The sequence below is a fragment of the Burkholderia sp. Ac-20349 genome, from assembly GCF_017104865.1.
Taxonomy (GTDB): domain Bacteria; phylum Pseudomonadota; class Gammaproteobacteria; order Burkholderiales; family Burkholderiaceae; genus Burkholderia; species Burkholderia aenigmatica.
Window position 1 is genome coordinate 56178 of sequence record NZ_JAAGPM010000011.1, and the last position, 51085, is coordinate 107262.

Consider the following 51085-nt stretch of genomic DNA (forward strand, 5'->3'; position numbering starts at 1 on the left):
CGCGACATCCTTGCCGACGGGCGGCTGGTGCTGCTGTTGCCGGCGTGGGCGGACGAGACGTTTCCGCTCTACGCGTATCACCACGCGTCCAATCTCGTTTCGGCGAAGGTGCGCGTGTTTCTCGACTTCGTGCGGGCGTTGATGGTCTGAGCTGGCGCGTCCGTCTCGTCCATTCATTCGGTGCGATGCGGAATGCTGTCCGGGAACGGGTAGGGCGCGTGCGGGCCCGGCCAGTCGGGCACCGGTGGCGCGGTCAGGATGTCGCATCCGGCTAGCATGAGCGACAGCGCCACGGCGAGCACGCGGCGGCAGAGCGGAGATGAAATCGTGCGCATGGACATGGCGTGCCTCCGTGTCGCGCATCCTCATGATGCTTGGACTGCAGCGTGGGGGTACGCGTTGCGCGTGCATGCGGCAAAAACAAAAAACCCGCGAAGCGGCGAGCTTGCGCGGGTTTCGGGAAGCGCAGCGCATCACGCTGCGAGAATGCTGGTGCCCAGGGCCGGAATCGAACCGGCACGCCTTGCGGCGGGGGATTTTGAGTCCCCTGCGTCTACCAATTTCACCACCTGGGCTTGATCCTGGCCGCGCATGCGATTGTGCGCGGCGAAACGCGGATTATGTCCGAAATCCCGCCGCCGGGCAAGCTGCCCGGTTGCCGGCGGCACATGTCACTGGCTCAGGTAGACGAATCGGCCCTGTTTGACGATGCCCATCACGCTCGCGCGCTGATCGAGCCCCACATGATCCTTGTCGCTCGTGTTGACGACGCCGTTCGGCACGACGAGCTCGTGCGCGCGTTCCAGCTCGCGCCGCAGCGCCGCGCGGAACGCGGGCGTGCCGGGCTGCGCGGCCTTCAGCGCGCGGCCGACCGCGTCGGCGAGGCGCGGATAGACGCCCGCGGCGTCGCCCGCGAACTGCGTGACCGTGCCGGCGCCGTACTTCGCCTCGTACGCATCGACGAACGCGAGCGCGGCCTTGCGGGCCGGATGATCGGCCGGCAGCGTGCGTGCGACGACCACCGGCTGGGTCGGGAACAGCGTCCCGTCGACGTCCTTGCCGCCAAGCTTGATGAATTCCGGCGTCGCGATCCCGTGTGTCTGATAGATCGGGCCCTTGTAGCCGCGTTCGATCAGCGTGCGCTGCGGCAGCACGGCAGGCGTGCCCGAGCCCGCGATCAGGATCGCGTCGGGCTTTGCCGCGATCAGCTTCAGCGCCTGGCCCGTGACGCTCGCGTCGGTGCGGTTGAAGCGCTCGGTCGCGATGACGCGGATCTTGCGCAGGTCCGCGAAACGCGTGAACTCGTTCAGCCAGCTGTCGCCGTAGCTGTCCGCGAAGCCGATGAAGCCGACCGTCTTCACGCCGTGGTTCGCCATATAGCGCGTCATCACGTCGGCCATCGCGCTGTCGCTCTGCGCCATCTTGAACGCCCAGGTTCGCGCGCCTTCCTGCGGCTCGACGATCGCGCCGGAACCGACCAGCGTGATCATCGGCGTCTGCCCGGTGGCCACCGCATCGAGCGCCGCGAGCGCGGCCGGGGTGATGTTCGGGCCGACCACGACGTCGACGTGATCCTCGTCCACCAGCTTGCGGATGTTGCGCACCGCGGTGCCGGGATCGGACGCATCGTCGAGCACCGTTACCTGCACGGGCTGCCCGGCGATCGTCTTCGGCCACATCAGGATCGCGTTCTTGCTCGTGATGCCGATCGCGGCGGCCGGGCCGGTCGACGACAGGTCGACGCCGATCTTCAGGTCGGCCTGCGCGGCCACGCAGGCGAGCGCGAGGGCGACACCGGCGGCGCGGCGCAGCAGAGCGGGAAGGGGTGGCAGGGCGGGACGCGTCATGCGGAATGCTCCGTCGGACAGCAAAAAGGGGCGCGATGTGCGCCCCCGTGTTTATACACGCCGCTCAGAGTTCGTACGATTCGGATTCGCCCTTGAGCGCCTGTTCGATCAGCTTGCGGTTCAGCGTCGGCGAGAGCAGTTCGACCAACGTATACACATAGCTGCGCAGGTAGGCGCCCTGCTTGAGCGCGACGCGCGTCACGTTGCTGCCGAACAGGTGGCCGACCGGGATCAGCCGCAGGTTGCGGTCGCGCTCCGGGTTGAACGCGATGTCGGCCATGATGCCGACGCCGAGGCCGAGTTCGACGTAGGTCTTGATCACGTCGGCGTCGATCGCCTCGAGCACGATGTCCGGCGACAGCCCGCGCAGCGCGAACGCATGGTTGATCTTCTTGCGGCCCGCGAACGCGTCGTCGTACGTGATCAGCGGGTATTGCGCGAGATCGTCGAGCGTGACCGGCTTGCGTTCGAGCAGCGGATGGTCGGCCGGCACGACGGCCGCGTGGTGCCACTGGAAGCAGGGCAGCGACACGAGCTCCTTGTAGTCGGAAATCGCCTCGGTCGCGATCGCGAGATCGGCCTGGTCGTGGATCACCATCTCGGCCACCTGCGTCGGGCTGCCCTGCAGGATCGACAGGTGCACCTTCGGGAAGCGCTTCTTGAATTCGGCGATCGCGGCCGGCAGCGAGTAGCGGGCCTGCGTGTGGGTCGCGGCGATGGTCAGGTTGCCCTGATCCTGGGCTGCATAATCCTTCCCGACCCTTTTAAGGCTTTCAACCTCCTGGAGAATCCGCTCGACCGACGCGAGGATGATCCTGCCCGGCTCGGTGAGCGAGCGCACGCGCTTGCCGTGCCGCGTGAAGATCTCCACGCCCAGCTCGTCCTCGAGCTCGATGATCGCCTTCGATACCCCCGGTTGCGACGTGTAGAGCGCCTTCGCGGCCTCGGTGAGGTTGAAATTCTGCCGGACGGCCTCGCGCACGAAGCGAAATTGGTGCAGGTTCATTTATAACCCTTCCGCATATCAACAGAATTTTTTAGTCGTTTGAAATATAAGGCGAGTTTATTACGATTCACCGGAGTTTTTCAAATATGGATATCTGTTTTCGTCATTAGCAATCCACCCGGCAGCGGATGGCGGCGGTGACGGCGGAACGGAGATTCGGGCGCGACGTGGCTAGGACGTCGCGCGGTCACCACGAAAACCCTGGGGTCCCCGAATGTATCAGTACGACCAATACGACCAGACGATCGTCGACGAGCGTGTCGCGCAGTACCGCGATCAGGTGCGCCGCCGGCTGTCGGGCGAGTTGAGCGAAGACGAATTCCGTCCGCTGCGCCTGCAGAACGGCCTGTACATGCAGCGCCACGCGTACATGCACCGCATCGCGATTCCTTACGGCAACCTGCGCAGCGACCAGCTCCGGATGCTGGCGCGCATCGCCCGCGAACACGACCGCGGCTACGGTCACTTCTCGACCCGCTCGAACATCCAGTTCAACTGGGTCGAGCTGGAAGACACGCCCGAAATCCTCGCGAAGCTCGCGTCGGTGCAGATGCACGCGATCCAGACGTCGGGCAACTGCATCCGCAACATCACGGCCGACCAGTTCGCCGGCGTCGCGCAGGACGAGGAGATCGATCCGCGTCCGTGGTCGGAAATCCTGCGCCAGTGGTCGACGTTCCATCCCGAATTCCTGTGGCTGCCGCGCAAGTTCAAGATCGCGGTGTCGGGCTCGAAGGACGACCGCGCGGCCGTGCAGATCCACGACCTCGGCGTGTACCTGAAGAAGAATGCGCAGGGCGAAGTGGTCGCGAGCATCCTCGCGGGCGGCGGCCTCGGCCGCACGCCGATCATCGGCGCGGTGATCAAGGAAGACCTGCCGTGGCAGCATCTGCTGACCTACTGCGAAGCCGTGCTGCGCGTGTACAACCGCTACGGCCGCCGCGACAACCTGTACAAGGCGCGCATCAAGATCCTCGTGAAGGCGCTGTCGCCCGCGAAGTTCGCGCAGCAGGTCGAGGAAGAGTGGCAGCACCTGAAGGACGGCCCGTCGACGCTCACGCAGGCGGAAGTCGATCGCGTGTCGCAGTACTTCCAGCCGCCGGCCTACGAGAAGCTGGCCGACACCGACGCATCGTTCGAACAGCATCTGCTCGAGAACAAGGCGTTCGCGCGCTGGGTCGAGCGTAACGTCGCGCCGCACAAGGTGGCCGGCTACGCGGCCGTCACGCTGTCGCTGAAGGATCATCGCGCGGCGCCGGGCGACGCGACCGACAAGCAGATGGAACAGGTGGCCGACTGGGCCGACGCGTACTCGTTCGGCGAGCTGCGCGTGTCGCACGAGCAGAACCTGATCCTCGCGAACGTGAAGAAGCGCGACCTGTTCGCGGTGTGGGAAAAGGCGAAGGCTGCCGGTTTCGCGACGCCGAACATCGGCCTCCTGACCGACATCATCGCGTGCCCGGGCGGCGACTTCTGCTCGCTCGCGAACGCGAAGTCGATCCCGATCGCGCTGGGGATCCAGCAGCGCTTCGACGATCTCGACTATGTGTACGACCTCGGCGACTTGTCGCTGAACATTTCCGGTTGCATGAACTCGTGCGGTCACCACCACGTCGGCAACATCGGCATCCTCGGCGTCGACAAGGACGGTGCCGAGTGGTACCAGGTGTCGCTCGGCGGCGAGCAGGGCACGGGCCAGAACGGCGCGCGCCTTGGCCGCGTGATCGGGCCGTCGTTCTCGGCGGAAGAAGTGCCCGACGTGATCGCGAAGCTGATCGACACGTTCGTCGAATCGCGCATCGACGGCGAGCGCTTCGTCGACACGTACGACCGTATCGGCATCGCGCCGTTCAAGGAGCGCGTGTATGCGGCGCGCCAGGCAGTGAACGCGTAACCAACCGGGTAGAAGGAACTAGCAGATGGCTTCGATTATCAAGAACCGCGCAGTGATCGACGATGCATGGCAGGTCGTGCGCGCGGCGGAAGACGGTGCACTGCCCGCGGTCGACGCATTGCCGGCCGGCAAGGTGCTGGTGCCGTTCGCGTTGTGGCAGGCCGAGCGCGCGGCGCTCGTCGCCGCGAAGACGAAGGACGAGCTCGGCGTGTGGCTCGCACCGGACAGCGAGCCGGCCGATCTCGTGGCCGATTTCGGCGCGATCTCGCTGGTCGCGGTCGATTTCCCGCGCTTCGCGGACGGCCGCGGCTACAGCATCGCGCGCCTGCTGCGCGAGCGCCACGGCTGGACGGGCGAGCTGCGCGCGATCGGCGACGTGCTGCGCGACCAGCTGCTGTACATGTCGCGTTGCGGCTTCGACGCATACGCGGTGCGCGCCGACAAGGACATCCACGACGCGCTGAATGCGTTCACGGAATTCACGCAGCGTTACCAGGGTGCGTTCGACCAGCCCGAACCGCTGTTCCGCCGTCGCGCCGCGGCGGCTGACGTAGCGGCGACGCCCGACGCGAAGGTGAGCGCATGAGCGCCGCTACCGCGCTGACGCCGGAACTCGCCGCGAAGGTCGAGCGCCTCGACGCGCTGCTCGCGCGGATCGGTGCCCGTCACGAGAAGGTGAAGTTCGCGAGCAGCCTCGCGGCGGAAGACATGCTGCTCACGCATGCAATCCTGTCGAAAGGCGTGTCGATCGGCATCTTCTCGCTGAATACGGGCCGTCTGCATGCCGAGACGCTCGGCATGATCGACCGCGTGCGCGAGCGCTACGGCTACGAGATCGAGCAGTTCCATCCGCAGCAGGACGCGGTCGACCAGTACGTTGCCGAGCACGGCCTGAACGCGTTCTACGAGAGCGTCGAGCTGCGCAAGTCGTGCTGCCACATCCGCAAGGTCGAGCCGCTGAATCGCGCGCTGTCGGACGTCGGTGCGTGGGTCACGGGCCAGCGCCGCGAGCAGTCGGTCACGCGTGCGGAGCTGCACGAGGAAGAACAGGACGATGCACGCGGGATCGCGAAGTACAACCCGCTCGCCGACTGGACGGAAAGCGACGTGTGGGCGTACCTCAAGGCGTTTGACGTGCCGGTGAATCCGCTGCATGCGCGCGGCTACCCGAGCATCGGCTGCGAGCCGTGTACGCGGGCGATCCGTCCCGGCGAAGACAGCCGCGCGGGCCGCTGGTGGTGGGAGTCGCGCGATACGAAGGAATGCGGGCTGCACATCACGACGATCACGCCGATTCCCGCGGAAGCCGTTACCGGCGCCACGCACTGAAAGCCTGACAAGAAACTGAATATTGCGCCGCCAGCGACAGCGGGCGGCACGAACCCAGAAGAGAAGGACTGAAATCATGAGCACGACGCTCGAGCAATCCGCCTTTGCCCCGCCCACCGGTGCCGACAACCGCATGGGCCACCTCGACTGGCTCGAAGCCGAGTCGATCCACATCCTGCGCGAACTGGTCGCCGAATGCAGCAAGCCGGCGCTGTTGTTCTCGGGCGGCAAGGATTCGGTCGTCGTGCTGCATCTGGCGCTGAAAGCATTCGGCCTCGGCGCGAATCGCAAGACGACGCTGCCGTTCCCGCTCGTGCACATCGACACGGGCCACAACTACGAGGAAGTGATCGACTTCCGCGATCGCCGCGCGCAGGAGCTGGGCGCCGAGCTGGTCGTCGGGCACGTCGAGGATTCGATCAAGCGCGGCACGGTCGTGCTGCGCCGCGAAACCGATTCGCGCAATGCCGCGCAGGCCGTCACGCTGCTCGAGACGATCGAGCAGCACGGCTACACGGCGCTGATCGGCGGCGCGCGCCGCGACGAAGAGAAGGCGCGGGCGAAGGAACGCATCTTCTCGTTCCGCGACGAATTCGGCCAGTGGGATCCGAAGGCGCAGCGCCCGGAACTGTGGAGCCTGTACAACGCCCGCCTGCACAAGGGCGAGCACCTGCGCGTGTTCCCGATCTCGAACTGGACCGAGCTCGACGTGTGGCAGTACATCGCACGCGAGAACCTCGAACTGCCGTCGATCTATTACGCACACCAGCGCGAGATCGTGCGCCGCAACGGGCTGCTCGTGCCCGTCACGCCGCTCACGCCGATGCGTGACGGCGAGACGAGCGAGCTTGCGCAGGTGCGTTTCCGCACGGTCGGCGACATTTCCTGCACGTGCCCGGTCGAGAGCGACGCGGACGACGTCGAGAAGATCATCGCCGAGACGGCGGTGACCGAGATCACCGAGCGCGGCGCGACCCGGATGGACGACCAGGCATCCGAAGCCGCGATGGAACAGCGCAAGAAGCAAGGTTATTTCTGAAGCACACGAGGACATTCACATCATGAGCATCATCGAGAACACCGAAGACCTCGGCGTGCTGCGCTTCATTACCGCAGGCAGCGTCGACGACGGCAAGAGCACGCTGATCGGCCGCCTGCTGTACGACAGCAAGGCCGTGCTGTCCGACCAGCTGTCCGCGCTGTCGCGTGCGAAGAACAAGCGCACGGTCGGCGACGAGCTCGACCTCGCGCTGCTGACCGACGGTCTCGAAGCCGAGCGCGAGCAGGGCATCACGATCGACGTCGCGTATCGCTACTTCGCGACCGCGAAGCGCAAGTTCATCATCGCCGACACGCCGGGCCACGAGCAGTACACGCGCAACATGGTGACGGGCGCGTCGACCGCGCACGCGGCGATCATCCTGATCGACGCGACACGCGTGACGATCGAGAACGGTGTGGCTGACCTGCTGCCGCAGACCAAGCGCCACAGCGCGATCGTCAAGCTGCTCGCGCTGCAGCACGTGATCGTCGCGATCAACAAGATGGACCTCGTCGACTACAGCGAAGCGCGCTTCAACGAGATCCGCGACGCCTACGTCACGCTGGCGAAGCAACTCGGCCTGAGTGACGTGCGCTTCGTGCCGGTGTCGGCGCTGAAGGGCGACAACATCGTCGGCGCGAGCGAGCGTATGCCGTGGTACGCGGGCGAGCCGCTGCTCGACGTGCTCGAATCGCTGCCGGTCGAGACGCAGGCGCATGACGCGCTGCGCTTCCCGGTGCAGTGGGTCGCGCGCCAGGACGGCAGTTCGGCCGACGATTTCCGCGGTTACATGGGCCGTATCGAGTCGGGCGAAGTGAAGGTCGGCGACGAGATCGTCGTGCTGCCGTCGAACCGCACGGCCACGATCGCCGAGATCGTCGCGCCGGTGCCGGGCGGCACCGCGTCCGTCCCGCACGCGTTCGCGGGCCAGACCGTGACGATCCGCCTCGCGGAAGACGTCGACGTGTCGCGCGGCGACATGTTCGTCACGTCCGGCGAGCCGATCGAGCCGGCAAAGAAGCTCGAAGCCGATCTGTGCTGGTTCGACGAGACGCCGCTGTCGCCGCAGCGCAAGTACCTGCTGAAGCAGACCACCAGCACGGTGTTCGCGAAGATCGGCGGCGTCAAGCAGGTGCTCGACGTGCACACGCTGTCGCACGCGACCGACCGTCACGAGCTGAAGATGAACGACATCGGCCGCGTCGCGCTGACGCTGCAGAAGCCGATCGTTTGCGACACGTACGACGCGCATCCGGGTACCGGTGCGTTCGTGCTGATCGACGAGGCGACGCACCACACGGTCGCCGCAGGCATGATCCGGGCATTCTCGGCATAACCGGCGAGCCGCGCCGCCTTATGGCGGCGCGGGCCGGACGCCGTCGTCCGCAGGGACCAAGCGAAGCGACAAATATGGGCAAGGTGTATCTGATCGGAGCAGGGCCGGGCGCAGCCGACCTCATCACGGTGCGTGGCGCGCGGCTGCTCGCGCAGGCGGACGTCGTGCTGCACGACGCGCTCGTCGAGCCCGCGATGCTCGACTACGCGCCGAACGCGCGCCGCATTGCGGTCGGCAAGCGCTGCGGGCAGCGCTCGACCGCGCAGCACTTCATCAACAAGCAGATCGTCGATGCGGCACGCGAGCACGCATGCGTCGTGCGGCTGAAGGGCGGCGACCCGATGCTGTTCGGTCGCGCGGAAGAGGAAATGCGCGCGCTGGAAGCAGCGGGTATCGACTACGAGGTCGTGCCGGGCATCACCGCGGCGCTGGCCGGCGCGGCGACGCTGAAGCGTTCGCTGACGTTGCGCGGCGTGTCGCGCAGCGTGGCGTTCGCGACGCACAGCCGCGCACCGGGCAGCGACGAGATTCGCGAAGCCGCACGCGCCGATTCGATCGTCTACTACATGGGCCGCGACAGCGCGCCCGGCATCGCGCAGGAGCTGATCGACGCCGGCCGTGCGCCGGCGACGCCGGTGGCGATCGTGGAGGCGTGCAGCACCGCGCGCGAGCGCACGCTGACGCTGACGCTCGCGCAGATGGCGGCGGGCGACGCGCAGGCGTGGCTCGATCCGGCCGAACCGAGCCTGCTGATGATCGGCGATGCGTTCGCGGAGCGCGCCGCGCAGGCAAAAGAGGGAAGCGCGTTGCGCGATGCCGCCTGAGCGGGAACGGCGCGTGGCGATGCATTGCACGCCGCCGTTCCGGTGACTGACGCAGTCCGAAAAAAAGCGCTGGCTTCTGCCAGCGCTTTTTCATTTGAGGCCGCCGATGCTTCGTTCAGGCGTCGTCGCCGACCTGGTCGATGCAGTAGCGCGCGATCGCGTCGAGCACACCGTCGTCTTCGCCGACGGCCGTCGCGCAGCGGATCTCGACGCCGGGGTGCGCGGCGCGGCAGGCGTCGACGAGCTGCGGCAGGTCGCGGCGGACATGGCCGCCCTGGCCGAAGAACACGGGCACCACGGTGATGTGCGTGCAGCCGGCCGCGACCTGCGCGGCGACCGCGTCACCGAGCGACGGCGTCATCAGTTCGAGGAACGCGAGCGACACGTGCGCAGCGGGGGAGGAGGCGCCGCGCAGCCGCGCGGCGAGCCGTTCGAACGGCTCGGCCCAGCGTGGGTCGCGGGCGCCGTGGCCGAACAGGACGATGCCGTGCGAACTCATGTCGAAGCCTCCGTCGCGACGCGGCACTCAGTGCCGGTCGACCCACTTGAGCGCAAACAGGCCGAGCGCGAGATAGATGAGGCCCGGCGTGGCGGCCGTCAGCGGCGCGGGCCAGGTGTTCAGCGTGCCGATGTGCGAGAACAGCGTATTGAGGAGCTGGAAGCTCATGCCGAGCATGATGCCACCGAACACCTTCACGCCGACCACGCCCGCGCGCGTGTGCAGGTACGCGAACGGCAACGACAGCACGAGCATCACGAACACCGCGAACGGATACAGCAGCTTGCGCCACAGCGCGATGTCGTAGCGCTGCGTGTCCTGCTGGTTCTCGCGCAAGTGCTGGATGTAGCGGAACAGGTTGATGAGCGACATGCGTTCCGGCGACACCAGCAGCACCGACAGGATCTGCGGCGTCAGGTCCGAACGCAGCCGGTATTCGGGCAGCGACACCTGCTGCGACCGGTACACGGGGTTCAGCGCGTCGGTCGGCTGGCCGCTGATCGGCTTGATCGGCGTGAGTTCCGTTTCCGTGACGCCCTTCAGCAGCCAGTGGCCGGGCGGCTCGTAGCGGCCCGTTTGCGCGATCCGCACGTTCCGCAGCTGGAATTTCGAATCGAATTCGTAGATGCGCACGTTGCTGATCGTCGAATCGGGCGACAGGCTGCCGACGTTGACGAAGCGCGTGACCTGCTCGCCGTTCTCGCGGGCCGCGAGCGTGTCCTTCACCCACACGCCCGACTGGAAGTTCGACGACACCGACGCGCCGAGCGCCTGCAGCCGCACGCGTTCGGACAACTGGTCGGCGTACGGGCCGACGAATTCGCCGATCAGGTAGGTGACGATCACGAGCGGGATGCCGATCTTCAGCAGCGAGCGCAACGCCTGGTTGGTCGCGAGGCCCGACACGCGGAAGATCGTGAATTCCGAGTTCGCGGCCATCTGCGCGAACACGTAGATCGCGCTGATCAGCGCGGCGACCGGGATGATCTCGTAGAAGCGCGAGGGCGTCTGCAGCGCGACGCGCAGCACCGCGTAGCCGAACTTGTAGTTGCCGTGCCCGACCGAATTCAGTTCGCTGATCAGGTCGAAGAAGAAGAACAGGCCCGAGAACGCGAACAGGATGAAGACGAACGTGACGTAGATCTGTCGCGCGAAGTACTTTTCATAGAGCCGCATCGATCATGCTCCCGAGCGGCCGAACAGCGCGCGTGTAAACAGCGGACGATTGCGCACGCGCAACCAGAAGATGAACGCGACGATCACCGCGACGACCAGATGCAGGCCGACCAGGCCGACGCCGAACGACATCTTGCCCTGCTCGATCTGCGCCTGCACGACGTTCAGCAGGTTCGAGTACGTGAGGTAGATCAGCACCGCCATCACGAGGTTGATCGTGCGGCTGCGGCGCGGGTTCTGGTACGACAGCGGAATGCCGAGCACCATCAGGTTGATCGCGATCAGCGGCAGCCCCGCGCGCCACGCGAATTCCGCGAGGTTGTCGTTCGTCGGGTTGCGCAGCAGGTCCGGCGTCGGCGTGCTGTTGGTGCTCGGCACGTTGGTGACCGGGGTGCTCGTGATCTTCACGCCGTAGCGCTCGAACTCCATGATCTTGAAGTTCGGCTGGCCGGGCGTTCCGTCGTAGCGGCGGCCGTCTTCCAGGACGACGAAGCGGCTGCCGTCGCGCGTTTCCGTGTGCCCCGTCTGCGACACGACCACGTTGACCTTGCCGTTCTCGGTCGAGGTCACGAACACGTTCTGCACCTTGCTCTGGTCGGGCGTCATCTTCTCGATGAAGAACACGCGGTGGTTCGCGGCCGACTCGCGGAACTGGCCCGGCGCGAGCAGCGAGATCTCGTCGCGCTGCTGGAAGCGCGCCTTGATCATCTTGCTCTGCTGGTTCGACCACGGCCAGCCGACGAACGCGAAGAACGCGATCAGCAGCACGATCGGCGTGGCGAACACGCCGATCGGCTTGATGAGGCGCGTGAGGCTCACGCCCGACGCGAGCCACACGACCATTTCGGAGTCCCGGTACCACCGGGTCAGCACGAACAGGATCGACACGAACAGCGTGACGACGAGCATCACGGCGAGGTAGCCGATCACGGTGAGGCCGATCAGCACGAGGACGTCCCGCGGATCGATTTCACCGGACGCGGCGTAGCCGACGATGCGGATCATCATCGTCGTGAGCATGATCGTGAGCAGCACCATGAACACGGCGCCAGCCGTATACGCAAGCTCGCGCTGGAGGGAGCGTTCGAAGATCATTCTTGATGAGAAGAGGGCGGGAGGCTGCGCACGCGTGGTGCGGCGCTCGCGCCGCCACGGGAAAAATAGCGGATAATTGCGGCTTTCATCCTTAGCCCAGATTTTATCCGAGGACAAGCGCGATGGACTTTAGCATAAAAGGCTGTGATTGGAGCAAAGGCGAGGCCAAGGGGTTCCTGACCGGGAAGTCCGACTGCATCGTGCTCGGCATCTTCGAGGCGCAGACCCTTTCGGGCGCGGCGCTCGACATCGACACGGCCACCAAGGGGCTGATTTCGCGCGTGGTGAAGGCCGGCGACATGGACGGCAAGCGCGGCAAGACGCTGTTCCTGCACGAAGTGTCGGGCATCGGCGCGTCGCGCGTGCTGCTCGTCGGCCTCGGCAAGCAGGATGCTTTCAATCAGAAAGCCTATAACGATGCCGTGACGGCCGCATGGCGCGCGCTGCTGGCGACCAAGGTCGTCCAGGTCACGTTCACGCTCGCGCAACTGCCGGTCGACGAACGCAGCTCCGACTGGGGCGTGCGCGCGGCGATTCTCGCGCTGCGCAACGAGACCTACCGCTTCACGCAGATGAAGAGCAAGCCGGAACCGGCGTCGCACACGCTCAAGCGCGTCGTGTTCAGCGTCGATCCGTCCGACGAAAAGGCTGCGAAGGTCGCGGTCAAGCAGGCCGTCGCGCTCGCGAACGGGATGGATCTCACCCGCGACCTCGGCAACCTGCCGGGCAACGTCTGCACGCCGACCTATCTCGGCAACACCGCGAAGAAGATCGCGAAGGATTGGGGCCTGAAGGCGGAAGTGCTCGGGCTCAAGCAGATCCAGGCGCTGAAGATGGGCTCGTTCCTGTCGGTCGCGCGCGCGTCGGTCGAGCCGCCGCAGTTCATCGTGCTGCACTACCAGGGCGCCGCCGCGAAGGCCGCGCCGGTCGTGCTGGTCGGCAAGGGCATCACGTTCGACACGGGCGGCATCTCGCTGAAGCCGGGCGAGGGCATGGACGAGATGAAGTACGACATGTGCGGTGCGGGCTCCGTGCTCGGCACGATGCGCGCGGTCGCCGAGATGGGCCTGAAGATCAACGTCGTCGCGATCGTGCCGACCTGCGAGAACATGCCGGGCGGCAACGCGACGAAGCCGGGCGACATCGTCACCAGCATGAAGGGCCTGACGATCGAGGTGCTGAACACCGACGCCGAAGGCCGTCTGATCCTGTGCGACGCGCTCACGTACGCCGAGCGCTTCAAGCCGGCTGCCGTGATCGACGTTGCCACGCTGACGGGCGCATGCGTGATCGCGCTGGGCGGCCACAACAGCGGCCTGTTCTCGACCGACGACGCGCTCGCGGGCGAACTGCTCGACGCATCGCGCGAGGCGAACGATCCGGCGTGGCGCATGCCGCTCGACGACGAGTACCAGGATCAGCTGAAGTCGAACTTCGCGGATCTCGCGAACATCGGCGGGCGCCCGGCCGGCGCCGTGACGGCCGCGTGCTTCCTGTCGCGCTTCACCGACAGCTATCCGTGGGCCCACCTCGACATCGCGGGTACCGCCTGGAAGGGTGGTGCGGCGAAGGGCGCGACGGGCCGTCCGGTGCCGCTGCTCGCGCAGTTCCTGATCGACCGCGCCGGCCAGTGATGGCGGTGTTGACGACGCTGCGGGTACGCGGGCAATGACGCGGATCGATTTCCACTCGAACGTCGGCGATTCGCTCGCGTACGCGTGCCGGCTGCTGCGCAAGGCCTACCTGGCCGGGCAGCCGGTCGTCGTGCTCGCCGAGCCCGCGCGCCTGCGCGCGCTCGACGAGCGGCTCTGGACGTTTTCGCCGCTCGATTTCATCCCGCATTGCGGTGTCGACAGCGAGCACGCAGCCGGCACGCCAATCGTGCTGGCCGCGGATCTCGACCGCGCACCGCATCATCACGTGCTGCTGAACCTCGGCGCAGCCGTGCCCGCGCAGTTCGCCCGCTTCGAGCGCCTGCTCGAAGTGGTCGGCAATGCGCCGGACGAGCTGGCCGCGGGCCGCGACCGCTACCGGTTCTACCGCGATCGCGGCTACGCGCTGAACAACTACAAGCAGGGCAGCTAGCCGCAACCGTCGACGGAGTGTTCCCGTGACAGAAGCCGATTCATCCTCGATCCCGACGCTGACCGACGTGCTGGTGCCGGGCAAGCCGGTGCCGGCGCGCTCGCCCGCGCCCGATCCATCTCAGCCGCATGCGGGTGCGGCGATGCCGGTGCTCACCGACGTGGTCGCACCGCACACCGCGGGTGCGGCGCCGGCCGATTCCACGCAAAGTGCACTTGACCCCGATTCCGTCGTGGTCGAACCCGTGCCGACGCCGCACGTGCCGGCGGTCGAACTGCCGGGCGACGTGGCGACGGCTGCTGCGGCGGCGATGGGCGAGACCGATGCGCCGGCCGAACCTGGCGCCGCGGAGCAGGTGGTCGCCGAAGACTCGGCGGCAATGAGTGCGCCGCTGCGCTCGTCGCTGGCCGACGATGCGCCGCAACACGCGTTCGCCGCGGTGGCGCACGACGCGATCGGGCACGCGCGTGAAGCGCACCTGCCGGAGGCCGTCATACCGGCCGCCGCGCCGCAGCCCGACGCGCAGGCAGCCGCCGGGCTGACGGCGGAAGATGCGCAGCACATCGCCGAGCGCCTGCGCAATCGCCTGACGAACTATCTGACCGGGGAAGGGCGCGATGCCATCGAAGCCCGCTGTCGCAACGCGCTGCATGAGCATTCGGCCTGGCTGGTCGGCCAGATCACGCGCGAAGTGGCGTTGGCGCTGGAAAGCGAGGTGATGGACTGGGTTCGTGACGCGGTCGACGAAGAGATCGCACGCCGTCGTACCGGTCATGCCGGTTGAGCGCGCGGCCATTCCGGCCAAAAACGGGGTGCGGTTCCAGTAAGAGCCGGTAACGCTGCCGGCGAGACGCCGGTCAGCCGGGACAGGCCCGCCTGTCGGCGGAACCCGGCGCAGCGGCTATTCCCGCCCGGGGCGTCCGGTTCAGTGTACCGACAGCACCCATTGCGCGAGCGTGTGGGCTTCGGTGTTCGTCAGTTGCGTATTGGCGGGCATCGGCACGCTGCCCCATACGCCGACGCTGCCTTTCACGATCGATTGGGCAAGGTAGTCGACGGCGTCGCCGCGCGCCGCATACTTGCTGGCGATGTCGCGGAACGACGGGCCCATCAGCGGCTTGCCGATCGCGTGGCAGGCCATGCAGTTCTTGCGCTGGGCAAGCGCAAGCCCGTCGGCCTGGTCGGCGCGTGCCGCCGCCGCACTGCCGATCAGCAGCAGGGTGAGCAGGACGCGCAATATCGAATGTTTCATGCGGTTCTCCGCCGGCGGGGACGGCCGGCTACATGGTCCGCGCATTATAAAAGCAAAGGGAAAGCGCGTTTTGCGCGTTCCCCCGGCGGCCGATGTTTATCGGGGTCGCATGTTTTGGTGCGCCCGCGTCAACCCGTGACGGCGCCCTGGTTCGCCGGGCGCGCCAGCGCAGCGAATTTCGCGAGCACGCCGCGCGTGTAGCGCGGCGCCGGCTGTTGCCATGCGGCGCGGCGGCGCGCGAGTTCCGCGTCGTCGACGTTCAGCTGCAGCAGCAACCGGTGCGCGTCGATCGTGATCGAGTCGCCTTCCTGCACGAGCGCGATCGTGCCGCCGACGAACGCTTCGGGCGCGACGTGGCCGACCACCATCCCCCAGGTCCCGCCCGAGAAGCGGCCGTCCGTGATGAAGCCGACCGATTCGCCGAGCCCCTTGCCGATGATCGCCGAGGTCGGCGCGAGCATTTCCGGCATGCCGGGGCCGCCCTTCGGGCCGAGGTAGCGCAGCACGAGGATGTCGCCTGCGCGGATCCGGTCGCCGAGAATCGCATCCATCGCGCTCTGCTCGTCGTCGAACACGCGTGCCGGGCCCGTGATCACCGGGTTCTTCAGGCCGGTGATCTTCGCGACCGCGCCGTCTTCCGCGAGATTGCCTTTCAGGATCGCAAGGTGGCCTTCCTTGTACAGCGCACGGTCGATCGGGAAGATCACGTCCTGGTCCGCGCGCGGCACGCTCGGCACGTCCTTCAGTTCGTCGGCGAGCGTGCGGCCGGTGATCGTCATGCAGTCGCCGTGCAGCAGCCCCGCGTCGAGCAGGATCTTCATCACCTGCGGAATCCCGCCGGCGCGATGCAGGTCGGTCGCGACGTACTTCCCCGACGGCTTCAGGTCGCAGATCACGGGTACGCGTTTGCGGATGCGCTCGAAGTCGTCGATCGTCCAGTCGACCTCGGCCGCGTGCGCGATCGCCAGATAGTGCAGCACCGCGTTGGTCGAGCCGCCCGTCGCCATGATCACCGACACCGCGTTTTCGATCGATGCCTTGGTGATGATGTCGCGCGGCTTAAGATCGCGCTTCACCGCCTCGACCAGCACGCGCGCCGATTCGGCGGCCGAATCGACTTTCTCCTGGTCGGGATTCGCCATCGTCGACGAGTACAGCAGCGACATCCCGAGCGCCTCGAACGACGAACTCATCGTGTTCGCGGTGTACATCCCGCCGCACGACCCCGACGTCGGGCACGCGTTCTGCTCGACGCCTTCGAAATCCTCCTGCGACATCCGGCCCGCGGTGAATTCGCCGACGGCCTCGAATGACGACACGATCGTCAGGTCCCGACCTTTCCAGTTGCCGGGGCGGATCGTGCCGCCGTACACGTAGATGCCCGGCACGTTCAGGCGCGCGAGCGCGATCATCCCGCCCGGCATGTTCTTGTCGCAGCCGCCGACGACGACCACGCCGTCCATCCATTGCCCCTGCACGCAGGTCTCGATGCAGTCGGCGATCACTTCGCGCGACACGAGCGAGTACTTCATGCCTTCGGTACCCATCGACATGCCGTCCGAAATCGTCGGCGTGCCGAAGATCTGCGGGTTCGCGTCGGCCGCCTTCACGGCCGCGACGGCCGCGTCCGACAGCCGCTGCAGGCCGGAATTGCACGGCGTGATCGTCGAATGGCCGTTCGCGATACCGATCATCGGCTTGTCGAAATCTTCCTTCCGGTAGCCGAGTGCGTAATACATCGAGCGGTTCGGCGATCGGGCCACGCCTTGCGTGATGTGCTTCGAGCGACGGTTGTAAGCCATGGGGGACTCCATCGTTGTCTGGGCAACGCCGGTGAACGGCGTGCCGGTTCGGATCAATCAAGAATGGAGTTTCCGGATTGGGATGTCCAATATATTATTTGTCGCTTATTAAGTCGTTTAACGAATGAGAGAGGCATGGCCGATCCGACTCCCGACTTGCGCCAGTGGCGCTATTTCGTGACCGTCGCCGACGAGCGTCATTTCGGCCGCGCGGCCGAACGCCTGTCGATGACGCAGCCGCCGCTGTCGCAGGCGATCCGTGCGCTCGAGGATGCGCTCGGCGTCGCGCTGTTCGCGCGCACCAAGCGTTCGGTGGCGCTGACGGCGGTCGGGGCGGCGCTGTTGCCCGACGTGCGCCGGCTGCTGGCATCGGCCGATGCGTTGCCGCCGCTGGCGCGACGGCTCGCGCGCGGCGAGGCCGGCTCGTTGTCGCTTGCGTTCGTATCGACCGCCGATTACGGGCTGCTGCCTGCGCTGCTGCGTGCGTTCGGCGCGCGCTTTCCGCAGGTGCGCCTGCAACTCGCGGAGGCGACGAGCGACGTGCAGATCGACGAACTCGTCGCCGGCCGCATCGACGCGGGGCTCGTCATTCCGCCCGTGCCGCCACGCCACGCGGCCGGGCTGTCGTACCTGCCCGTCGTGCGCGAGCCGCTGGTGGTGGCGATGCCGGCCGCGGCGAGCGACGCGCCGGAAGACGAGCCCGTCCATCTCGCGGAAGTCGCCGCGATGCCGCTCGTGATCTTTCCGCGTCGTTTGGCACCCGGCTTTTATGACATCATTACGGGCTGCTACGGCGCGGCGGGGGAAACCCCGCGCATCGGCCAGGAGGCGATCCAGATGCAGACGATCGTCAGCCTGGTGTCGGCCGGCATGGGCGTCGCACTGGTGCCGCAATCGCTGCGTAACCTGCGGCGCACCGGCGTGGTCTACCGGCCGCTTGCCGGTCACGCGCCGGTCGTCGAGACGGGCCTCGTGTGGCGCACCGGCGACGTGAGCCCCGTGCTGGCCGGCTTCATCGACGTCGTGCGCGCGCAGGGCCTCGCCACGTGACGTGATGTGAACGATGACGCGCCGGTGCCGTCCAAAGCGCGGTGCTGCGCGTTTGCGACGGCCGTACCGCATTCGAAAACTTCTTCGCTAACCCATGATCATTCACCCGAATTTCGACCCCGTTGCGATCCATCTCGGGCCGCTGGCCGTGCGCTGGTACGGGCTCATGTATCTCGTCGGCTTCATCGCGGCGATCGTCGTCGGCCGGATCCGCCTGAAGCTGCCGCACGTCGCGGCGCAGGGCTGGACCGCGAAGGACATCGACGACATGATGTTCTACGGCGTGCTCGGCACCGTGCTCGGCGGCCGGCTCGGCTATGTGCTGTTCTACAAGGCCGATTTCTACTTCTCGCATCCGCTCGACGTCTTCAAGGTGTGGGAGGGGGGCATGTCGTTTCACGGCGGCTTCCTCGGCGTGACGCTCGCGATGATGCTGTTCGCGTGGCAGCGCAAGCGGCACTGGCTGCAGGTCACCGATTTCGTCGCGCCGATGGTGCCGACGGGGCTCGCGGCCGGGCGGCTCGGCAACTTCATCAACGGTGAACTGTGGGGCCGCGTGACCGATCCGTCGGCACCGTGGGCGATGCTGTTCCCGGGCGCGATGCGCGACGATGCGGCATGGTTGCCGAAGCATCCGGAGCTCGTCGAGAAGTGGCATCTCGCCGACGTGTTCATGCAATACCAGATGCTGCCGCGCCATCCTTCGCAGCTCTATGAAATCGCGCTCGAAGGTATCGTGCTGTTCTTCGCGCTGTTCTTCTTCTCGCGCAAGTCGCGGCCGATGGGTGCAATATCCGCGCTGTTCCTGATCGGCTACGGCCTCGCACGCTTCACGGTCGAGTTCGCACGCGAGCCCGACGACTTCCTCGGCCTGCTCGCGCTCGGCCTGTCGATGGGGCAGTGGCTGTCCCTGCCGATGATCCTCGCGGGCGTCGCGCTGATGGTCTGGGCATATCGCCGCCGCGCGGCGACTGCCGCTGCGTGATGCGATGCCGATGCACGGGCGAGCGGCACGTGCATCGACGCTTGCATCGACCACATGCAGGTCAATGAAAAACGCCGGCCCTCGGGCCGGCGTTTTTCATTTCGGACTGCCGCGCGCTGCGCGTTACTTCATCTGCACCGAGCCGTTGACTGTGACCGACACGGTGGCCTTGCCGCCTTCGACCGCGATCGGTGCGCTCATCTTGGCGCTGTCCATCGGTGCTGCGGCCATCGCCATCATGCGCGGGTACGGCTGCACGTTGCGGCCGCCGCCGACGTTCACGTCGCGGATCGTGTAGCTGCTGTAACCGAAGGCCTTCGCGGCTTCGTCCGCGCGGGCGCGGAACGACTTGATCGCCTCGGTCGTCAGCTTCTGCTCGGCCGCGCGCTGCGCTTCCGGCGACAGCGAGAACTCGACGTTCGCGACTTGCATCAGGTTCGACAACTGGCCTGCAAGCTTCGACGCTGCCGCGAAATCGCGCGATTCGAGCGCGACTTCGGTGCGGCCGCGCCATGCGGAGATCTTGCCGTCGCGATCGGTGCTCGGATAGACGGAGAATGCGCCCGTGTGCGCAGTGACGCCCGATACACCCTTCGCTTGCGACAGCGCTGCATCGGCGCGCTGGTTCAGCTGCGCGGTGAGGCTGCCCGGATCCTTGGCCTGCTGCTCGTAGAACAGCGTGATGTGGATGATGTCCTGCGGCACGTCGGTGCTGGCCTGCGACGACAGCGACAGCACGCCCGCCGGCTCCGGAAAGTGCGGGTTCGCGGTTTGCGCGTGCGCGGTGGACGACGCGAGCGTCAACGCGACGGGAACGGCGGCGGCAAGGGCGAGCGACAGCGCGAGTGCGGATTTCTTGGTCATTGTTGGACTCCTTGTGCGAGGGCGTGCACGCGGATCGCGCGTGCACGACGCGGGCGTACCGCGCGACGAAAAAAACGACAACCGGCCCGATCGGCCGACAGCGGTTGCTTAGGCTGCGCGAAAGTGCCGCGAGTTCCGCGGCGGCGGTGCGTACCGACCAGATTTGACCTTTGGCGCGCGGCTACTTCATCAGCTTTTCGGTGATGAAGCGCCATTCGGCGCGCGTGACGGGCGTGATCGACAGCCGGTTGCCGCGTGCGAGCACGCGCATGTCGGCGAGTTCGTCGTGTTCGCGCAGCGCCGCGAGTGGCACGAGCGGCGATTTTTTCACGTAGTGCACGTCGACGAGCAGCCAGCGCGGCGCTTCCTGAGTCGACTTCGGGTCGTAATAGGGGCTTTTCGGATCGAATTGCGTGGGATCGGGGTAGGGCGTCGACGACACTTCGGCGAGGCCCGCGATGCCCGGCTCGGGGCAGCTCGAGTGATAGAACAGCACGCCGTCGCCGATCTTCATCGTGTCGCGCATGAAATTGCGCGCCTGATAATTGCGCACGCCCGTCCACGGCAGCGAACGCTGCGGTGCGTTGGCGAGATCGTCGATGCTTGCTTCGTCCGGTTCGGACTTCATCAGCCAGTATTGCATGGATCGTGATCGACGCAGAAAGAGGCTGCTACAAAAGAAAACGGCACCGGGCTTCGCCCGATGCCGTTGGATAGGCCCCCGCCTTGGCCGCTAGGCCGGCATCCTGAACCTGAGGTTCAGAATTGGTCGCAGTTAGCAGCACTTCGGGTACATCAGACAGAGTGACGCGCGCGCCCGTGCTACAAATTTCCGCAACCGTGCACATGGCATTGGTTCAAGGAATATATGACCTTGGCGAACCAGGCAGGGAAGCTGACTGAACTGTGATTCGATGCGCCAATTTGACCACTGTTGATCTCTGAGATCAAGGGGAATCGACGCATCGATTGAAACGTTACTGCGTCTCGTGCTGTGCGAGCACCGCACCGAGCTGTTCATTCATCTGGTGCATTGTACGACGGATTTCCTCCGCCGGAAATGCTTCACCGTGCCGCACGCTCGTTTGCAGCCGCAGCAATTCGGACGCGAGCGACAGCGCCGCCATCACGGCGATGCGATCGGTGCCGCGTACCGAGCTGTTCGAGCGAATTTTCGACATTTCGGCGTCGACGCGCGCGACTGCTTCGAGCAGCGCCGCTTCGGTCTCGGCCGAGCAGGCGAGCCGATAGGCCTGACCGAGAATCGAGACTTCGATCTGCTTGGTGCTCATGCATGTTCTCCGTGGCTGGCCGCGTCATCGCCATCCGCACGCGCCTGTGCATCCAGCAGGTCGAGCTGGTTGTCGGCTTGCTCCGCGCTTTTCGAGCGCGGCAGCTTTTCGAGAATCGCGTTCAGTTTCACCTGGGCGTCGTCGATCTTTGCCGACAGCGTGTCACGCTCGGCCGCAAGTGCATTGCGTTCATCGCGCAGTTGCGCGAGTTCCGCGCGGACAGTGTCCGCATCCGCGCGCAATTGCGCGACCTGCTCCTCGAGCGCGAGCCGTTCCGAGTGATAGCGCTTGTTCAGCGAAATCAGACGGCCAATATTTTGAGATAGGGTTTCGAGTTCGTTGAGCATTTGCTGCGTCCTCTAAAGACCCAGCATTTTAGCGCGGAATAACGCGCAATCCGACATCTGTAACGTTTCCAGTCGTAACACCCCTGCTTCTCGCCGTGAATCGGCGCGTCCCGTGCGTGTCCGGACGCTTCCTTGACGCTCGCGCGACCCGCTCCTAAACTGGCGCCGCCTCGGTGCTCGCGCGTGGAACGCGCGGTTAAACGGGAAGCAGGGCGCGGGCGCCGGAAGCCCGCCAACCTGCGCTGCCCCCGCAACGGTAAGCGGCCGCGTCCGGTGACGCAGGCCGGCTCGGGCGCGTTTCACGTGCAGGTATTGCATGCGGACGCGGGCCACTGCGCGTCATCGCGCGGGAAGGCGAGCCGGACCGCCGCCAGCCCGGATACCGGCCGAGACGGGGAGCCCGCACGGGCTTCGTGACGCGCGGCCTGCGGGGAGGCGGGGCGCGCAATGCTTCACGGAATTTTCTTCGATGCTGACCCCAATCGTCCGCGCGGCGCTTCAGTCACGACCCGCCGGCCTCCGCAAGCGGGGGCGCCGCATGTCGTGTGCGGCGCCGTGCGCGGCATGAGCGCGGCGCGCGCCACTGCGATCTGGGCCGCGCTCGCCGCGGCGGTCGCGTTGCTGTTCGTCGCGTCGCTGTCGATCGGCAGCGTGCCGATGTCGCCTTGGCAGGCGCTTGCGTCGCTCGTGCCGCATGGCGGCGACGCGCTGTTTGCCGACATCGTCCGCACGCTGCGCCTGCCGCGCGCGCTCGCGGGCTTCGCATGCGGCGCGCTGCTCGCGCTCGCCGGTGCGCTGTTGCAGGTGCTGTTGCGCAATCCACTCGCGGAGCCGTACGTGCTCGGCGTATCGGGCGGCGCGGCCGGCTTCGCGCTCGTCGCGATGATCGCGGGCGGCGCGTGGTGGCTCGTCGACGCATCGGCGTTCGCCGGCTCGCTCGTGTCGGTCGCGCTCGTGCTCGGTCTCGCGCGCCGCGAGCTGTGGCGCGGCGAGTCGCGCGACGCGTCGCCGCGGCTGCTGCTCACGGGCGTCGTGATCGCGGCGGGGTGGGGCGCGCTCGTGACGCTGCTGCTGTCGCTTGCACCCGACGCACGACTGCGCGGGATCATCTTCTGGCTGACTGGCGACCTGAACGGCGTGACCGCGCCGTGGTTCGCGTGGGGCGCGCTGTTGCTGGCCGCCTGCGTCGCGCTGCCGGCCGCGCCGCAACTGAACGTGCTGCTGCGCGGCGATGCGACCGCGCTTGCGCTCGGCGTGCCTGTCGCGCGCCTGCGCGTGCGGATCTATCTCGTCGCGTCGCTGGCCGCGGCGGCCGCAGTGACGACGGCCGGCACGATCGGCTTCGTCGGCCTCGTCGTGCCGCATGCGCTGCGGCTCGCCTTCGGCAACGACCAGCGGATGCTGCTGCCCGCCGCGATGCTCGCGGGCGGCGGCGGCGTGATGGCGGCCGACCTGCTCGCCCGCACCGCGATCGCGCCCGCGCAACTGCCGGTCGGCGTGATGACCGCGTTGATCGGCGTGCCGGTGTTCCTGTGGATGTTGTTGAGGAAGCCGATGCGATGACGGGGGCCGCACTGCACGCCACGGCCGGCGACATGAACTACGCGGCCGTCGACCTGACGCTGAAGGCCGGCGCACGCACGCTGCTCGACGGCTTCACCCGGGCGTTCCGTCCCGGCGAGATCTGGTGCGTCGCGGGGCCGAACGGCGCGGGCAAGACGACGCTGCTTGCGACCCTCGCCGGGCTGCAGCCGCCGGCCGGCGGACACGTCGAGATCGACGGCCGGCCGCTTGCCGCATGGCCGCCCGAGCAGCTCGCGCAGCGCCGCGCGCTGATGCCGCAGCAACTGCACGACGTATTCAGCGCGACCGTGTTCGACACGGTGCTGCTCAACCGCTTTCCGTATCTCGGCGGCTGGGGCTGGGAGCGCGACGGCGACCGCGCGGCCGCGCGCGACGCGCTGGCGACGTTCGACCTCACCGCGCTCGCGTCGCGCGACGTGCTGTCGCTGTCGGGCGGCGAGCGGCAACGTGTCGCGCTGGCCGCGACGCTGTGCCAGGACGCACCACTGATGCTGCTCGACGAACCGCTCGCGCATCTCGACCTGCATCACCAGATCGATTGCCTGACCGCGCTGGCCGCATGGCTCGACGCGGGCCCGCGCACGGTGCTGTTCTCGTGCCATGATCTGAATCTCGCGCGGCGTTTCGCGACGCACGCGCTGTTGCTCGACGGCCGCGGCCACGCGTGGGCAGGCCCCGTGCACGACGTGCTGACGCCCGAGCGCGCGAGCGACGCGTTCGGTTATCCGCTGGTGCTGATCCGCGAGAACGGCCGCGATGCGCTGCTGCCCGCGTGGCCCGAGCGACAATGACGTTTCCTTTTCCGATGCGCGGCGCATACCGCGCCAACGACACGGCTTTTCGATGACGACCCCGACCCACTTCCCGCCCGCGATCGCGCCGCTCGACGACGCGCTGCGCAAGCGCCTGCAGCACGTGATCGACCACAAGACCAAGCCGCCCGGCAGCCTCGGCCAGCTCGAGGCGATCGCACTGCAGATCGGCCTGATCCAGCACACCGAGCGGCCGGTTGTGCAGCGTCCGGTGATGATCGTGTTTGCCGGCGATCACGGGATTGCCGCCGAGGGCGTGAGTCCTTATCCGCAAGCGGTGACTGCCCAGATGGTCGCGAATTTCCTCGCCGGCGGCGCGGCAATCAACGCGTTCTCGGGCGCCGTGAAGAGCGCGCTCGAGATCGTCGATGCGGGCGTCGCGTCGCCGCTGCCGCTGTCCGACCGGCTGGTGTCGCTGCCGGTCGCGCGCGGCACGCGCAACTTCGCGGCGGAGCCGGCGATGACGCGCGACGAGGCGATGACGGCGATCGCGGCCGGCGCGGCGCGCGTGCGCCTGCATGCGTCGCTCGGCACGAACGTGATCGGCTTCGGCGAGATGGGGATCGCGAACACGTCGTCGGCCGCGTGCCTGATGAGCCGCCTGCTCAGCGTGCCGATCGATGCCTGCGTCGGGCGCGGCACGGGCCTCGACGACCAGGGCCTCGCGCACAAGCGCGCGGTGCTCGGCCGTGCGCTCGTCAAGCACTCGCACGCGATTGCGCCGCTTGACGTGCTCGCGACGTTCGGCGGCTTCGAGATCGCGATGATGACGGGCGCGTATCTCGCGGCCGCGAGCGAGCGGATGACGATCCTCGTCGACGGCTTCATCGCGACGGCTGCGTTGCTCGTCGCCGAGCGCATCGTGCCCGGCGTGCGCGATTACTGCGTGTTCTCGCATACGTCGCACGAGGCCGGGCACCGGCGCATGCTCGAGCATTTCGGCGCGAAGCCGCTGCTCGCGCTCGACCTGCGGCTCGGCGAAGGCACCGGCGCGGCGCTCGCGCTGCCGCTCGTGCGTGCGGCGGCTGCGTTCCTCACCGAAATGGCGAGCTTCGAATCCGCCGGCGTCGACAATCGTGACGCCTGATCGCGCGCGTGGCGTGCGGGCCGAACTGCGCTACTTCTTCGTCGCGCTCGGCTATTTCACGCGCGTGCCCGTGCCGCGCTCGATCGGTTATGCGGCCGGCGATCTCGATCAGTCTGCGCGTTATTTCCCGCTCGTCGGCGCATGTGTCGGCGCGTGGGGCGCGCTCGTCTATCTCGTCGCGCTGCGTGTGCTGCCCCCGTCGATCGCGGTCGGGCTGTCGATGGCCGCGACGCTGCTCGCAACGGGCGCCTTTCACGAGGATGGCCTGGCCGACAGCTGCGATGCGTTCGGCGGCGGCTATACGCGCGACGACGTGCTGCGCATCATGCACGACTCGCGGATCGGCACGTTCGGCGCGGTCGCGCTCGTGATCTCGCTCGGCCTGAAATGGCAGGCGCTTGCATCGATGCTGCCGTTGCGTGCCGCATGGACGATGATCGCGGCGCACGCGGCGAGCCGCGCGGCGGCCGTGAGCTTGCTGATGACGCTCGACTACGTGCGGCCCGAAGGCAAGGCGAAGCCGGTCGCGCAACGGATGGGCGCACGCGCGGCGTGCGTCGCGGCGCTATTCGGATTGCCCTGGCTGTTCTGGCCCGACTGGCGCATGGGTGTCGTCGCATGCGTCGTGCTCGTGCTCGTGCGCGCGTGGGCCGCCCGCTATTTCGTGAAGCGGATCGGTGGTTATACGGGCGACTGTCTCGGCTTCGCGCAGCAACTGTGCGAACTGGCGATCTATCTCATGGTGCTCGGATGGACGTCGTCCTGATCCGTCATCCGGCCGTCGGCGTCGAGCCGGGCATTTGCTACGGACGCAGCGACGTGCCGCTCGCCGTACCGGCCGACGTCGGCGCGCAGGCCGTGCGTGCGCATCTGTCGGCACTCTGCGCGCCGTTTCCCGAACAGGTCTGGACGAGCCCGCTGACGCGCTGCGCGTCGGTTGCCGAACGGCTCGCGCAGGCATGCGACGTGCCGCTGCGATGCGATGCGGACTGGCAGGAAATGGATTTCGGCGCGTGGGAAATGCGGCGCTGGGACGATATCGATCGCGCGGCGCTCGACGCGTGGGCGGCCGACCTGATGCATGCGTGTGCGCATGGCGGCGAAAGCGTTGCGCAGTTCGCCGCACGCGTGGCACGGCGGGCCGATGCGGTTGCACAGTGCGATGGCCCGCAATGGGTGGTGACGCATGCGGGCGTGATCCGCACATTCGCATCGCATGTGCTGCGCGTGCCGCTCGACACGCTGTTGTCGCGGCCAGTGCCGACCGGGGGTGTCGTCTGGCTGCGCGCGGATGCCGCCACGCGAACGTGGGAAGTGGTGCACTGGGACGAATAGGCGCGCTGGCGTTTGCGTGCGAACGGCGCGGCGCGCGATCAATCGGTCTCCTCGGATAGCGGTCACATCGGGCGCAGGTGCGCGATGTGCGCGCAAGTCACCGGAAATCAGCGTGCCGGCCGCCGCGCACGCGCGGCATCGAGATCCTCGCACAGCGCGGCCGCGCCCTGTGCGATCCGCGGCGACGGGCGCGTCAGCAGATCGCCGTCGATCGCGAACAGGTTGTTGCGCGCGACGGCCGTCAGTGCGGGCCACGCGCGCCAGCGCGCCAGGCTCGGCAACGGTTCGTCGGAGCGCGTCGTGCCCGCGCTGGTCGTCACGATCGCCTCCGGATTCGCCGCGAGCACGGCCTCGTCGGTGACGGTCGGCACGAGCGGCTTGAGCGATGCGAACACGTTGCGCCCGCCGCACAGCTCGATCACGTCGTTGATCAGGTGCGTGCCGTTGAGCGTCATCAGCGGCCGGTCCCAGACCTGGAAGAACATCGTGACGGGCGCGCGCGCAGCGTAACGCGTGCGCAGCGCCGCGATGTCGCGCGTATAGGCGGCCGCGGCCGCATCGGCAACCGGCTGCGTGCCGAGCAGCGTGCCGAGCCGGCGCAGCGACGTCGCTACGTCGTCGAGATGCTTCGGCTCACTGAGGAACAGCGGGATGTGCAGCGCGCGCAGCGCGTCGGTCTGCCGCTCGGCATTGCCGTGCCGCCAGACGACGATCAGGTCGGGCTTCAGCGCGGCGATCCGCTCGAGGTCGAGCGCCTTGTTGTCGCCGACGCGCGGGATCGCTTGCGCGGCGGGGGGATAGTCGCTGTACGTGACGGTGCCGACGAGCTTCGCGCCGCCGCCGGCCGCGTAGACCAGCTCGGTCGCGTGCGGCGCGAGGCTGATCACGCGCTGCGCGGGCGCCGGCAGCGTGACGGTATTGGCGGCGTCGTCGCGCGTCGTGACATCGGCGTGGGCGAACGACGCGTAGGCGAGTGCGGACAGCATCGCGACCGGTGTGAGCCGGCGGAACATGCGCGGAGTCATGCGGATTCCCGTTGCAGCAGCGGCACGCAGTGCGCGAGCGCGTCGCCGAGGCGCTGCCATTCCGCTTCGCTGCCCGGCAGGCCGACGCGTACGCTCGACGGTGTCGGGAAGTGTCGCGTCCAGATGCCGCGTGCCGCGAGTGCCGCATGCAGCGCCGCGGCGCGCGGGTCGTCGGTCCAGCTGAAGAGCGGTGTCGCGCGAACCGCGAAGCCGTGTGCGCGCAGCAGGGCGGCCAGCCGCTCGCCGTCGGCCGCGAGCCGTTCGCGGGCCGCAGCCTGCCACGCGCGATCGGCGAACGCCGCGGCGACCGCGTGGCGCGCAGGGCCGCCGACCGTCCATGCGCCGAGCATGTCGCGCAGCGCGACGATCTGTTCAGGGCACGCGAGCACGAAGCCGGCGCGGATGCCGGCGAGCCCGTAGAACTTGCCGACCGAACGCAGCACGACGAGGCCCGGGCGATCGACCTGCGGCGCGAGCGACTGCGTCGCACCCGTATCGGCGAACGCCTCGTCGACGATCAGCGTGCCGCCGCGCGCGGCGAGTTGCGCATGCCAGCCGAGCAGGCGCGCGGCCGGTACGAACTGGGCGGTCGGATTATTCGGATTCCCGACGATGACGTGGCGCAGCGTCGCAGGCAACGTATCCGCGTCGATGTCGAGCGCGACGACGCGATGGCCGTGGCGCGCGAAGGCCGGTGCGTATTCGCCGTACGCGAGCGCCGCGACGCCGGCGTCGCCGGTCGGCAGCAGCGCGGGCAACGCGCGGATCGCGGCCTGGCTGCCGGCGACCGGCAACACGTGGGCGGGATCGGGGGCGTGGTAGTACTGCGCGGCGCAGGCCGCGAGGCCGTCGCCGTCGTCGGGCAGCCGGCGCCATGCGTCGGCCGGGACGGGCGGTACCGGATAGCCGACCGGATTGATGCCGGTCGACAGGTCGAGCCACGCGTCGTACGGAATGCCGTGGCGGCGTGCGGCTTCGTGCAGGTTGCCGCCGTGCGCGATGCGGATGTCAGACATGATGGGTAGCCATGGCGAGTGCGCCGCTCGCGACCAGCAGCGCGAGCCACAGGGCAAGCGTGCGCGTGACGAGCGACAGCGCGGCGACGATGTGGATGGCGGTCGCCGTTGCGCCGGTGCCGAGCGCGGGACGATCCTCGATCTCGCCGTGATAGACGGCCGGGCCGCCGAGCTGCACGTTCAGGCTGCCGGCGCCGGCCGCCATCACCGGGCCCGCGTTCGGGCTGTCCCAGTGGCGCGCCTGCGTGCGCCAGCAGCGCCACGCGGAGGCCGTGTCGCCGAGCAGCGCGTAGCTGGCGGCCGTGAGGCGTGCGGGAATCCAGTTCAGCGCGTCGTCGAGGCGCGCGGCGGCCCAGCCGAAGGTCAGGAAGCGCGGCGTGCGGTAGCCCCACATCGCGTCGAGCGTATTCGCGAGCCTGAACAGCAGTGCACCGGGACCGCCCGCGATGACGAACCAGAACAGCGCGCCGAAGATCGCGTCGTTGCCGTTCTCCAGCGCCGATTCGACGGCCGCGCGCGACAGCGCGCCTTCGTCCGCATCGCTCGTGTCGCGCGACACGATACGCGCGGTCAGCGCGCGGGCGGCGCCGAGGTCATGCCGCAGCAACGCAGCAGCGATCGGCGCGACGTGGTCGGCGAGGCTTTTCGCGCCGAGCGCGAACCACAGCAGCGCGATGTGCAGCGCGGCAGCGAGCGGCCACGGCAGCACGGCGGCGAGCCATGCCGCGATGGCGACCGGCGGCACGACCGCCGCGATCCACGCGGCGACGCCGGTTACCCGGCCGCGTCGGCCCGTGTTCAGCGCGCCTTCGATACGTGCGGCGAGGCGGCCGAACGCGACGAGCGGGTGCCAGCCGGCCGGTTCGCCGATCGCGCGGTCGACGATCGCGGCTGCGACGGCGAACATCGCGACGACGGGCAGCGACAGCATCAGCATGACGGCGCTCCCGCCTTGAGGTCGAGCGGCAGCCCGGCGACGAGCAGCGTCACGCGCGTCGCGAGCGCGGCGACGCGCTGGTTCAGGCGCCCGAGTTCGTCGACGTAGCGGCGCGTGACCGACCCGAGCGGCACGACGCCGAGCCCGATCTCGTTGCTGACCACGATCACCTTCGCGCGCGCACCGCGCAATGCGTGCTCGAGCCGGTCGACCTGCGCCGCGTACTGCGCATCGTCGAGCGGTTCGCCGTCGGCCGGGCACAGCAGGTTCGTGAGCCACAGCGTCAGGCAGTCGACGAGCAGGCATGCGTGCGGATCGTCGAGCCGCGCGAGCGTGCCGGCGAGATCGACGGGCGCATCGGCGAACCCCCATTCGGCGGGCCGACGCGCGCGATGGTGCGCGATGCGCTGCGCGAATTCGGCATCGGCGGCGGTCGCGGTCGCGATGTACGTGACGGGGCGGCCGCTGTCGGCGGCGAGCCGCTCGGCGTGCGCGCTCTTGCCCGAGCGTGCGCCGCCGAGGACGAAGGTGAGGTCGTGCGGAATCATCGCGTGATTGTAACGGCGCGGGCATGCCGGTGCGGGCGATAATGCGGCCTTTGCTTCGCGACGAGCCTGACACGATGAATGCACCCGAGCCGCGGCCGCGCGGTACGCTGATGATCCAGGGCACGACGTCCGACGCGGGCAAGAGCACGCTCGTCGCTGGCCTGTGCCGGCTGGCGCGCCGGGCCGGCGCGCGCGTTGCGCCGTTCAAGCCGCAGAACATGGCGCTCAACAGCGCGGTGACGGCCGACGGCGGCGAGATCGGCCGCGCGCAGGCGCTGCAGGCACTGGCCGCGGGCGTCGCGCCGCATACGGATTTCAACCCCGTGCTCCTGAAGCCGACGAGCGATCGCGGCGCGCAGGTGATCGTTCACGGCAAGGCGCGCATGAACCTCAATGCGCGCGCGTATCACGACTACAAGCCGGTCGCGTTCGATGCGGTGCTCGAGTCGTACGCGCGGCTGCGCGCCGGCTACGACACGGTGATCGTCGAGGGCGCCGGCAGCCCGGCCGAGATCAACCTGCGCGACGGCGACATCGCGAACATGGGTTTCGCCGAACGCGTCGACTGCCCGGTCGTGCTCGTTGCCGACATCGACCGTGGCGGCGTGTTCGCGCACCTGGTCGGTACGCTCGCGTGCCTGTCCGACAGCGAGCGCGCACGCGTGCGCGGCTTCGTGATCAATCGCTTCCGCGGCGATTTCAAGCTGCTCGAACCGGGGCTCGACTGGCTGCGCGCGCAGACGGGCAAGCCCGTGTTCGGCGTGCTGCCGTACCTGCACGGCCTGTTGCTCGACGCCGAGGACATGCTGCCCGCGCAGGCGCGCAGCGCCGCCGCACGCGGTGACGCCGGCGTGCTGCGCGTGGTCGTGCCGGCGCTGCCGCGCATCAGCAACCACACCGATTTCGATCCGCTGCGCGCGCATCCGCAGGTCGAGTTCACGTACTGGAAGAGCGGCCCCGTGCCGGATGCCGACCTGCTGATCCTGCCCGGTTCGAAGAGCGTGCAGCGCGACCTCGCATGGCTGCGCGACGCGGGCTGGGACACGTTGATCCGTCGCCATCTGCGCTACGGCGGCAAGGTGATCGGCATCTGCGGCGGAATGCAGATGCTCGGCCGCACGCTCGACGATCCGCTCGGCCTCGAAGGCGTGCCCGGCAGCGTGCCGGGGCTCGGACTGCTCGAATTCGACACGACGCTGCAGCCCGACAAGACACTGAAGAACGTCACCGGGCATCTCGCGCTGCCGGGCGGGGCCGCCGTGCGCGGCTACGAGATCCACATGGGCGACACGCACGGGCCCGCGCTTGCGTCGCCCGCGCTGGCGCTGGCAGCCGATGCCGCGCAGGACGGGGCACGCCCGGACGGCGCGGTTTCCGCCGACGGGCAGATCCTCGCGACCTATGTGCACGGGCTGTTCGACTCGCCCGACGCCTGCACGGCACTGCTCGCGTGGGCCGGGCTCGACGGCGCGGAACGGATCGACTATCCGGCGCTGCGCGAGGCGTCGCTCGAGCGGCTGGCCGACACGTTCGCCGACCATCTCGACCTCGACGCGCTATACGCTGAATTTCGTTGATGCGCCGGCTTCCAGCCCTCGCTTTTTCCGCCTGATCGCGTACAACAGAGGAGGGCGGATGTCCGCCTGGAGGAGTGCGCGATGAAGGCTCGATGGTGGTGGAGCGTGCTGCTCGCGGCGTTGCTGGGCGTGTCGGCGGTTGCGCATGCGTGCGATTCGTACGGATCAAGCGGTAGCCAGTCCGGTTCCGGCGACGCCACACAAGGGAAGAGCGGTTACGGTTACTGATGCATGGTGCGGGGCATGATCGGTCATGCCCCTTTTTACGTCCCGATTAACTCCATAAAGGAATCAGTTAAAGCGAATTGGCGCGTTTATCGGCGGAATTGATTCGAATAGAGTGCAATCCATTCACACCACTCACGAAGGAATTCGCCATGAACCCCAATCGCCTCAACGATTTCGCCGCGACCCTGCTGCGCGTCGCGCTCGGCGTGCTGTACCTCGCGCACGTCGCGCAGAAGGTGTTCGTCTTCACGCTGCCCGGCACCGCGCAGTTCTTTGCGTCGATCGGCCTGCCGGGCTGGCTCGCGTACCTGACGACGTTCGTCGAACTGGCCGGCGGCCTGGCGCTGCTCGCGGGCTTCCGGGTGCGCGTCGCCGCGCTCGTGCTGCTGCCGTTCATGCTCGGCGCGACCGCCGCGCATCTGCCGAACGGCTGGAGCTTCGCGTCGCCGAACGGCGGTTGGGAATATCCGGCGTTCTGGGCCGTCACGCTCGCGGTGCAGGCGCTGCTGGGCGGCGGCGCGTTCGCGCTCGGCGCACGCGAGGCCGCGGTTCAGCGTGTGTAAGGAGTAGGTCAGCCGGCATGATGCGGCGCAACCCGTTCCGGTGACACGCCGTTTGCCGATATCATCGCTCCCTGTATCCGCAATCGAGCGGCGCCAGCCATGCGGCTGGGCGCCGCGCGGCTTTTTCGGGGGAATTCATGACGGTGATCGTGGTGGCGAATCCGAAGGGCGGCGTGGGGAAGAGCACGCTGTCCACCAATCTTGCCGGCTATTTCGCGGCGCAGGGCGCGTGGGTCGCGCTCGCCGATCTCGACCGGCAGCAGTCCGCGCATGCGTGGCTCGACCTGCGGCCGGCCGGATTGCCGGCGATCGAGGCATGGGAACTCGATCCGGACGCGCCGACGAAGCCGCCGCGCGGCCTCGAATATGCGGTGATCGACACGCCGGCCGGCCTGCACGGCAACCGGCTCAACGTCGCGCTGCAACTGGCTGACAGGGTGATCGTGCCGCTGCAGCCGTCGATGTTCGATATCCTGGCCACGCAGCAGTTTCTGGAGCGCCTCGCCGGCGAGAAGGCCGTGCGCAAGGGCAGCGTCGAGGTCGGGATCGTCGGGATGCGGGTCGATGCGCGCACGCGCTCGTCCGACCAGCTGCACCGGTTCGTCGAAGGGCTCGGCCTGCCGGTGCTCGGCTACGTGCGCGACACGCAGAACTACGTGCAGATCGCCGCGCATGGCCTCACGCTGTGGGACGTCGCGAAGAGCCGGGTCGAGAAGGATCTCGAACAGTGGCGGCCGATCGTCGAATGGGCCGAACGCCGGGTGCAGAAGGCGGAGAAGCCGGAGAAGGCCGCCAAGGCGTCCTGATCGCACGGCCGGCGGGCCGGCTCGCGATGAAATGAGAAAGGGCCGGATCCCGTGGTACACGGCATCCGGCCCTTCGACCGCAAGCGGCGCAGCTGCCCCGCGCCCCACGGCGCACGGGTGGCCGGTCAGGTCAGGTCCAGCTCTGCGTCGGCACGTGATCGCGGTGGCCCTTGATCTTGTTGCCGTCGTCGATGAACACGAGCTTCGGCTTCCAGCCGGCTTGCAGTTCGGCTTCATCGACCATCGCGAAGGCCGCGATGATCACGAGGTCGCCAAGCTGTGCGCGACGGGCGGCCGAGCCGTTCAGCGAGATCATCCCGCTGCCGCGCTCGCCCTTGATCGCGTACGTCGAGAAGCGCTCGCCGTTGTTGATGTTCCAGATGTCGATCCGTTCGTTCTCGATGATGCCCGAGGCCTCGAGCAGGTCTTCGTCGATCGCGCACGAGCCTTCGTAGTGCAGCTCGCAGTGCGTGACGGCCGCGCGGTGGATCTTCGATTTGAGCATGTGGCGCTGCATGGTGTCTCCGTGATGCGTCGTGAGAGGCGCGGGCGGGCGCCCGTCAGATTTCCAGGTTATCGATGAGGCGCGTCGCGCCGAGCTTCGCGGCGGCGACGACGACGAGCGGTTCGCCGGCTTCGAGCTCGGCCGCGTTCGGCGCGATCAGGTTCGCGCGGCGGCGGATCGAGATGTAGTCGGGCGCCCAGCCACGGCCGGCCAGATGGGTGCGGGCCAGGTCTTCGAGCTTGCCGAGGTCGCGCTCGCCGCCGAGCAGGCTTTCGCGCATGCGCTGCAGCGTCTTCGCGAGTTCGGGCGCTTCCCTGCGCTCGTCGGCGGACAGGTAGCGATTGCGCGACGACAGCGCGAGGCCGTCCTCGTCGCGCACGGTTTCGGCGGCGATGATGTCGACCGGCAGTGCGAGCTGCTGGCACATGCGACGCACGATCATCAGCTGCTGGTAGTCCTTCTTGCCGAACACGGCGACGCGCGGCTGCACGCAGGCCATCAGCTTCGCCACGACCGTACACACGCCGGTGAAGAAGCCGGGCCGGAATTCCCCTTCGAGGATCCCGCCGAGATCGTCCGGCGGCAGCACGCGGTATTCCTGCGGTTCCGGGTACATGTCGCGCTCGGTCGGCGCGAACAGCACGTAGACGTTTTCCTTCTGCAGCTTCTCGATATCGTCCTGGAGCGTGCGCGGATACTTGTCGAAATCCTCGTTCGGGCCGAATTGCAGCCGGTTGACGAAGATGCTCGCCACGACCGGGTCGCCGTGCTGGCGCGCGAGGCGCATCAGCGACAGGTGCCCTTCGTGCAGGTTGCCCATCGTCGGCACGAACGCCGTGCGGTTCTGTCCGCGCAGCTGGTCGCGCAGTTCATGGATCGAGCTGATGACTTTCATGATCGGGTAGCGGGTTCCTCGCGCAGGCGCGCGTTGGCGCCGCGGCAGCGGCGTCGGGGTCGAAGCGGAGAACGCCGGCGCGCGGGCGGCGCATCGGGCGTCGGCGGATTGTAGAGGATTTGGCCGCCAAACGCATCGAAAAAAGCACGATCGTTCACTTTCTAACCGGACGTGCCGGCAACGGCCGCGCCGGGCTGCGGTGATGCGGCAAGTGTGCCGGGATGAATCGGGAGAACGGGAAGGGCGGGCGTGGGCGCTACGCCGGCAGGTATGCGAGACGCACGTAGATCGGCGCGAACGGCTCGGCCTGCGTGATCTCGAGGAGCGATTCGCGTGCGAGTTCGAGCATCGCGATGAAATTCACGACGACGACCGGCACGCCGCGCGACGTGTCGAACAGCTCGGCGAACTCCATGAAGCGCGCGTTCTGCAGCCGGCGCAGGATCAGGCTCATGTGTTCGCGCACCGACAGCTCCTCGCGCGAGATCTTGTGGTGCTGGACGAGCTTCGCGCGCTTGAGCACGTCGGCCCATGCCGCGCGCAGGTCGTCCGAATTCACGTCGGGGAAGCGCGGCGTGACGCTCTGCTCGATGTAGACCTCGGCGCGCAGGAAGTCGCGGCCGAGCTGCGGCAACTGGTCGAGCCGCTGCGCGGCGAGCTTCATCTGCTCGTACTCGAGCAGGCGGCGCACGAGTTCGGCGCGCGGATCCTCGGCTTCCTCGCCGGTGTCGGCCTTCTTGACCGGCAGCAGCATCCGCGACTTGATCTCGATCAGCATCGCGGCCATCAGCAGGTACTCGGCCGCGAGCTCGAGGTTCGACGTGCGGATCTGGTCGACGTAGCCCAGATATTGCGCGGTGACCTGCGCCATCGGGATGTCGAGCACGTTGAAGTTCTGCTTGCGGATCAGGTAGAGCAGCAGGTCGAGCGGGCCTTCGAAGGTCTCGAGGAAGATCTCGAGCGCATCGGGCGGGATGTAGAGATCCTGCGGCAGCTTGAAGAGCGGCTCGCCGTACAGGCGAGCGAATGCCGCGACACCGTCGACCGTGTCGGGCGTCGAATCGGCGCCCGCGGGCGCGGCGATCGCGTCGTCCTGCCGGGCGGCGCTGGCCTCGTCAGCGGCGCTCACGTCGTCAGAAGTTCTGGTAGTAGACGTACGACGTTTGCTTCACGCGCGATTCCTGCTGCTCGGCGCGCTCTTCGAGGTCGATCGGCTGCTTGTCCCACAGCAGGGAACGGCCCTTGCGCTGCTCTTCCTCGAGCGTCGGCTTCTGTTGCTTGAGCTGGTTCAGGAACTGCGTGACATCGGACTGGTACGGCATGGCTGGGTTTTCCGTTTCGGGCGGCGCACGATGCGCCGGATTCACGATGGCGGGATTTTACCGCATCGCGGGAACGGTCGGCGGCAATCGCGCGTCGAATCCGCGGGCCGGCGCGCAGTCGGCATCCGGAAGCGCGCCGCCAGGCATGACGCCGTGGCCTCGCTCGCTCGCGCAGCGGTTTACAAACATTAAGCTTTGATGCCCACACCCTGTGGTCAAATACAGGGTTTTCCACAAAACCGTGTCAACCGAGGGCGAGGTCATATTTGGCGGGGCAGTCGAACCAGCAAGCACACACGGCACATGACGCGGGCTCGCGCGTGGAATGCAATCGCGCCGCCGCCGCGGCCCGTGCCGCGCGGGTGACCGTCGCGGGTTGCCTCGCCGCGTGCTTCGCGTTGCCGGCCCACGCGAAGTACGACGTCGACATCGACGCGCCGCGCTCGGTTCGCAAGCTGCTCAAGTCGCATCTCGATATCGCGCGCTTCGCGAAGCGCGACGACATCAGCGACGACCAGTTCGACTTCCTCGTCACCGCCACGCCGCAACAGGTGCGCGACCTGACCGCGACGGCCGGCTATTTCTCGCCGGTCGTGCGCACCGACGTGCGCACGCACGACGGCAAGCGCGACGTGCGCATCGCTGTCGATCCGGGGAAGCAGACGGTCGTGTCGACCGTCGACCTGACGTTCAAGGGGCCGATCGACACCGAGGATCCGAAGCAGGAAGCCGCGACCCGTTTCGCGTTTTCGCTGAAGCCGGGCGATCCGTTCACGCAGTCCGACTGGGACGGCGCGAAGGGCGCGGCGCTCAAGCAACTGCAGTCGCGCCGCTATCTCGGCGCGAAGATCGCGTCGTCGGAGGCGCGCATCGACCCGCGCACGCAGCGCGCGACACTCGCGGTGACGTTCGACAGCGGCCCGACGTTCACGATCGGCAAGGTTGACGTCGACGGCGTGCGGCGCTATCCGGAAAAGATCGTCACGAACGTCAATCCGTTGTCGGAAGGCGAGATCTACGACGTGCAGCGGATCACCGAACTGCAGCGGCAGTTGCAGAACACGCCGTACTACGCGAGCGTCGCGATCGACGTCGGCGACGATACGGCGAAGCCCGAGCGCACGCCCGTGCACGTGAAGGTCAGCGAGTTCCCGTACAACAACATCCGTGGCGGCGTCGGCTTTGCCACCGATACCGGGCCGCACGTGCAGGGTTCCTATACGTATCTCGACACGTTCGGCGCCGCGTGGCCGCTCACCGTGTCGGGCCGGCTCGACCAGATCCAGCAATACGGGCAGGTCCAGCTGTCGATGCCGCCGGGCGAGAAGGGCTGGACCAACAGCGTGCTCGCGTCGTACACGAACACCAACGTGTCGGACACGCGCATCTACAGCGCGCGGGTCGGCGCGCAGCGCACGCGCACCGGCCAGTTCATCGACTATTCGTATTCGCTGATGTTCTACCAGGACCGGCTCGACCAGAACGGCGCGGGGCCGACCACGAGCCGCGCGCTGGTGCCGCAATGGGCGTGGACGCGCCGCAACGTCGACGATCCGTTGTTCCCGCGTTCCGGCAACCTGATCCACGCCGAGGCCGGCTTCGCGGTCAAGGGCGTGCTGACCGACCAGTCCTTCGTCCGCGGCTACGCGCGCGGCCAGCAGTACCTGCCGATCGGCAAGCGCGACCTGTTCGTGTTCCGCGCGGAGCTCGGCGGCGTATTCACGAGCGGCAGCTCGACCGGCGTGCCGGCGTCGCTGCTGTTCCGCGCGGGCGGCTCGAACTCGGTGCGCGGCTACGGTTACCAGAGCATCGGCAACAACGTCGACGGCTCCGTGCTGCCGACCAAGTACCTGATGACGGGCACCGCCGAATACCAGCACTGGTTCAACCGCGACTGGGGCGCCGCGACGTTCTTCGACATCGGCACCGCCACCGATGCGTGGGGCGAGCGGGTGTTCTACCCGGGTGTCGGCGTCGGCGCGCGCTGGCGCAGCCCCGTCGGCCCGATCAACGTCGACCTCGCATACGGGTTGCGCAACCATAGCGTGCGCCCGTACCTGACGCTCGGCATCGCTTTCTGACCGTACCGCTTCATCGACAAACCGCATGACGAAGGACCCGAACGACACGCCGCCGCCTCACGATCCGGACTCGCCCGACGCGCCGCCGCGCGCGCCGCGCCGCGGGCCCGTTGCGCGCATCGGGCGGTTCGTCGTGTGGACGCTCGCGACGGTCGTGCTGCTCGTCGTGCTGGCGGCCGGGCTCGTGCTGGCCGCGGTGACGACCGAGCACGGCACGCGGCTCGCGTGGCAGGTGGCCGGGCGCGTGCTCGGCGCGCGGCTCGCGGGCACGCTCGACGGCGGCTCGCTCGCGACCGGCGTGCGGTTGCGCGGGTTCGCGTGGACGAGTCCCGACGGCACCGGTACCGAAATCCGCATCGACCGGCTCGACGGCCGCTGGGCCCTGACCCGCGCGCCGTGGCGGCTGTCCATCGCCTATCTTCGCGCCGGCACGATCGACGTGCGGATCCCGCCGGGGCCGTCGACACCGAGTACGACGCCGCAGGACCTGAGCCTGCCGCTGCAGTTGCGGATCGACGACCTGCGCGTCGATCGCCTGGCGATCCACGACGGCGGCTCGACGACCCAGCTCGACCATCTCGCGCTGAACGGCCGCAGCGACGGCCGTCACCATGAACTCGTGCTCGATGGCGTCGATACGCCGTACGGCGCGCTGACCGCGCGCGCGAAGCTCGACGGCGTGAAGCCGTTCGCGCTGACGGGTGAAGCCACCTATGCGGGCAAGCTGTCCGATGAGCCGGTCGATGCGCGCGCGCGCGTGTCGGGCTCGCTCGAGGCGCTCGTCGCCGACGTCGACGCGAGCGGGATGAAGCTGAACGGGCGCGCGCACGTCGAGGCCGCGCCGTTCGGCGCGGTGCCGCTCACGCGCGCGTCGCTTGCGTTCGATCACGTCAACCCGCAGGCGCTCGCGCCCGGCGCACCGGCCGCCGATCTCGCGGTGCGCGCGGAACTCGCGCCCGTGACCGCGCCGGCCGGGTCCGCGCCCGCGAAGGGTTTCGCGGTGACGGGCCCGGTGTCGATCGTCAACGCGAAACCCGGCACGCTCGGCGACCATCTGCTGCCGGTGATCGACGCGCACGCGAACGTGCATCTCGACGCGCACGCGCAGCGGATCGACGCGCTCGCGCTGAAGCTGATCCGCGACGGCAGCGTGACGGGCAACGGCACGCTGCAGGGCGGCAAGGGCCGCTTCGACCTGAAGGTCGCGAACCTCGACCTGAACGCGTTCGTCGCCGAGCTGCGGCCGATGCGCCTGGGTGGCCCGCTCGGCGTGACGCTCGCGGGCGACGTGACGACCGTCGATTTCAACCTGAACGACCCGAAGCTCGCGCTCGGCGCACGCGCGAAGGTCGCGCTGACGCCGCCGCAGACCGTGCTGACCGACGCGCGCGTGACGGCGGGCAAGGGCCGGATCGACCTGACGGGCGTGTTCCGCCACGATGCGCATTCGAGCTACGACGCGAAGGCGACGCTGACCGCATTCGATCCGCTGCTGCTCGCCGCGATGAGCGCGCCGAAGGCGGGGGGCGGCAAGGCGCCCGCCAAGGTCGCGAAGGCGCCGGCCCAGCGCGGCGAGACGCGCGTGTCCGGCACGCTGACGGCGTCGGGCGCGTTCGCGCCGCAGGTATCGACGAAGGCAACCTTCAAGCTCGGCGACAGCCTGTACGACGGCGTGCCGCTGACCGGCGCCGGGGTCGTGCAGCTCGCCGGCTCGCGCATTCTGCCGAGCAACGCGAACCTGTCGATCGCGGGCAACCACGTCGACCTGCGCGGCAGCTTCGGCGCGCCCGGCGACCGGCTGCGCTTCGTCGTCGACGCGCCGCAGCTCGACCGGCTCGGTTTCGGCGTGGAAGGGCTCGTGCAGGCGCAGGGCGACCTGACCGGCAGCTTCGCGCATCCGAACGTGACGGCCACCTACAAGGCCGAGCACGTCGTCGTCGGCTCGAACCGGATCGGTACCGCGCAGGGGCGTGCGGACATCCGCGACGGCGCACACGGCGCGCTCGTGTTCACGGCCGACGCGTCCGACATCGCGCTCGGCTCGCTGAAGCTGAAGTCGCTGCGCGCGAACCTCGACGGCACGCGCGCGAAGCACACGCTCGACGCGTCGGCGCTCGGGATGGCCGACGGCCGCGTGATCGACCTGACGCTCGCGGCGAACGGCGGCGTGGTCGAGAACCGCGACGGGATGCGCTGGGACGGCACGGTGACGCGTCTTGCGAACCGCGGCACGCCGGCCATTGCGCTGCAGTCGCCGCTGACCGTATCGGCCGGCGCCGGCCGCGTGACGCTCGGCGCGACGCGGCTCACGCTCGAAGGCGCGGCGATCGATCTGAAGTCGTTCGTGTTCGATCACGGCCAGATGCGCTCGGCGGGCTCCGTGAGCGGCGCGTCGGTCGCGCGTTTCCTCGAGGTCCGCCAGGAGCTGACGGGCCAGCGGCCGCCGGTGCGGACCGACGTCGTGCTCGATGCCGACTGGGATTTCTCGCTCGGCGCGAACGCGACGGGCTACGTGCAGGTGAAGCGTCGCGGCGGCGACGTGACGATCGAGAGCGGGCGCGGCATCGCGTCGCTGGGGCTGACCGACCTGTCGGCGCGCGCGAGCTTCACACCGGGCAACCGGCTCAACGTGACGGCGCTCGCGAAGGCGAACCGGATCGGCACGCTCGACGCGAACGTCGTCGTGCCGTTCGCGCTGCGCGACGGCATGTTCGGCGTGGTCAACGATGGCCCGCTGTCGGGCCGCATCGACGCCGACATCCCGGCGCTGAAGACGACCGGCAACCTGTTCGGGCCGAGCTACCTGCTCGGCGGGCGCGCGGCGCTGAAGCTGACGGTCGCGGGCACGCCGGTGAAGCCGAACCTGTCGGGAATGCTGACGGGCGACGATTTGTCCGCGACGCTCATCGACCAGGGCGTGCAGTTGAAGGACGGTATCGTGCGCATCAAGCTGTCGGACAACCTCGTCGAATTCCAGCAGGTCGAATTTCACGGCGGCGACGGCACGCTGCGCGCGCTTGGCCGCGTGCGCCTCGACGGCGAGGCGCCCGACCTGACCGCGAGCATCGTCGCCGACAAGCTCGAACTGTTCGCGGCGCCGGACCGCAAGCTGTCGCTGTCGGGCAAGGCAACCGTCGCGAACGACGGGCCGCGCGGCGCGCTGTCGATCGACGGCAAGTTCGTCGTCGACCGTGCATTGTTCGACCTGCCCGAGGAATCGGCGCCGCACCTGTCGGACGACGTCGTGATCGTGCAGCCGGGCGGCACGGTGCGCGGCGAGACGCCGACCGGCACCGCGGTCGCGAAGCCGAAGCCGGCCGAGGACAAGCCGGCGCCGTCGCTCGCGCCGCGCGCGAACATCGACATCGGCCTCGGCAACAACTTCCGCTTCAAGGGCCACGGCGCGGATCTCGGGCTGCGCGGCACGATCACCGTGATGAGCGCGCCGGGCGTGCCGCTGCGCGCGGTCGGCAACGTGCGCGTGACCGAAGGATCGACGTATACGTCGTTCGGCCGCAAGCTCGCGATCGAGAACGGCTTCTTCACGTTCAACGGCCCTGTGTCGAACCCGGGCGTCAACATCCTCGCGATGCGGCGCAACCAGGAGGTCGAGGCCGGCGTGCAGGTGACGGGCACGATCCAGTCGCTGACGGTCAAGCTCGTGTCGGAGCCGAACGTCACGGACAACGAAAAGCTGTCGTGGCTGCTGTTCGGGCACGGCACCGACCAGGGCAACAACGTGGGCCAGCAGGGGGCGATGACGGCAGCGCTCGGGCTGCTCGGCAGCGTGACCGGCAAGCGCGTCGCGCAGACCTTCGGTCTCGACGAGGTCTCGGTCGGCCGCAGCGAAGTCGGCCTGACCGATCCGCAGGTCGTGCTGGTGTCGAAGGCGATCAACGAGCGGTTCGTGCTCGGCTTCGAGCAGGGGCTGCAATCGGCGGCCAACGCGTTCAAGGCGACGATCAACCTGACGCGCTTCTGGTCGGTGTCCGCGTACGGCGGCACGTTCCAGGGTGTCGACCTGAACTACACGCGGCGCTTCGATCGCTGGTTCGGCAGTGACGCCGCGCGCGCGCGGCGCGCCGAGCAGCCATGAAAAAAGCCCCGCACGGATCGTGCGGGGCTTTTTTTCGCAAGCGGTAGGGCGTGCGGCTTACTTCACGCGCATGCCGGGCTTCGCGCCGCTGTGCGGCTCGAGGATGTAGAGGCCCGGTTCCGCCTTCTCGTCGGTGGCCGACGCGGCAAGCACCATCCCTTCGGACAGGCCGAACTTCATCTTGCGCGGCGCGAGGTTCGCGACCATCACGGTCAGCTTGCCGACGAGCTGCTCGGGCTGGTACGCGGACTTGATGCCCGAGAACACGTTGCGGGTCTTTTCCTCGCCGACGTCGAGCGTGAGCTGCAGCAGCTTGTCCGAGCCCTCGACGGCCTGGCACGCGACGATCTTCGCGATGCGCAGGTCGATCTTCGCGAAATCGTCGATCGAGATCGGGGCATCGTCCGCGCCGTTCACGACCGCCTGCTTCGCGTTCGCCTTCGCGTTGTTCTTCGCATCCTTCGCGGCATTCGCGCTCGCGGCGGCCGCGCCGGTGGCTTCGGCCTGCAGCGAATCGCGGTTCGCGGCGAGCAGCGCTTCGATCTGCTTCGGGTCGACGCGCGTCATCAGGTGCTGGTACGCCTTGATCGGCTGTGCCGACGACAGCGGCTTCACGGCATCGGCCCAGGCGAGCGGCGCGATCCCGAAGAACGATTCGACGGCTTCGGCCACACGCGGCATCACCGGCTTCAGCGCGAGCGACAGCAGGCGGAAGGACTCGAGGCTCACGCTGCAGGTTTCGTGCAGTGCGACTGCGTTGGCCGGATCCTTCGCGAGATCCCACGGCTTCGCGCCGTCGACGTACGCGTTCACTTCGTCCGCGAGCTCCATCGTGTGGCGCAGCGCGCGGCCGTACTCGCGTGCTTCGTAGTGCGCGGCGATCTGCGGAATCGCATCGCGCAGCTTCGCGACGAGCGGATGGTTCATCGCGCTGTCCTGCACGCGGCCGTCGAAGCGCTTGATCAGGAAGCCTGCCGCGCGGCTCGCGATGTTTACGTACTTGCCGACGAGGTCGCTGTTCACGCGCGCCTGGAAGTCGTCGAGGTTCAGATCGATGTCTTCCATCGTCGCGTTCAGCTTCGCGGCGAAGTAGTAGCGCAGCCATTCGGGGTTCAGGCCCGTGTCGATGTAGCTCTGCGCGGTGATGAACGTGCCGCGCGACTTCGACATCTTCGCGCCGTCGACCGTCAGGAAGCCGTGCGCGAACACGTTGGTCGGCGTGCGGTGGCCCGAGAACTCGAGCATCGCGGGCCAGAACAGCGTGTGGAAGTACAGGATGTCCTTGCCGATGAAGTGATACTGCTCGGTGGTCGAGCCCGGGCGGACCCACGCATCGAAGTCGATGCCGTTACGGTCGCACAGGTTCTTGAAGCTCGCGTAGTAGCCGACCGGCGCGTCGAGCCACACATAGAAATACTTGCCGGGCGCGCCCGGGATCTCGAAGCCGAAGTACGGCGCGTCACGCGAGATGTCCCAGTCGGCGAGCTTGGCTTCGCCGGCGTCGCCGAGCCATTCGCGCATCTTGTTGGTCGCTTCGGGCTGCGCGAGGCCGCTCACCCATTCGCGCAGGAACGTTTCGCAGCGCGGATCGGACAGGCGGAAGAAGTAGTGCTTCGACGTCTTGCGCACCGGCGTTGCGCCCGACACGACGGAATACGGGTTCAGCAGTTCGGTCGGCAGGTAGGTCGAGCCGCACACTTCGCAGTTGTCGCCGTACTGGTCCTTCGCGTGGCACTTCGGGCACTCGCCCTTGATGAAGCGATCCGGCAGGAACATTTCCTTGACGGGATCGTAGGCCTGCTCGATCTCGCGCTCGGCGATGAAGCCGGCTTCCTGCAGCGCGACGTAGATCTTCTCGCTCAGCACGCGGTTCTCGTCCGAATCGGTCGAGTAGAAGTTGTCGAACGACACACCGAAGCTGTCGAAGTCGCGCTTGTGTTCGGCCCACACGCGATCGATCAGCTGCTTCGGGGTCAGGCCTTCCTTCTCCGCGCGCAGCATGATCGGCGTGCCGTGCGTATCGTCGGCACCGATGTAGTAGACCTCATGGCCATGCATTCGCAGCGTCCGCACCCAGATGTCGGTCTGGATGTACTCGACCATGTGGCCGATGTGGATCTGCCCGTTGGCATAGGGCAGTGCGGACGTAACGAGGATCTGGCGGTCACCTTGCGGCGCCGCAGCCTGCACGGAAGTGAGGTCGGATGCGGACATAGGGTCTGTAGAGGACGGCGGAAAAACGACGGGAAATTGCGATTCTAGCAGGGGCGCGCGCCAGCGACGCGGGCAGGCGCCCTCGAACGGGCGCCGAAACGGGCGAGGCCGCGCAAGCGGCGTGCCCGACGGTGATGTGCTGCGATGCAGCACGAATTCTGCGGGCAAAAAAAACCGGGGCGGATACGGCCCCGGAGCAACAACGACAAGAGGAGAATGGTGACGCGCCGGCAACACCAGCCGCGTACCGTAAATACTGACCACGGCCCGCGACAGAAGTTCGAAAATTTTTTCGATTTGTTACCGGCTCCGCCGGAAGCCTTGCCCGGCGGGGCGGCGCGAGCGGCGGGCCCGCACCTTCTCCTCGTCGTGCGCTTACTGCGCCTGTGCTGCGCGCAGGTAGATTTCGACGCGGCGGTTCTGTGCGCGGCCGGCTTCGGTCGCGTTGTCCGCGATCGGGTTCGATGCGCCCATGCCTTGCGCCGACAGGCGGCCGCCGTTCACGCCGCGCTGTGCCAGTGCGTTCACGACGCTTTGCGCGCGGTTTTGCGACAGCGTCTGGTTCAGCTGGGCCGAGCCGGTGCTGTCCGTGTAGCCGACGATCGATGCCGTCACTTGCGGGTTCTGGTTCAGCGTCGTCGCCAGGTCGTTCAGCAGCGGCGTGAAGGCCGGCGTGATCGCGTACTGGTTCGTCGCGAACGTCACCGAGCTCGGCACGTTCAGCTTCAGCGAGCCGTCCGGCTGCTCGGTCACTTGCGTGCCCGTCTGCGCTGCCGACGGTGCGAGCTTGTTCTTGATCGCCTGCCAGTTGTAACCCGTCACGCCGCCGACCAGTGCGCCCACGCCTGCGCCGATCGCCGCGCCCTTGCCGCCACCTGCCAGCGCGCCGATGCCTGCGCCCAGCGCCGCACCCGTGCCGGTACCGACGGCCGCGTTGTTGCCTTGCTGCGTGGCGCAGCCTGCCAGCAGTGCGCCGGCCAATGCGAAGACGGACAAGCGGGTCGCGATTTTCATGTTCATCTTGGATTCCTCTCTTGGTTGAACGAGTCGACAACGACGACAACAACAGTTACGGCTCCCTGCGCGGGCCGCCCGAAAAGGAGGGCAGGCCTGCACTCGCGGCAGCCGCCGAGGTGGCCGCATGCCCTGTCCGTCAGCGTGGCTGTTGGGACAGTGCGACGCGTCAGCCTCTACAATATAGGCGGTAAGTGGCCGATTTGGCCCTATAGCATGCCGCACGCGAAGAGTGCGCCGGGTCGCGCGTTCGCGCAATGGCGTGCAACAGATTCTTTCACTTTTCCCGATTTTCGCAGCGTAATTTGATATTTTTTGACGTTTGCGCGCGAGAAAAACGTTTTCACGGAGTTTCGATGAGCATTGACCGGGCACAAGTCGACGCCGCTTTGGCGGCTGTCGTCGACCCCAATACCGGCCGCCCGTATGCGGCGAACAAGGGCGTGCGCAACGTCGCGATCGACGGCGACGTCGTGGCGCTCGACGTGGTGCTCGGTTATCCCGCGCGCAGCCAGCACGACGACGTGCGCGCACGCATCACCGCAGCGCTGCAGGCCGTGGCCGGCGTGCGCGATGCGCGCATCGCCGTGTCGCAGGAGATCGTCGCGCACACGGTGCAGCGTGGCGTGAAACTGCTGCCGAACGTGAAAAACATCGTGGCGGTCGCGTCGGGCAAGGGCGGCGTCGGCAAGAGCACGACGGCCGTCAACCTCGCGCTCGCGCTTGCCGCGGAAGGCGCGTCGGTCGGTATCCTCGACGCCGACATCTACGGTCCGTCGCTGCCGACGATGCTCGGCATCCACGGCCAGCGTCCCGAGTCGCCCGACAACCAGTCGATGAACCCGCTCGTCGGCCACGGGCTGCAGGCGAACTCGATCGGCTTCCTGATCGAGGAAGACAACCCGATGGTGTGGCGCGGCCCGATGGCGACCTCCGCGCTCGAGCAACTGCTGCGCCAGACCAACTGGCGCGAGCTCGACTACCTGATCGTCGACATGCCGCCCGGCACCGGCGACATCCAGCTGACGCTCGCGCAGCGCGTGCCGGTCACGGGCGCGGTGATCGTCACGACGCCGCAGGACATCGCGCTGCTCGACGCGAAGAAGGGCCTGAAGATGTTCGAGAAGGTCGGGATTCCGATCCTCGGCATCGTCGAAAACATGAGCATCCATATCTGCTCGAACTGCGGCCACGAAGAGCACATCTTCGGCGCCGGCGGGGCCGAGCGGATGGCGAAGGATTACGGCGTGAACGTGCTCGGCAGCCTGCCGCTGGACATCGCGATCCGCGAGCGCGCCGACAGCGGCACGCCGACGGTCGTGGCGGATCCGGACGGCGCGCTGGCGCGCCGCTACTGCGAGATCGCGCGCGGGGTCGCGCTGGCAATTGCCGAGCGATCGCGCGACATGACGTCGAAGTTCCCGTCGATCGTTGTTCAAAATACGTAAAACCCTTGCGGGGCGGGGCCTCACGCTGTTTACGGCGCCGCGAGGCGCGGTATCATGGCGACTTTTCCCGGGTCCCTTTACCCGCCCGGCGCGGCCGTCGTGTCAAACGGCCGCCAGCCGGCATGAGGATCGAATGAAACAACGACATCACGGCGTGCGCGCCGGCCGCGTGCGGTGCGCGCTGCTGGCCACCGCCGCGCTGGGCCTGCTGGCCGGCTGCACCTCCTTTTCCTCGTCGCACGAAAAACGGGCCGACGCACAACTGCAGCCGACGGTCGGCTCGCAAGCGCGCGGCGCGGTGACCTTCGTCGAGCGTCCGGACGGCGTGCAGGTTACCTACAACCTGGCCGGCCTGCCACCGAACAGCGATCACGCTTTACAGGTACACGAACGCGGCGACTGCAACGCCGGCGACGGCTCGAGCGCCGGCCAGGTGTTCGCGCCGGCCGCCGACCGGCTGCGCGCGGGCGCCCGCGTCGCCGGCGATCTCGGCAACATCCACGCGGACGCGAACGGCGTCGCGGCCGGCTTCATCGTCGCGCCCGATCTGGCCCTCGATGGCGTGCGCTCGGCGATGAACCGCGCGGCGCTGGTGCACCGCGAAGCGAGCGATCCCGCGTTTCCGCAGCATGGCGCGGGGCCCGCGCTCGCTTGCGGCGTGATCCGTTGACGGGCGCCGCGTGCGCCGGTCGATGATCGCGTAAAATGTGCGCCTTTCCTGGCCGCCGCCTCGCGGGTCTGGCCCTCACCGACTGTCACGCAGCGTTTCCAGGCGCCCTGATATGAGCATCAAGTCCGACAAGTGGATTCGGCGCATGGCCGAAGAGCACAAGATGATCGAGCCGTTCGTGCCCGATCAGGTCCGCGCGTCCGAGGACGGTCGCCGGATCGTCAGCTACGGCACGTCGAGCTACGGCTACGACATCCGCTGTGCAGACGAATTCAAGATCTTCACGAACATCAACTCGACGATCGTCGATCCGAAGAACTTCGACGAAGGTTCGTTTGTCGATTTCAAGGGCGACGTGTGCATCATCCCGCCGAACTCGTTCGCGCTGGCCCGCACCGTCGAATATTTCCGCATCCCGCGCACCGTGCTGACGGTCTGCCTCGGCAAGTCGACCTATGCGCGCTGCGGGATCATCGTCAACGTGACGCCGTTCGAACCCGAGTGGGAGGGCTACGTCACGCTGGAATTCTCGAACACCACGCCGCTGCCCGCGAAGATCTACGCGAACGAAGGCGTCGCGCAGGTGCTCTTCTTCGAGAGCGACGAAGTGTGCGACGTGTCGTACGCGGATCGCGGCGGCAAGTATCAGGGGCAGCGCGGTGTCACGCTGCCGAAAACCTGATCTGGTTGCATAACGTCTCACCAGTTTCCGGGTGACCGCTGCGCGTGACGCGCCGCGGTCGTTCTTTTTGGAGAATCGCCCATGAAGTTTCGTTTCCCCGTCGTCATCATCGACGAAGATTTCCGCTCCGAGAACATCTCGGGCTCCGGCATCCGGGCGTTGGCCGAAGCGATCGAGAAGGAGGGCGTCGAAGTCCTCGGTCTCACGAGCTACGGTGATCTGACGTCGTTCGCGCAGCAATCGAGCCGTGCGTCGTGCTTCATCCTGTCGATCGACGACGACGAACTCATGCTCGGCGAGACCGGCCCGGACGGCGAACTGCCCGAGCTCGCGACCGCGATCATCGAGCTGCGCGCGTTCGTCACCGAAGTGCGCCGCCGCAACGCGGACATCCCGATCTTCCTGTACGGCGAGACGCGCACGTCGCGCCACCTGCCGAACGACATCCTGCGCGAGCTGCACGGCTTCATCCACATGTTCGAGGACACGCCGGAGTTCGTCGCGCGCCACATCATCCGCGAGGCGAAGGTCTATCTCGACTCGCTCGCGCCGCCGTTCTTCAAGGAACTCGTCAAGTACGCGGACGAAGGCTCGTACTCGTGGCACTGCCCGGGCCACTCGGGCGGCGTCGCGTTCCTGAAGAACCCGCTCGGCCAGATGTTCCACCAGTTCTTCGGCGAGAACATGCTGCGCGCGGACGTCTGCAACGCGGTGGACGAACTCGGCCAGCTGCTCGACCACACGGGCCCGGTCGCGGCGTCCGAGCGCAACGCGGCGCGCATCTTCAGCGCGGACCACCTGTTCTTCGTGACCAACGGCACGTCGACGTCGAACAAGATCGTCTGGCACGCGACGGTTGCACCGGGCGACATCGTGCTGGTCGACCGCAACTGCCACAAGTCGATCCTGCACGCGATCACGATGACGGGCGCGATCCCGGTGTTCCTGACGCCGACGCGCAACCACTTCGGCATCATCGGGCCGATCCCGCGCGACGAATTCAAGCCGGAGAATATCCGCAAGAAGATCGAGGCGAACCCGTTCGCGCGCGAAGCGATGCGCGAGAACCCGGACATGAAGCCGCGCATCCTGACGATCACGCAGAGCACGTACGACGGCGTCGTCTACAACGTCGAGATGATCAAGGACCTGCTCGGCGACCTGCTCGACACGCTGCACTTCGACGAAGCGTGGCTGCCGCACGCGACGTTCCACGACTTCTACCGCGACATGCACGCGATCGGCGACGGCCGTCCGCGCACCGGTGCGCTCGTGTTCGCGACGCACTCGACGCACAAGCTGCTCGCGGGCATCTCGCAGGCATCGCAGATCGTCGTGCAGGATTCGGAGAACCGCACGTTCGACAAGCACCGCTTCAACGAGGCGTACCTGATGCACACGTCGACGAGCCCGCAGTACGCGATCATCGCGTCGTGCGACGTCGCGGCCGCGATGATGGAGCCGCCGGGCGGCACCGCGCTCGTCGAGGAATCGATCGCCGAGGCGATCGACTTCCGCCGCGCGATGCGCAAGGTCGACGCCGAATACGGCGACGACTGGTTCTTCAGCGTGTGGGGCCCGGACAACCTGTCCGAAGAAGGCATCGGTTCGCGCGAAGACTGGATGCTGAAGCCGAACGACCACTGGCACGGCTTCGGCCCGCTGGCGGAAGGCTTCAACATGCTCGACCCGATCAAGGCGACGATCATCACGCCGGGGCTCGACGTCGACGGCGAGTTCGGCGAGACCGGCATTCCGGCCGCGATCGTCACGAAGTACCTGGCCGAGCACGGGATCATCGTCGAGAAGACCGGCCTGTACTCGTTCTTCATCATGTTCACGATCGGCATCACGAAGGGCCGCTGGAACTCGATGGTGACCGAGCTGCAGCAGTTCAAGGACGACTACGACAACAACCAGCCGCTGTGGCGCGTGCTGCCGGAATTCGTCGCGCAGCACCCGCGCTACGAGCGCGTCGGCCTGCGCGACCTGTGCGCGCAGATCCACGACGTGTACCGTGCGAACGACATCGCGCGCCTGACGACGGAGATGTACCTGTCGGACATGGAGCCGGCGATGAAGCCGTCGGACGCGTTCGCGAAGCTCGCGCACCGCAAGATCGACCGCGTGCCGCTCGACGAGCTCGAAGGCCGCGTGACGAGCATCCTGCTCACGCCGTACCCGCCGGGCATCCCGCTGCTGATCCCGGGCGAGCGCTTCAACAAGACGATCGTGAACTACCTGCGGTTCGCGCGCGACTTCAACGAGCGCTTCCCGGGCTTCCACACCGACATCCACGGCCTCGTCGCGGAAGAGGTGAACGGCCGCGTCGAGTACTTCGTCGACTGCGTGCGCGACTGATGGCGACGCACGGACGAATCCAGGCGATGCGCGCGGCGCTGGCCGCGCTCGTCGTCTGGGCGGCAGGGTCGGCCGGGCTGGCGGGCGTGGGTGTCGCGCATGCGGAGGTCGCGGCGGCCGACCCGATCGACGTCGCGATGCGGCAATGCCTCGCGCGGCGCGACCGGTCTTCGCCGGCCGGCCAGATCCAGTGCATGGGTGAAACGCAGCAGCAGTGGCAGGCCGTGGTGGACGGCGCGTATCAGCGCCTGTTGAAGGATGCGCCGGCCGACGCGAAGCGCGGCTGGCAGGACAGCCAGCGCCATTGGCTCACGTGGCGCAAGGACGAAGTGCATCTGCTGAAGGCCGTGTATGACACGACGCGCGGCACGTCGTACGCGATGTCGAGTGCCGACCTGCAGCTGCAGCCCGTGCGCGATCGCGCGCTGGCGCTGCGCGCCGCGGCCGATCGCTATGCGCCGCCGCCGCGCGTGCCTTCGGCTCCGGCACGATCGACGCGACCAATCGCGCGAATCTCCAGCTACGCGGCATTCGCGACGGTGCGGCCGACGCGC

50 protein-coding genes, 1 tRNA gene, 1 other RNA gene, 1 pseudogene and 1 riboswitch (1 of these 54 running past the window's edge) are annotated in these 51085 nt (G+C 67.8%); of the genes and pseudogenes, 29 read left to right on the forward strand and 24 right to left on the reverse strand.

Annotation, left to right across the window (positions count from 1 at the left end; genetic code table 11):
• On the forward strand, positions 1–150 hold the final stretch of the coding sequence (locus tag G3N61_RS06210; protein WP_205821863.1) for a LysR family transcriptional regulator. It extends 753 nt beyond the left edge of the window; 150 of the gene's 903 nt are visible here — the last part of the coding sequence; its start codon lies beyond the left edge, outside the window; it ends in the stop codon at positions 148–150.
• A gap of 23 nt (positions 151–173) precedes the next feature.
• On the opposite strand, the gene G3N61_RS06215 is transcribed toward G3N61_RS06210, so the two are convergent.
• The 4 genes from G3N61_RS06215 to G3N61_RS06230 all read right to left on the reverse strand — a co-directional run bounded on the left by G3N61_RS06215 (position 174) and on the right by G3N61_RS06230 (position 2853).
• Entirely contained in the window at positions 174–341 is a 168-nt protein-coding gene (locus G3N61_RS06215; protein WP_179258720.1) for a hypothetical protein, read from the reverse strand.
• 149 nt (positions 342–490) lie between these two features.
• Positions 491–575, reverse strand: a tRNA-Leu gene (locus G3N61_RS06220).
• Positions 576–671: 96 nt separating this feature from the next.
• The gene (locus tag G3N61_RS06225; protein WP_205821864.1) at positions 672–1847 is read right to left on the reverse strand and encodes an ABC transporter substrate-binding protein; all 1176 of its coding nucleotides are present in this window, start codon (positions 1845–1847) and stop codon (positions 672–674) included.
• Positions 1848–1911: 64 nt separating this feature from the next.
• Entirely contained in the window at positions 1912–2853 is a 942-nt protein-coding gene (locus tag G3N61_RS06230) for a CysB family HTH-type transcriptional regulator (RefSeq protein ID WP_014896306.1), read from the reverse strand.
• 214 nt (positions 2854–3067) lie between these two features.
• Between G3N61_RS06230 and G3N61_RS06235 the strand changes: the two genes are divergently transcribed.
• The 6 genes from G3N61_RS06235 to cobA all read left to right on the forward strand — a co-directional run bounded on the left by G3N61_RS06235 (position 3068) and on the right by cobA (position 9278).
• Entirely contained in the window at positions 3068–4747 is a 1680-nt protein-coding gene (locus G3N61_RS06235; RefSeq protein WP_043189889.1) for a nitrite/sulfite reductase, read from the forward strand.
• 25 nt (positions 4748–4772) lie between these two features.
• Positions 4773–5333 (forward strand): DUF934 domain-containing protein, encoded by a 561-nt coding sequence (locus G3N61_RS06240; protein ID WP_205821865.1) that lies wholly within the window; start codon positions 4773–4775, stop codon positions 5331–5333.
• Positions 5330–6076, forward strand: coding sequence for a phosphoadenylyl-sulfate reductase (locus G3N61_RS06245; RefSeq protein ID WP_205821866.1), 747 nt, complete (start codon positions 5330–5332; stop codon positions 6074–6076). The genes G3N61_RS06240 and G3N61_RS06245 overlap by 4 nt, the downstream gene beginning before the upstream one ends.
• Before the next feature lie 76 nt (positions 6077–6152).
• A complete protein-coding gene (gene cysD, locus G3N61_RS06250) occupies positions 6153–7115 on the forward strand; it encodes a sulfate adenylyltransferase subunit CysD (RefSeq protein ID WP_205821867.1) in 963 nt (320 codons plus the stop codon).
• A gap of 22 nt (positions 7116–7137) precedes the next feature.
• Positions 7138–8454, forward strand: coding sequence for a sulfate adenylyltransferase subunit 1 (locus G3N61_RS06255; RefSeq protein WP_089451129.1), 1317 nt, complete (start codon positions 7138–7140; stop codon positions 8452–8454).
• 74 nt (positions 8455–8528) lie between these two features.
• Positions 8529–9278, forward strand: coding sequence for a uroporphyrinogen-III C-methyltransferase (gene cobA / locus G3N61_RS06260; protein ID WP_089451128.1), 750 nt, complete (start codon positions 8529–8531; stop codon positions 9276–9278).
• Positions 9279–9393: 115 nt separating this feature from the next.
• On the opposite strand, the gene G3N61_RS06265 is transcribed toward cobA, so the two are convergent.
• The 3 genes from G3N61_RS06265 to lptF are packed head-to-tail and all read right to left on the reverse strand — an operon-like array spanning position 9394 to position 12048.
• Positions 9394–9777 (reverse strand): CbiX/SirB N-terminal domain-containing protein, encoded by a 384-nt coding sequence (locus G3N61_RS06265; protein WP_205821868.1) that lies wholly within the window; start codon positions 9775–9777, stop codon positions 9394–9396.
• Between the two features lie 27 nt (positions 9778–9804).
• On the reverse strand, positions 9805–10953 hold the full coding sequence (gene lptG / locus G3N61_RS06270; RefSeq protein ID WP_043189871.1) for an LPS export ABC transporter permease LptG: 1149 nt from the start codon (positions 10951–10953) through the stop codon (positions 9805–9807).
• A 3-nt stretch (positions 10954–10956) separates the two neighbouring features.
• On the reverse strand, positions 10957–12048 hold the full coding sequence (gene lptF, locus G3N61_RS06275) for an LPS export ABC transporter permease LptF (RefSeq protein WP_043189868.1): 1092 nt from the start codon (positions 12046–12048) through the stop codon (positions 10957–10959).
• A 122-nt stretch (positions 12049–12170) separates the two neighbouring features.
• Here lptF and G3N61_RS06280 point away from each other — a divergent pair, with 122 nt between their 5' ends.
• From G3N61_RS06280 to G3N61_RS06290, 3 genes are read left to right on the forward strand one after another with little or no spacing between them, the layout of a single operon-like run.
• Positions 12171–13682: a leucyl aminopeptidase gene (locus G3N61_RS06280; RefSeq protein ID WP_043189865.1), complete on the forward strand. Its 1512-nt coding sequence runs from the start codon at positions 12171–12173 to the stop codon at positions 13680–13682.
• Between the two features lie 34 nt (positions 13683–13716).
• On the forward strand, positions 13717–14133 hold the full coding sequence (locus G3N61_RS06285) for a DNA polymerase III subunit chi (RefSeq protein ID WP_039368072.1): 417 nt from the start codon (positions 13717–13719) through the stop codon (positions 14131–14133).
• A 25-nt stretch (positions 14134–14158) separates the two neighbouring features.
• A complete protein-coding gene (locus G3N61_RS06290; protein WP_205821869.1) occupies positions 14159–14917 on the forward strand; it encodes a DUF2486 family protein in 759 nt (252 codons plus the stop codon).
• Between the two features lie 141 nt (positions 14918–15058).
• Here G3N61_RS06290 and G3N61_RS06295 read toward each other — a convergent pair whose 3' ends face one another.
• Both G3N61_RS06295 and ilvD read right to left on the reverse strand, forming a co-directional pair.
• Entirely contained in the window at positions 15059–15385 is a 327-nt protein-coding gene (locus G3N61_RS06295; protein ID WP_205821870.1) for a c-type cytochrome, read from the reverse strand.
• Between the two features lie 128 nt (positions 15386–15513).
• Positions 15514–17187, reverse strand: coding sequence for a dihydroxy-acid dehydratase (gene ilvD / locus G3N61_RS06300; protein ID WP_043189857.1), 1674 nt, complete (start codon positions 17185–17187; stop codon positions 15514–15516).
• Positions 17188–17322: 135 nt separating this feature from the next.
• Here ilvD and G3N61_RS06305 point away from each other — a divergent pair, with 135 nt between their 5' ends.
• Entirely contained in the window at positions 17323–18237 is a 915-nt protein-coding gene (locus G3N61_RS06305; RefSeq protein WP_043189855.1) for a LysR substrate-binding domain-containing protein, read from the forward strand.
• A 94-nt stretch (positions 18238–18331) separates the two neighbouring features.
• On the forward strand, positions 18332–19222 hold the full coding sequence (gene lgt, locus G3N61_RS06310) for a prolipoprotein diacylglyceryl transferase (protein ID WP_043189852.1): 891 nt from the start codon (positions 18332–18334) through the stop codon (positions 19220–19222).
• 123 nt (positions 19223–19345) lie between these two features.
• Here the strand turns inward: lgt and G3N61_RS06315 are convergent, their stop codons facing one another.
• The 5 genes from G3N61_RS06315 to G3N61_RS06335 form a co-directional block, all read right to left on the reverse strand.
• Positions 19346–20086 carry an SIMPL domain-containing protein gene (locus G3N61_RS06315; RefSeq protein ID WP_122946044.1) on the reverse strand — a complete coding sequence of 247 codons (741 nt, stop codon included), beginning with the start codon at positions 20084–20086 and terminating at the stop codon, positions 19346–19348.
• Between the two features lie 181 nt (positions 20087–20267).
• Positions 20268–20729 carry an EVE domain-containing protein gene (locus G3N61_RS06320; protein ID WP_043189848.1) on the reverse strand — a complete coding sequence of 154 codons (462 nt, stop codon included), beginning with the start codon at positions 20727–20729 and terminating at the stop codon, positions 20268–20270.
• Between the two features lie 71 nt (positions 20730–20800).
• Positions 20801–20982, reverse strand: a non-coding RNA gene (gene ssrS / locus G3N61_RS06325) — 6S RNA.
• An 81-nt stretch (positions 20983–21063) separates the two neighbouring features.
• Positions 21064–21378: a cell division protein ZapA gene (locus G3N61_RS06330; protein WP_011352906.1), complete on the reverse strand. Its 315-nt coding sequence runs from the start codon at positions 21376–21378 to the stop codon at positions 21064–21066.
• The gene (locus G3N61_RS06335; RefSeq protein WP_043189846.1) at positions 21375–21725 is read right to left on the reverse strand and encodes an ATPase; all 351 of its coding nucleotides are present in this window, start codon (positions 21723–21725) and stop codon (positions 21375–21377) included. Before G3N61_RS06335 ends, G3N61_RS06330 begins: the two co-directional genes overlap by 4 nt.
• A 154-nt stretch (positions 21726–21879) precedes the next feature.
• Positions 21880–22131: riboswitch (cobalamin riboswitch) on the forward strand.
• A gap of 41 nt (positions 22132–22172) precedes the next feature.
• On the opposite strand from G3N61_RS06335, the gene G3N61_RS06340 reads away from it, so the two are divergent.
• The 5 genes from G3N61_RS06340 to cobC are packed head-to-tail and all read left to right on the forward strand — an operon-like array spanning position 22173 to position 26543.
• Positions 22173–23288 carry an iron ABC transporter permease gene (locus tag G3N61_RS06340; RefSeq protein ID WP_205821871.1) on the forward strand — a complete coding sequence of 372 codons (1116 nt, stop codon included), beginning with the start codon at positions 22173–22175 and terminating at the stop codon, positions 23286–23288.
• A complete protein-coding gene (locus tag G3N61_RS06345) occupies positions 23285–24100 on the forward strand; it encodes an ABC transporter ATP-binding protein (protein ID WP_043189843.1) in 816 nt (271 codons plus the stop codon). The genes G3N61_RS06340 and G3N61_RS06345 overlap by 4 nt, the downstream gene beginning before the upstream one ends.
• A 52-nt stretch (positions 24101–24152) precedes the next feature.
• Positions 24153–25208: a nicotinate-nucleotide--dimethylbenzimidazole phosphoribosyltransferase gene (gene cobT / locus G3N61_RS06350; RefSeq protein ID WP_205821872.1), complete on the forward strand. Its 1056-nt coding sequence runs from the start codon at positions 24153–24155 to the stop codon at positions 25206–25208.
• Positions 25198–25974, forward strand: a complete 777-nt coding sequence (locus G3N61_RS06355; protein WP_205821873.1) for an adenosylcobinamide-GDP ribazoletransferase — start codon at positions 25198–25200, stop codon at positions 25972–25974. The genes cobT and G3N61_RS06355 overlap by 11 nt, the downstream gene beginning before the upstream one ends.
• A complete protein-coding gene (gene cobC / locus G3N61_RS06360) occupies positions 25959–26543 on the forward strand; it encodes an alpha-ribazole phosphatase (protein WP_205821874.1) in 585 nt (194 codons plus the stop codon). Before G3N61_RS06355 ends, cobC begins: the two co-directional genes overlap by 16 nt.
• A gap of 107 nt (positions 26544–26650) precedes the next feature.
• Here cobC and G3N61_RS06365 read toward each other — a convergent pair whose 3' ends face one another.
• The 4 genes from G3N61_RS06365 to cobU are packed head-to-tail and all read right to left on the reverse strand — an operon-like array spanning position 26651 to position 30069.
• The gene (locus tag G3N61_RS06365) at positions 26651–27568 is read right to left on the reverse strand and encodes a cobalamin-binding protein (protein ID WP_205821875.1); all 918 of its coding nucleotides are present in this window, start codon (positions 27566–27568) and stop codon (positions 26651–26653) included.
• Entirely contained in the window at positions 27565–28584 is a 1020-nt protein-coding gene (gene cobD, locus G3N61_RS06370; RefSeq protein WP_205821876.1) for a threonine-phosphate decarboxylase CobD, read from the reverse strand. Before cobD ends, G3N61_RS06365 begins: the two co-directional genes overlap by 4 nt.
• Positions 28577–29521, reverse strand: a complete 945-nt coding sequence (gene cbiB, locus G3N61_RS06375; RefSeq protein WP_205821877.1) for an adenosylcobinamide-phosphate synthase CbiB — start codon at positions 29519–29521, stop codon at positions 28577–28579. Before cbiB ends, cobD begins: the two co-directional genes overlap by 8 nt.
• Entirely contained in the window at positions 29515–30069 is a 555-nt protein-coding gene (gene cobU / locus G3N61_RS06380; protein ID WP_043189829.1) for a bifunctional adenosylcobinamide kinase/adenosylcobinamide-phosphate guanylyltransferase, read from the reverse strand. Before cobU ends, cbiB begins: the two co-directional genes overlap by 7 nt.
• 74 nt (positions 30070–30143) lie before the next feature.
• On the opposite strand from cobU, the gene G3N61_RS06385 reads away from it, so the two are divergent.
• The 4 genes from G3N61_RS06385 (at position 30144) to G3N61_RS06400 (ending at position 33243) form a co-directional block, all read left to right on the forward strand.
• Positions 30144–31646 (forward strand): cobyric acid synthase, encoded by a 1503-nt coding sequence (locus G3N61_RS06385; RefSeq protein WP_205821878.1) that lies wholly within the window; start codon positions 30144–30146, stop codon positions 31644–31646.
• An 81-nt stretch (positions 31647–31727) separates the two neighbouring features.
• A complete protein-coding gene (locus tag G3N61_RS06390; RefSeq protein WP_175022476.1) occupies positions 31728–31874 on the forward strand; it encodes a hypothetical protein in 147 nt (48 codons plus the stop codon).
• A gap of 149 nt (positions 31875–32023) precedes the next feature.
• A complete protein-coding gene (locus G3N61_RS06395; protein ID WP_089451113.1) occupies positions 32024–32437 on the forward strand; it encodes a DoxX family protein in 414 nt (137 codons plus the stop codon).
• Between the two features lie 137 nt (positions 32438–32574).
• Positions 32575–33243: a ParA family protein gene (locus tag G3N61_RS06400; RefSeq protein ID WP_043189822.1), complete on the forward strand. Its 669-nt coding sequence runs from the start codon at positions 32575–32577 to the stop codon at positions 33241–33243.
• A 130-nt stretch (positions 33244–33373) separates the two neighbouring features.
• Here G3N61_RS06400 and panD read toward each other — a convergent pair whose 3' ends face one another.
• From panD to G3N61_RS06420, 4 genes are all read right to left on the reverse strand, one after another.
• On the reverse strand, positions 33374–33760 hold the full coding sequence (panD, locus tag G3N61_RS06405) for an aspartate 1-decarboxylase (RefSeq protein WP_205821879.1): 387 nt from the start codon (positions 33758–33760) through the stop codon (positions 33374–33376).
• Between the two features lie 43 nt (positions 33761–33803).
• Positions 33804–34643: a pantoate--beta-alanine ligase gene (panC, locus tag G3N61_RS06410; RefSeq protein WP_043189817.1), complete on the reverse strand. Its 840-nt coding sequence runs from the start codon at positions 34641–34643 to the stop codon at positions 33804–33806.
• Between the two features lie 256 nt (positions 34644–34899).
• Positions 34900–35772 (reverse strand): ScpA family protein, encoded by an 873-nt coding sequence (locus G3N61_RS06415; RefSeq protein WP_011352890.1) that lies wholly within the window; start codon positions 35770–35772, stop codon positions 34900–34902.
• Between the two features lie 4 nt (positions 35773–35776).
• On the reverse strand, positions 35777–35965 hold the full coding sequence (locus G3N61_RS06420) for a DUF3460 family protein (protein ID WP_006478107.1): 189 nt from the start codon (positions 35963–35965) through the stop codon (positions 35777–35779).
• A 266-nt stretch (positions 35966–36231) separates the two neighbouring features.
• Here G3N61_RS06420 and G3N61_RS06425 point away from each other — a divergent pair, with 266 nt between their 5' ends.
• Entirely contained in the window at positions 36232–38046 is a 1815-nt protein-coding gene (locus tag G3N61_RS06425) for an autotransporter assembly complex family protein (RefSeq protein ID WP_043189813.1), read from the forward strand.
• Positions 38047–38071: 25 nt separating this feature from the next.
• Complete coding sequence (locus G3N61_RS06430) at positions 38072–42142, forward strand: translocation/assembly module TamB domain-containing protein (RefSeq protein ID WP_205821880.1); 4071 nt, start codon at positions 38072–38074, stop codon at positions 42140–42142.
• A 57-nt stretch (positions 42143–42199) separates the two neighbouring features.
• Here the strand turns inward: G3N61_RS06430 and metG are convergent, their stop codons facing one another.
• Together metG and G3N61_RS06440 are read right to left on the reverse strand one after the other, a co-directional pair.
• Entirely contained in the window at positions 42200–44356 is a 2157-nt protein-coding gene (gene metG, locus G3N61_RS06435; RefSeq protein WP_205821881.1) for a methionine--tRNA ligase, read from the reverse strand.
• Positions 44357–44731: 375 nt separating this feature from the next.
• Positions 44732–45376, reverse strand: coding sequence for an OmpA family protein (locus G3N61_RS06440; RefSeq protein WP_043189806.1), 645 nt, complete (start codon positions 45374–45376; stop codon positions 44732–44734).
• Between the two features lie 350 nt (positions 45377–45726).
• On the opposite strand from G3N61_RS06440, the gene apbC reads away from it, so the two are divergent.
• The 6 genes and pseudogenes from apbC to G3N61_RS39445 all read left to right on the forward strand — a co-directional run.
• A complete protein-coding gene (gene apbC / locus G3N61_RS06445; RefSeq protein ID WP_205821882.1) occupies positions 45727–46818 on the forward strand; it encodes an iron-sulfur cluster carrier protein ApbC in 1092 nt (363 codons plus the stop codon).
• A gap of 133 nt (positions 46819–46951) precedes the next feature.
• The gene (sodC, locus tag G3N61_RS06450; protein ID WP_043189802.1) at positions 46952–47488 is read left to right on the forward strand and encodes a superoxide dismutase [Cu-Zn]; all 537 of its coding nucleotides are present in this window, start codon (positions 46952–46954) and stop codon (positions 47486–47488) included.
• Between the two features lie 112 nt (positions 47489–47600).
• On the forward strand, positions 47601–48170 hold the full coding sequence (gene dcd / locus G3N61_RS06455) for a dCTP deaminase (protein ID WP_006398615.1): 570 nt from the start codon (positions 47601–47603) through the stop codon (positions 48168–48170).
• 81 nt (positions 48171–48251) lie between these two features.
• Entirely contained in the window at positions 48252–50531 is a 2280-nt protein-coding gene (locus G3N61_RS06460; RefSeq protein ID WP_043189799.1) for an arginine/lysine/ornithine decarboxylase, read from the forward strand.
• A pseudogene (locus G3N61_RS06465) lies at positions 50531–50998 on the forward strand (lysozyme inhibitor LprI family protein); the annotation flags it as partial. The gene G3N61_RS06460 and the pseudogene G3N61_RS06465, both read left to right, overlap by 1 nt.
• 23 nt (positions 50999–51021) lie before the next feature.
• A partial coding sequence (locus tag G3N61_RS39445; protein WP_346778552.1) for a hypothetical protein occupies positions 51022–51085 on the forward strand: 64 nt, incomplete at its 3' end.

Excerpts from the sequence above, each read along its gene's own strand:
- metG (WP_205821881.1), bottom strand. The coding sequence starts at position 44,356 with ATGTCCGCATCCGACCTCACTTCCGTGCAGGCTGCGGCGCCGCAAGGT.
- panC (WP_043189817.1), bottom strand. The coding sequence starts at position 34,643 with ATGAAAGTCATCAGCTCGATCCATGAACTGCGCGACCAGCTGCGCGGA.
- G3N61_RS06345 (WP_043189843.1), top strand. The coding sequence starts at position 23,285 with ATGACGGGGGCCGCACTGCACGCCACGGCCGGCGACATGAACTACGCG.
- G3N61_RS06420 (WP_006478107.1), bottom strand. The coding sequence starts at position 35,965 with ATGCCGTACCAGTCCGATGTCACGCAGTTCCTGAACCAGCTCAAGCAA.
- G3N61_RS06240 (WP_205821865.1), top strand. The coding sequence starts at position 4,773 with ATGGCTTCGATTATCAAGAACCGCGCAGTGATCGACGATGCATGGCAG.
- G3N61_RS06330 (WP_011352906.1), bottom strand. The coding sequence starts at position 21,378 with ATGAGCACCAAGCAGATCGAAGTCTCGATTCTCGGTCAGGCCTATCGG.
- cobC (WP_205821874.1), top strand. The coding sequence starts at position 25,959 with ATGGACGTCGTCCTGATCCGTCATCCGGCCGTCGGCGTCGAGCCGGGC.
- G3N61_RS06280 (WP_043189865.1), top strand. The coding sequence starts at position 12,171 with ATGGACTTTAGCATAAAAGGCTGTGATTGGAGCAAAGGCGAGGCCAAG.
- sodC (WP_043189802.1), top strand. The coding sequence starts at position 46,952 with ATGAAACAACGACATCACGGCGTGCGCGCCGGCCGCGTGCGGTGCGCG.
- G3N61_RS06295 (WP_205821870.1), bottom strand. The coding sequence starts at position 15,385 with ATGAAACATTCGATATTGCGCGTCCTGCTCACCCTGCTGCTGATCGGC.
- cobU (WP_043189829.1), bottom strand. The coding sequence starts at position 30,069 with ATGATTCCGCACGACCTCACCTTCGTCCTCGGCGGCGCACGCTCGGGC.
- cobA (WP_089451128.1), top strand. The coding sequence starts at position 8,529 with ATGGGCAAGGTGTATCTGATCGGAGCAGGGCCGGGCGCAGCCGACCTC.
- G3N61_RS06320 (WP_043189848.1), bottom strand. The coding sequence starts at position 20,729 with ATGCAATACTGGCTGATGAAGTCCGAACCGGACGAAGCAAGCATCGAC.
- lptG (WP_043189871.1), bottom strand. The coding sequence starts at position 10,953 with ATGCGGCTCTATGAAAAGTACTTCGCGCGACAGATCTACGTCACGTTC.
- lptF (WP_043189868.1), bottom strand. The coding sequence starts at position 12,048 with ATGATCTTCGAACGCTCCCTCCAGCGCGAGCTTGCGTATACGGCTGGC.
- G3N61_RS06215 (WP_179258720.1), bottom strand. The coding sequence starts at position 341 with ATGTCCATGCGCACGATTTCATCTCCGCTCTGCCGCCGCGTGCTCGCC.
- G3N61_RS06390 (WP_175022476.1), top strand. The coding sequence starts at position 31,728 with ATGAAGGCTCGATGGTGGTGGAGCGTGCTGCTCGCGGCGTTGCTGGGC.
- G3N61_RS06460 (WP_043189799.1), top strand. The coding sequence starts at position 48,252 with ATGAAGTTTCGTTTCCCCGTCGTCATCATCGACGAAGATTTCCGCTCC.
- G3N61_RS06285 (WP_039368072.1), top strand. The coding sequence starts at position 13,717 with ATGACGCGGATCGATTTCCACTCGAACGTCGGCGATTCGCTCGCGTAC.
- G3N61_RS06440 (WP_043189806.1), bottom strand. The coding sequence starts at position 45,376 with ATGAACATGAAAATCGCGACCCGCTTGTCCGTCTTCGCATTGGCCGGC.
- G3N61_RS06430 (WP_205821880.1), top strand. The coding sequence starts at position 38,072 with ATGACGAAGGACCCGAACGACACGCCGCCGCCTCACGATCCGGACTCG.
- G3N61_RS06245 (WP_205821866.1), top strand. The coding sequence starts at position 5,330 with ATGAGCGCCGCTACCGCGCTGACGCCGGAACTCGCCGCGAAGGTCGAG.
- cysD (WP_205821867.1), top strand. The coding sequence starts at position 6,153 with ATGAGCACGACGCTCGAGCAATCCGCCTTTGCCCCGCCCACCGGTGCC.
- G3N61_RS06230 (WP_014896306.1), bottom strand. The coding sequence starts at position 2,853 with ATGAACCTGCACCAATTTCGCTTCGTGCGCGAGGCCGTCCGGCAGAAT.
- G3N61_RS06225 (WP_205821864.1), bottom strand. The coding sequence starts at position 1,847 with ATGACGCGTCCCGCCCTGCCACCCCTTCCCGCTCTGCTGCGCCGCGCC.
- G3N61_RS06255 (WP_089451129.1), top strand. The coding sequence starts at position 7,138 with ATGAGCATCATCGAGAACACCGAAGACCTCGGCGTGCTGCGCTTCATT.
- dcd (WP_006398615.1), top strand. The coding sequence starts at position 47,601 with ATGAGCATCAAGTCCGACAAGTGGATTCGGCGCATGGCCGAAGAGCAC.
- G3N61_RS06395 (WP_089451113.1), top strand. The coding sequence starts at position 32,024 with ATGAACCCCAATCGCCTCAACGATTTCGCCGCGACCCTGCTGCGCGTC.
- G3N61_RS06385 (WP_205821878.1), top strand. The coding sequence starts at position 30,144 with ATGAATGCACCCGAGCCGCGGCCGCGCGGTACGCTGATGATCCAGGGC.
- G3N61_RS06315 (WP_122946044.1), bottom strand. The coding sequence starts at position 20,086 with ATGACCAAGAAATCCGCACTCGCGCTGTCGCTCGCCCTTGCCGCCGCC.
- G3N61_RS06340 (WP_205821871.1), top strand. The coding sequence starts at position 22,173 with ATGCTTCACGGAATTTTCTTCGATGCTGACCCCAATCGTCCGCGCGGC.
- cobT (WP_205821872.1), top strand. The coding sequence starts at position 24,153 with ATGACGACCCCGACCCACTTCCCGCCCGCGATCGCGCCGCTCGACGAC.
- cbiB (WP_205821877.1), bottom strand. The coding sequence starts at position 29,521 with ATGCTGATGCTGTCGCTGCCCGTCGTCGCGATGTTCGCCGTCGCAGCC.
- apbC (WP_205821882.1), top strand. The coding sequence starts at position 45,727 with ATGAGCATTGACCGGGCACAAGTCGACGCCGCTTTGGCGGCTGTCGTC.
- lgt (WP_043189852.1), top strand. The coding sequence starts at position 18,332 with ATGATCATTCACCCGAATTTCGACCCCGTTGCGATCCATCTCGGGCCG.
- cobD (WP_205821876.1), bottom strand. The coding sequence starts at position 28,584 with ATGTCTGACATCCGCATCGCGCACGGCGGCAACCTGCACGAAGCCGCA.
- G3N61_RS06305 (WP_043189855.1), top strand. The coding sequence starts at position 17,323 with ATGGCCGATCCGACTCCCGACTTGCGCCAGTGGCGCTATTTCGTGACC.
- G3N61_RS06400 (WP_043189822.1), top strand. The coding sequence starts at position 32,575 with ATGACGGTGATCGTGGTGGCGAATCCGAAGGGCGGCGTGGGGAAGAGC.
- panD (WP_205821879.1), bottom strand. The coding sequence starts at position 33,760 with ATGCAGCGCCACATGCTCAAATCGAAGATCCACCGCGCGGCCGTCACG.
- G3N61_RS06365 (WP_205821875.1), bottom strand. The coding sequence starts at position 27,568 with ATGACTCCGCGCATGTTCCGCCGGCTCACACCGGTCGCGATGCTGTCC.
- G3N61_RS06265 (WP_205821868.1), bottom strand. The coding sequence starts at position 9,777 with ATGAGTTCGCACGGCATCGTCCTGTTCGGCCACGGCGCCCGCGACCCA.
- G3N61_RS06235 (WP_043189889.1), top strand. The coding sequence starts at position 3,068 with ATGTATCAGTACGACCAATACGACCAGACGATCGTCGACGAGCGTGTC.
- G3N61_RS06335 (WP_043189846.1), bottom strand. The coding sequence starts at position 21,725 with ATGCTCAACGAACTCGAAACCCTATCTCAAAATATTGGCCGTCTGATT.
- ilvD (WP_043189857.1), bottom strand. The coding sequence starts at position 17,187 with ATGGCTTACAACCGTCGCTCGAAGCACATCACGCAAGGCGTGGCCCGA.